A 57671-nucleotide genomic window follows, 5' to 3' on the forward strand; every position below is an offset into this window, starting at 1 on the left:
CGACTCGGGCCTGAGCGAGGCGAGTTGCGCGGACCCGGCGAGCACGGGCCGGCCCGTGCTCCAGCCGGGCGCCTGGGACGACGTTTTTCGGCCACTGAAGAACGAGGGAACGGGCACCTGCGTCGACGTCGACGCGTCGAAGACACGCAACGGCTCCAAGATCACCGGCGACGGCTGCGACGACGGGCGCAACCAGGGCTGGTGGTACGACATTGGCACGGGCGCCGGAGCCGGGTCGCTGCACAGCGAGCTGAGCCACGACCGCTGCGTCGACGTCCCCTCGGGGGCGTACCGCGCGGGCACGGCGGTCACCCTCTGGGACTGCCACGGCGGCGCGAACCAGAAGTTCGTGCGCGAGGCGGGCACCATCCGCCCGGCGTCGGCGGGCACGCTCTGTCTGACCCTGGCTTCGGGCGGGGACCCGCTCAGGCTCCAGAACTGCGACGGGTCCGCGAACCAGCGCTTCGGGTGACCCCCGGGCCCGCGGAAGCCCCCGAAGGGATGAGATCCCTCGGGGGCTTCCGCGTGCGCCCGGTGGTTACGCGAGGCCCGGACCCCGGACCGGAATGCTGGTGAACGTCGGCGCCGGCGCGGGCTCGGTGAAGAAGTCGTTGCCCTTGTCGTCCACGACGATGAACGCGGGGAAGTCCTCCACCTCGATCTTCCACACCGCCTCCATGCCCAGCTCCTCGTACTCCAGGACCTCGACCTTCCGGATGCAGTCCTGCGCGAGGCGGGCCGCCGGGCCGCCGATCGAGCCGAGGTAGAAACCGCCGTGCGCGCCGCAGGCGTCGGTCACCTGCTTCGAGCGGTTGCCCTTGGCGAGCATGACCTTCGAGCCGCCCGCCGCCTGGAACTGCTCCACGTAGCTGTCCATCCGGCCCGCCGTCGTCGGGCCGAACGACCCGGACGCGTACCCCTCGGGCGTCTTGGCGGGCCCCGCGTAGTACACCGGGTGGTCCTTCAGGTACTGCGGCATCTCCTCGCCCGCGTCCAGCCGCTCCTTGATCTTGGCGTGCGCGATGTCGCGCGCCACGACGAGCGTTCCGGTGAGCGACAGCCGGGTCTTGACGGGGTGCCTGGTCAGCTCGGCCAGGATGTCGTCCATCGGCCGGCCGAGGTCGATCCGTACGACGTCGCCCCCGTCGCCGTCCAGGTGGTCGTCGGTGGTGTCCGGCAGGAAGCGCGCCGGGTCGGTCTCCAGCTGCTCCAGGAAGACACCCTCGGCGGTGATCCTCGCGACCGCCTGGCGGTCCGCCGAGCAGGACACGGCGATCGCGACCGGCAGCGAGGCGCCGTGCCGGGGGAGCCGTACGACCCGTACGTCGTGGCAGAAGTACTTGCCCCCGAACTGGGCGCCGATACCGATCTTCTGCGTCAGCTCGAAGACCTTCTCCTCCAGCTCCTTGTCCCGGAAGCCGTGGCCGGCGGGGGAGCCCTCGGCCGGCAGCTCGTCCAGGTAGTGCGCGGAGGCGTACTTGGCGGTCTTGAGCGCGAACTCGGCGGAGGTGCCGCCGACGACGATCGCCAGGTGGTACGGCGGGCAGGCGGCCGTACCGAGTGAACGGATCTTCTCCTCCAGGAACTTCATCATGGAAGCCTCGTTCAGGACGGCCTTCGTCTCCTGGTAGAGGAACGACTTGTTGGCCGAGCCGCCGCCCTTGGCCATGAAGAGGAACTTGTAGGCGCCGCCGTCGGTCGCGTACAGCTCGATCTGCGCGGGGAGGTTCGAGCCGGTGTTCCTCTCCTCCCACATCGTCAGCGGGGCCATCTGCGAGTAGCGCAGATTGAGCTTGGTGTACGCGTCGTAGATGCCGTGCGAGAGGGCCGCCTCGTCGCCGCCCTCCGTGAGGACGTTCTGTCCGCGCTTGCCCATCACGATCGCGGTGCCGGTGTCCTGGCACATGGGGAGCACCCCGGCGGCCGCGATGTTGGCGTTCTTCAGGAGGTCGAGCGCCACGAACTTGTCGTTGGAGGACGCGTCCGGGTCGTCGACGATCCTGCGCAGCTGGGCGAGGTGGGCCGGGCGCAGATAGTGCGAGATGTCGTGCATCGCCTCGGCCGCCAGCGTGCGCAGCGCCTCGGGGGTGACCTTGAGGAACGTACGGCCGTCGGCCTCGACGGTGGAGACGCCGTCGGCGGTCACCAGGCGGTACGGCGTCGTGTCCTCTCCAAGAGGGAGCAGATCGGAGTACGCAAACTCTGGCATTTCGGCCATTCCTCACTCGGCGGGCGGCGGCTGACCTTCGTCGGGCAGCGCGCCTCTCAGCGTAAGACGTGGCGCGGGGGCGGACGGGGTGAGGTCAGACTCAGTAGTCCGGCGGCCGGAGGGGCCAAGCGGGCGCGGGAGGCGGGCGAAACGGGTCGGGGATGCCGGGCCGCGTCCCCCTAGTCGCGATCTATCGCGTTTCGCTACTCTGGTGCGGTGGACCTCGAAAAGCACCCCCAGAAGCCGGTCGCTCCGGCGGAGCCCGCCTCCGGCATCAGGGCCTCCGACGCCGACCGAGACCGGATCGCCGACATCCTCAGGGAAGCCCTCGCGCTCGGTCGCCTGGACGCCGAGGAGCACTCCGAGCGGATCGACGCCGTCTACCGCGCCAAGACGCTGGGTGAACTGGAGCCGATCGTCAAGGACTTGCCGCCGACCCCCACCACCCCAGGATCGGGCGCCTCACCCCACTTGTACGGCCCCGACGACGACAGCGAACCGGCCGACAACATGGTCGCGATCTTCAGCAGCTCGACCCGCAAGGGCCGTTGGCGGGTCGGCCGCCGTACGAACGCCTTCGCGCTCTTCGGCAACATCGAGATCGATCTGACCGAGGCGATCTTCGGCCAGCGGACGACCGTGATCAACGCGACCGCGATCTTCGGCTCCATCGAGGTACGGGTCCCCGAGAACATCACCCTGCACGGCGGTGGCACCGGCATCTTCGGCAACTTCGAGGTCCGCAGGCTGGAGAGCACGCAGCGCGACGCCCCCATCGTGATCGTCAACGGCCACTCGGTCTTCGCCAGCATCGAGGCCAAGCCGAAGCGCGGGAAGTTCATCGCGGACCTCAACAGGCGGCTGCGCAAGCACCTGGGCCACTGACCGCCACCGACAGCCGTCGACCGCCACCGCCGCCGCCGACCCTCGGGGCGGGTGCCGCGCGGCCGTTGATCGGTGCCGTTGATCGGTTCCATTTCCGATTCCGGTTGGGGGCCGGTCGACGGAGCCTTCGGGCAGGCCGGACAGGGGATGCCCGGCGTTCCGCACACCGTTCCGCACCTCGTATCCCAGTGCCACTCAGTGCTTAGGCGCGCGCACAGCGGGTAGGGACTGCTGCATCGTCTCTCGCTCGCGAAGCCGTCGTCAGGAGTGGACCGTGCTGCCAATGCCGCATCAGCCCCTGCAGGTCGCCGCCGTACCGCCCCAGCGGAGTCCCGCTCGGGAGGATCAGGCCGGACCCTGGCACACAGAGGCGGTGTGCCGCCGGGACGAAGCCGGATTGTTCTTCGCCCCCTCCAAGGAGCCGACGGCCGCGAGGCTGGCGCGTGAGGAGGCCGCGAAGCGGGTCTGCGCCCGCTGTCCGGTGATGGTCGACTGCCGGGAGCACGCCTTGCTCCAGCCGGAGCCGTACGGGGTCTGGGGCGGCCTGACCGCCGCCGAACGCCGTGTGGTCCTGGCGCGCCGCAGGCGCCGCGAGGTGGAGCTGCGGAACGCGGCCTCGGCCGCGGGCCGGATCGCCGCGGCGGGCTGACCGCCCGTCCCACTTGATCACCTGTGACCGGGGCGCCCCCCGCCGCGTACGAGGGGCGCCCCGGTTTCACGCGTACCGACGCGCGAGGCGCTCGCGGTCGCGCGTCCCGGCGCCCGAGGCGCCCGGGGGCGCGGCGCCTCGCGGGTGCCGCTACTTCGCGCGGTCGAAGTCGATCGTGCTGTAGGCGCGCAGTTTCGACAGCCGGTGCGTCGAGTCGATCTGCCGGATCGTGCCTGACTTGGAGCGCGTGACCATCGACTGGGTGGTCGCGGTCTCCGAGCGGTAGCGCACCCCGCGCAGCAACTCGCCGTCCGTGATGCCCGTCGCGACGAAGAACACGTTGTCGCCGCTGACCAGGTCGTCCGTCGCCAGTACCCGGTCCAGGTCGTGCCCGGCGTCCAGCGCCCGCTGCCGCTCGGCGGCGTCCTTCGGCCAGAGCCGGCCCTGGATCGTGCCGCCCAGGCACTTGATCGCGCACGCCGAGATGATGCCCTCGGGGGTGCCGCCGATGCCCATCAGCAGGTCGACGCCCGTACCGTCGCGCACGGCCATGATCGAACCGGCCACGTCGCCGTCCGAGATGAACTTGATCCGCGCCCCGGTCTCCCGGATCTCCTTGACGATGCCGTCGTGGCGGGGGCGGTCCAGGATGACCACGGTGACGTCCTCGGGTGCCGAGTTCTTGGCCTTGGCGACCCGGCGGATGTTGACCGAGACAGGTGCGGTGATGTCGACGAAGTCCGCCGCCTCGGGCCCGGTCACCAGCTTGTCCATGTAGAAGACCGCCGACGGGTCGAACATCGTGCCGCGGTCGGCCGCCGCGAGCACCGCGATGGCGTTCGGCATGCCCTTGGCGTTGAGTGTGGTGCCGTCGATCGGGTCCACGGCGATGTCGACCTCGGCACCGGTGCCGTCGCCGACCCGCTCGCCGTTGAACAGCATCGGGGCTTCGTCCTTCTCGCCCTCGCCGATGACGACGACGCCGTTCATCGAGACGGTCGAGACCAGGGTGCGCATGGCGTTCACGGCCGCCCCGTCCGCGCCGATCTTGTCCCCCCGGCCCACCCAGCGACCGGCGGCCATGGCGGCGGCCTCGGTGACCCGTACGAGTTCGAGGGCGAGGTTGCGGTCGGGAGCCTCCGGAGAGACGTCCAGCGGTGACGGGAGTTGATGCTCGGTCATCGGAACGCACCTTTCTGTACGGCGACGGCCGGAATGAGGGTGCTGCGACTCTATCGGTACGTCGACAAAATGAGCAGAGGGGCCCACGTATGAGCGTGAACCCTTGATGCGACTATGGGGAGGTGGCAGGTATGCGAGGCAGACAGACGGTACGGGACATGTTCCTGTCGATGGGCGTGATCGTCGCCGTCGCCGGGGTCATCTACATCGCCAACCCGCACGACGAGGACGCGGACCCTCTCAAGGCGGTCGACTACCAGGTCGAGTTGGTGACGGCGCAGCGCGCGGCACCCTATCCGGTGGTGGCCCCCGAGGGGCTTCCCCGGACATGGAAGCCGACGTCCGTGTCGTACGCGCGCCAGGACGGTAACGCCTGGCACCTCGGTTTCCAGGATCCCGACCGCGAGTACGTGGCTGTGGAGCAGTCGACGGAGCCGGCGGACAAGTACGTCGCCGAGGTCACGCACGACGCCGAGGACACCGGGAAGACCGCGCGGGTGAACGGCGAGACGTGGCAGCGGTGGGAAGGTCCCAAGTACGACGCCCTGGTGCTCACGGGGGACGGGGCGACGACCGTCGTGACGGGCACGGCGCCCTACGAGCGGCTGGTGCAGATGGCGGAGGCACTGGAGCCCGGAGCCGAGGCCGGAGGGTCCGCCTCCTAGGCGGTACGGCCGGTACGGCCGGTGCGGGGCCGGGGCGGCGCGGAGCGCGTCCCCGGGTGCCCGCTCAGGTGTCGGGCTCGCGCTCGGGAGTCGGGTCCGGTGCCGAGGCCGGAGGAGCCGCTTCCTAGGCGGTACGGGCGGTGCGGGGCCGGGGCGGCGCGGAGTGCGCCGGGTGCCCCCCTCAGGCGTCGGGCTCGCGCTCGGGCGCCGGTACCGGTGCCGGGTCCGACAGCGAGGCGTCCAGACGGGCGCGCGCGCCGTCCAGCCAGCGGCGGCAGACCTTGGCCAGCTCCTCGCCCCGCTCCCAGAGGGCCAGCGACTCCTCCAGAGTCGTACCGCCGGTCTCCAGGCGCCGCACGACGTCGATCAGCTCGTCCCGCGCCTGCTCGTAGCCGAGCGCGTCCGCGCCGGCGGCCGCTGCTGTCCCGCTGTCCTTCTTGGCCATGTGATCCACCCTATGTGCGGTCTACGACAACGACGTACGTGAGCAAGCGCCCGTACGAGCACGGGCGGGCCGGAGGGCGACGGGGGCTGTCCGCCGGGAGCGGTCCGGCGGGGGCCGGTCCCGCCACGCGGCCTGTCCTTCGTTCATTCGGCGACCCGCACCGCGAACTCGCCCTCCGCCACCCTCGCCCGCAGCTCCTGGTCCGCCGAGACCTCCGACGGAGAGCGGACGACGGCCCCGTCCGGCCGCTGGAGCACCGCGTACCCCCGCTCCAGCGTCGCGGCCGGCGACAGCGAGACCACACGCGCCCGGGTGTGCGACAGCTCCGAGTCCGCGCGGTCCAGCAGATGGCGCAGCACCCGCCGACTCCGGTCGGCCAGCGCGTCGATCTCGCTCTCGCGCTCGGCCACCATCCGGTGCGGCCGCTCCATCACCGGCCGGGCCAGCGCGTGGGCGAGGCCGCGCTCCTCGCGGTCAAGCAGCCCCCGCACCGTCCGCAGCGCCCGGTCGCGCAGCGCCTGCACCCGGTCCAGCTCCTCGCCGACGTCCGGCACGATCCTCTTCGCCGCGTCCGTGGGCGTCGACGCCCGTACGTCGGCGACGAGGTCCAGCAGCGGTGAGTCGGGCTCATGCCCGATCGCCGACACGACGGGCGTACGGCAGGCGGCCACCGCCCGTACCAACTGCTCGTCCGAGAACGGCAGCAGATCCTCCACACTGCCTCCGCCGCGCGCCACGACGATCACATCGACCTCGGGCAGATCGTCCAGCTCCTTGACCGCCTGGACCACCTGGCTCACCGCGCTGACCCCCTGCACGGCGGTGTTGCGCACCTCGAAACGGACGGCGGGCCAGCGCCGCCGCGCGTTCTCCAGGACGTCCCGCTCGGCCGCCGACGCCCGCCCGCAGACGAGCCCGATCAGCTGCGGCAGAAAGGGCAGTGGACGCTTGCGATCGGCGGCGAACAGCCCCTCGGCGCCCAGGGACTTCTTCAACTGCTCCAGCCTGACGAGCAGTTCGCCGATGCCGACCGGCTTTATCTCCGTGGCCCGCAGCGACAGCTGCCCCCTCGGCGCGTACCACTCCGGCTTCGCGTGCACCACGACCCGCGCGCCCTCGGAGACGACGTCGGCGATCGCGTCGAAGACCTGGCGGTAACAGGTCACGCTCACCGAGATGTCGTAACTGGGGTCGCGCAGCGTCAGGAACACGACCCCGGCCCCGGGCCGGCGCGACAGCTGGGTGATCTGTCCCTCGACCCAGATGGCGCCGAGCCGGTCGATCCAGCCGCCGATGAGGCGCGACACCTCACCGACGGGCAGCGGGGTCTCCGGGGTCGTGTTGAGAGCCATGCCGTCGAGCGTATCGGCCGCCTGTGACAACGCGGCCCACGCCGGGACGGAGGGGGGACGCGGGGCTCAGGGGGCGTACGGGACGTGTGGCGGGACGGACGGGACGGTAGGGAGCGGGCCCTTCGTACGGAGCATGTGGCCGGGCCGTGGGGAGCCGGCCGTCCGTACGGAGCTGAACTCCCTTTACGGAACCGACGGGTCCTTCGGCGCGACCCTCCCGTACCGCCACTGGATCGCGAGCACCACCAGTCCGACCGCCAGCCAGATCGCGCCCACCACCTGCGCCGTGCCCGCCGCCTCCACGATCACCGCGACCAGGATCGCCGCGCCCACCACCGGCAGCACCACATGCGCCAGAATCCGTGGCCGCCCCCCGCCGCGCCGTACCGCGAACCATCCGACCACCGACGCGTGCAGCAGGATGAACGCCGTCAGCGCCCCGATGTCCACCACCGACACCAGATGGTCGAGCCCGTCGTCCGTCCTCGCGGCCCACACGGCGGCGACGAGGGTCACCACGGCGGCGAGCAGCAGCGCCACGCGCGGTGTCCCCGCGTCCGTACGGGACAGCAGCCGCGGCAGCCGCCGTTCGCGGCCCATCGCGAACAGCAGGCGCCCGGCGGCGGCCTGTCCGGCCAGCGCGGCGAACGCGGCGCCGATCGCCTTGCTCACCGCGACCAGGTCGTGCAGCCACGTTCCCACGGAGGCGTCCACGGCGTCGTAGAAGGCCGATCCCTGCTTGACCGGATCCGCAGCCAACTCCGCCGAGCTGAGCGGTTCGAGGAGCGCCACCAGATACGTCTGCGCGATGAACAGCACACCGGCGAGCACCAGACAGAACAGCACCGCCCGCGCCACCTTCCGCGAGCCGCCCGTCACCTCCTCGGCGAACGAGGCGATCGCGTCGAAGCCCAGATACGACAGCACGGCGACCGACACCGCGCCGAGGACCGCCGTCATGGAGAAGCTCAGATCACCCGTGAAGGGGGAGAGCCAGCCGCGCGTGGCCCCGTCCCGTACGAGCACCACGACGGCCGACACCACGAACACCATCAGCACCACGATCTCCATGGCGAGCACGAAGAAGCCGACCCGCGCGGCAGCCCGTACACCCCACAGATTGAGCAGCGTGGTGATCACGACGGCGATCCCGGTCCAGATCCACCGGTCGACGGAGGGCACCAGCGCCTCCATCGCGATCCCGGCGAAGAGATACGCGACGGCCGGGATCAGCAGATAGTCGAGCATCGCCATCCACCCGGCGATGAACCCCGGCCCCTCGCCGAGCCCCTTGCGCGCGTACGCGAAGACCGAGCCGGCCTGCGGTGCGACCGGGATCATCTGCGCGTAACTGAAGGCGGTGAACGCCATCGCGACGGTGGCGCAGACGTAGACCAGCGCGACGGCCCCGTGGGACCTCGCGTCGAGGGTGCCGTAGACGCCGACGGGGGCCATGGGCGCGATGAACAGGAGCCCGTAGACGACGAGATCGCGGAATCCGAGAGTCCGCCGCAGCGCCCCGCCCTCACCCGAGCCCTCACCCGAGCCTTCCCCGGAGCCGCCGTCCGCCCCGCCGCCCGGCCCCTTGTGCCCGCCCGCACCTCCGCCGCCGTGGTGGGGCAGATGCGCGCCCGAGGGAACGTTCGAACTCAGGTCCGGTCCCGGATCCAGGTCGAAGCCGCCGGCGCCGTCGCCCGTACGTGGGTCCGAACCGCCCGAATCGCCCGTACCGTCCGCATCCCGCGCACCGCTGCCGGCCATCGCGTCCCTCCGTCGATCACGTAGGCCCAGTCTCGGCCCGACAGCTGATCTTCCGCCTCTTCTGGGCGGCCTTACGATGGTGGGCATGACTGCTACGCCCAGCCCGTCGCCCGCCGCCAGCCCGAGTGCCGACGCCGCGCGCGGCGCCGGCAAGCGCGTCCTGCTCGCCGCGCCCCGCGGTTACTGCGCGGGCGTCGACCGCGCCGTGATCGCGGTGGAGAAAGCTCTGGAGCAGTACGGCGCGCCGATCTACGTCCGCCACGAAATCGTCCACAACAAGTATGTGGTGCAGACACTTCAGAGGAAGGGCGCGATTTTCGTCGAGGAGACGGCGGAGGTCCCCGAGGGATCGATCGTCATGTTCTCCGCGCACGGCGTGGCGCCCGTCGTCCACGACGAGGCGGCCGAGCGCAAGCTCGCGACCATCGACGCGACCTGCCCCCTGGTCACCAAGGTCCACAAGGAAGCGGTCCGGTTCGCCGGCGAGGACTACGACATCCTGCTGATCGGCCACGACGGCCATGAAGAGGTCATCGGCACCTCGGGCGAGGCGCCCGACCACATCACGCTGGTCGACGGACCGGACGATGTCGCCAACGTCGAGGTGCGCGACGAGTCCAAGGTCGTCTGGCTCTCCCAGACGACGCTCTCCGTGGACGAGACGATGGAGACGGTCGACAAGCTGAAGGAGAAGTTCCCGCTGCTGGTCGCGCCGCCGAGCGACGACATCTGCTACGCGACGCAGAACCGGCAGATCGCCGTCAAGCAGATGGGCGCCGACGCGGACCTGGTCATCGTCGTCGGCTCGAAGAACTCGTCCAACTCCGTACGGCTCGTCGAGGTCGCCCTCGGCGCGGGCTCCCGCGACGCGCATCTGGTCGACTCCGCCGACGAGATCGACGAAGCGTGGCTGGAGGGCGTCAGCACGGTCGGAGTCACCTCGGGGGCCTCCGTCCCGGAGATCCTGGTCGAGGGAGTCCTGGAGAGGCTCACGACGTACGGTTTCGAGGACGTCGAGGTCGTCAAGGCGGCCGAGGAGTCGATCGTCTTCTCGCTGCCGAAGGAACTCCGCCGCGACCTGCGCGCGGAGGCCGCCCGCCTGGCCGAGAAGTAGAGAGGCCTGGTCATCTCCCCGTAACGTTGCGTCCATGAACGTCTTCGGAGTGGACATCGGCGGGTCTGGCATCAAGGGCGCGCCAGTGGACCTGGAGCGCGGCGAGCTGGCGGAGCCGCGCCATAAAGTGCTGACCCCCCAGCCGGCCACGCCCGAGCAGGTGGCCGACTCTGTCGTCGAAGTGGTCGAGCACTTCAACTGGTCCGGCCCGGTGGGCGTCACCTTCCCGGGGGTGGTCACGGGCTCGGTCATCCGTACGGCGGCCAATGTCGACAAGCGCTGGATCGACACGGACGCCGGCAGCCTGCTGGGCGACCGGCTGAGTCTGCCCGTCACGATCCTCAACGACGGGGACGCGGCGGGCGTGGCCGAGATGACCTTCGGCGCGGGCAAGGGCCGTCAGGGCACCGTCTTCCTGCTGACCTTCGGTACGGGGATCGGCAGCGCGCTCTTCATCGACGGCAAGCTCGTCCCGAACACCGAGCTGGGCCATCTGGAGCTGAACGGCCACGACGCGGAGAAGCACGCGTCGACGAAGGCCAAGGAGGACCACGATCTGAGCTGGCACCACTGGGCGCACCGGGTGCAGAAGTATCTGGCGCACCTGGAGATGCTGTTCTCGCCGGAACTGTTCATCATCGGCGGCGGGGTCAGCCGCAAGTCGGAGCGGTTCATTCCGCTCATCGAGGGGATCAAGGCGGAGATCGTTCCGGCGGAGCTCCAGAACAACGCGGGGATCGTGGGGGCGGCGATGACGGCCGCGGATCACCGAGGGGGCCGCTGACCGACGGCGAACCTGCGAGCCGGGCGCTGCCGGTCGCGAAACCCTGAGAGGACACGGTTCAGCGCCGGATGACTGAGACCGGCGCTGATCGGCGGCGGATTGCGGGGGCGGGGGGCGCTCAGCCGCAGGTCACTGAGGCGGGCGTCGACCAGCCGCGGATGACTGAGACCGGCGCTGATCGGCCGCGGATCACTGAGAGGGCGCTGATCAGCTGCGGATCTGTGAGGCGAGTGTCGATCGGCCGCAAATGACGAGACCAGCGCTGAGACCAGCCACGGATCACCGGGGCGGGCGTCGACCAGCCGTGGATGGCTGAGCCCGGTCCTGATCGGCTGTGTCCTGCCGGGGCGGGCGTCGATCAGCTGCGTATTGCCGGGGGTGTCGACCAGCGGCGGACGACTGAGACCGGCGCTGACCAGCCACGGATCACCGAGGCGGGCGTCGCTCAGCCGTGGCGGGCGACCGCGCCGCCGGCGCCCGCCTTCTCGCCGGTTCTCGTGCCGCCCTGTCCGCCCGGTGCGCCGCGCGCGGCCAGGTCGCGTGCGCGCTGCCTGCGGCCCATCTGACGCACCTTCCGTACGGAGGCGATGAGCCCGGCGACGAGAGTGCCGCCGTACAGCCAGCCGGCCTGTACGGCGAGCGCGGTGACGACGGCCATCGTCTGCCCGCCGAAACCGCCCGTCCCGCCGGAGATCGGGAGGGTGCCGAAGGCGAAGGCGATCGGCACGCTGATCGGGGCGGTCACCAGATCGGCGGTCCGTACCCAGAGCGCGGTCAGCGCGCTGACCGGCAGGAACAGCACCCCGTAGACCAGCGGCTCGCCGTCGAACAGCAGCTCGTCCAGACATCCGACCAGGAACATCGTGGCGGCGGCGAAGAGCCCGGCGCCGAGCCCGGTCAGCCGGGGATTCGGGAGTCTGCGCAGGGTGAGCACGACGGGCGGCACCCGGCGCGTGGTCGGCGCGGGAACCCGGTAGACGGAGGCGGCGTCGGCGGCGGCGCCTCGGGGACGGACAGGGCTCTGCGGCGGCCGTGGCCGACGCTGGGGGGGACGTGTCCTGTGCTGCTCCACCGGAACAACCTAGGTCGCATAGGTGTCGGATTCAGGCGATGGACACGCCCTTTGGGCGACCTTGGCGTTGCGTTCGACGGACTCTGGGCGTGTCGCACCTCCGTATGCCGCCATCCGCCGTACCGACTGCCGTCCGCCACCGGGGCGGGCCGCCCGTAAACTGGGGGATCGGCCCCCATCCGGGCGGCCACCCCGGCCGTACAGGCCCAGCCAGTCCTCACTTCAGGAAGTCGCCAACGTGTCGCTCACGATCGGAATCGTCGGTCTGCCGAATGTCGGCAAGTCGACCCTGTTCAACGCCCTGACCAAGAACGACGTGCTGGCGGCCAACTACCCGTTCGCCACGATCGAGCCCAACGTCGGCGTCGTCGGAGTCCCCGACCCGCGTCTGGCCGTCCTCGCCAAGATCTTCGACTCGCAGAAGATCCTCCCCGCCACGGTCGACTTCGTCGACATCGCGGGTATCGTGCGCGGCGCGTCGGAGGGCGAGGGCCTGGGCAACAAGTTCCTCGCGAACATCCGTGAGTCCGACGCGATCTGCCAGGTCATCAGGGCCTTCAAGGACGAGAACGTCGTACACGTCGACGGCAAGGTCTCGCCGAAGGACGACATCGAGACGATCAACACCGAGCTGATCCTCGCCGACCTCCAGTCGGTCGAGAAGGCGGTCCCGAGGCTGACGAAGGAGTCCCGCCTCCAGAAGGAGAAGGTCGCGGTCCTGGCGGCGGTCGAGGAGGCCCAGAAGATCCTCGAAGCCGGCACGACGCTCTTCGCGGCGGGCATCTCGGCGGGCACGGAGAAGGGCAGGCTCCTCCACGAGCTGCACCTGCTCACCACCAAGCCCTTCCTGTACGTCTTCAACGTCGACGAGGACGAGCTGGTCGACGAGGACTTCAAGAACGAACAGCGCGCCCTGGTCGCCCCGGCCGAGGCGATCTTCCTGAACGCCAAGATCGAGTCCGAACTGATCGAACTGGACGACGACGAGGCCCTCGAACTGCTCCAGTCCATGGGCCAGGACGAGCCGGGCCTCGCCACCCTGGGCCGCGTCGGCTTCGCGACCCTGGGCCTCCAGACGTACCTGACGGCGGGCCCGAAGGAGACCCGCGCCTGGACGATCAAACAGGGCGCGACGGCCCCGGAGGCGGCGGGCGTGATCCACACCGACTTCCAGAAGGGCTTCATCAAGGCGGAGGTCATCTCGTTCTCGGACCTGGTGGAGGCGGGCTCGGTCACGGAATCCCGCGCCAAGGGCAAGGCCCGCATGGAGGGCAAGGACTACGTGATGCAGGACGGGGACGTGGTGGAGTTCCGCTTCAACGTCTGACGCGGATCGGCTCAGGTAGTCGCGGGCCGATGTGGGGAACGCGGCTACCGGGTGGTCCCGGGACAGGGATGTCCCCGGTGGGCATGATGGCTGCGGCGTGACCTGTCGGTCACGCGTTCGCGTCGCCCCGAGGGAGTGCAGAACATGTCGTATCCGGAACCCCGCTTCCACGGGGACAAGGGCGAGGTCAACGCGGTGTTCCGGCCCGCCGGGACTCCCCCCGACGTGCGGTCCCCGTCGGGGGCCGAGACGCACTTCGTCGCGTCCAGCGTGTCGACCGGCGGTGAGTTCGGGCTCTACCGGATGGACATGGTGCCCAGGGGAGGCGGCCCGAGCACCCATTTCCACAGGACGATCTCGGAGTCCTTCTACATCCTGGAGGGAACGGTCCGGCTGTACGACGGTGAGCGCTGGATCGAGGCGGAGAAGGGCGAGTTCCTGTACGTCCCGCCGGGCGGGCTGCACGGCTTCCGCAACGACTCGGACGCGCCCGCCTCGACTCTCATCCTGTTCGCGCCCGGCGCTCCGCGTGAGGAGTACTTCGAGAAGGTCTCGACGGTCGGGCAGATGACCGAGGAGGAGCGTACGGCGTTCTTCTTCAAGCACGACACGTACTGGGTGGACTGACGCGCGACCGCCTCAGGGGGCGAGTCCCGTCTTTGCGCCCGCGCCGCACAGCGGTACGACCACGGTGCGGTCGGTCCAGTCGCCTACGGCCGCCCAGCAGGCGACCCCCGTCGTCTCGACGAAGAGACCCCGCGACGCCAACTCCAGCTGTGCCACGCGAATCTGATCCTCGGTCACGGTGAGGAAGATGCCGTCCGATTCCCGTACGGCGCGCAGGATCTGGCGCGCGCGGGGCGGCCTCGGGATGGCGATGCCCTCGGCGAGGGTGGGCGCCGGGCTCTTGAGCGTGCCGAGGAACTCGTCGCCGAGGTCGTCCTCTCCCGCGTGGAAGGCGGCGGCCAGCGGTGAGACGGCTTCCGCCTGGACGGCGATCAACTGGGGACGCTCCGCGATGAGCCCGTGCCCGAGGAGTTCTTCGATCGCCAGCGAGGCACCGAGCAGCAGGGTGCCGTTGCCGACGGGGACGGCGATCGCCTCGGGGAGTGTGCCGCCGAGGTCCTCCCAGAGCTCGTACACGTACGTCTTCGTGCCGTGCAGGAAGAACGGGTTGTACACATGGCTCGCATAGAACGTGCCCGGTTTGTCGGCTGCGGCGCGGGCCGCCCGCGCGGTGGCCTCACGGTCGCCCCGCACGCGTTCGAGGCGCGCGCCGTGGGCGCGGATCTGCTCGATCTTCTTGGGTGACGTGGACTCCGGGACGTACACCGTGCAACTCAGCCCGGCCCGCGCGGAGTACGCGGCGAAGGCCGTTCCCGCGTTGCCGCTGCTGTCGGCGACGGCGCGGTGGACGCGCTCCGGTCCGAGCCGAAGGGCCAGTTCCGCCAGCATCACGGCGCCCCGGTCCTTGAAGGAGAGGGTCGGCATGAGGAAGTCGAGCTTCGCCGAGACGGTGGGCGTCATCGGGACCAGCGGCGTACGGCCCTCGCCGAGGGACACGGCCCTGGTCGGCAGCGGCAGCGCCTCCTCGTACCGCCACAGCGAATTGACCCGCTGCCCGAGGGACTTGAGGGACACCGGCGATGCGGAGAAGTCCAGGTCCCAGGGGCCTCCGCAGGCGGGGCAGCACCAGGGGGCCGAGTCGACGGCGGCGCGGGCACCGTCGACCGGGCAGAGGTACGTCGTCATACGACCAGCATGCCAGGCCCCGAGGAGCCGTACGCGCGGCAAAGGCCCTGCTTACAACCCTTCTTGTCACTTCATGTGAATGGCTGGCCTATGCTTGCGGTCAACAACCAACGGTTGCCAGGGTGTTGCTGTCTGTCAACTTGTTGGGAGTGGCCCTGTGGCATTCGGTGAGCAGCCGGCCTATCTGCGCGTAGCGAGTGATCTTCGGCGGAAGATCGTCGATGGTGCTCTGCCACCGAACACCCGGCTGCCGTCCCAGGCCCGGATCCGCGAGGAGTACGGGGTCTCGGACACGGTGGCTCTCGAAGCCCGCAAAGTGCTGATGGCGGAAGGGCTCGTCGAGGGCCGCTCCGGGTCGGGCACCTACGTCCGTGAGAGGCCGGTCCCGCGCCGTATCGCCCGCTCCGGCTACCGACCGCCGTCCGGCGCCAATCCCTTCCGGCAGGAGCAGGCCGAGGACGGGATGCGCGGCACCTGGGAGTCGAGCAGCGACCGCGACGAAGTCGCGCCGGGGATCGCCACCCGGCTCGGCATACAGCCGGGCGACCCCGCGATGCGTACGCGCTACGTCTTCAGGGACGCGGGGGAGCCGATGATGCTCTCCACCTCGTGGGAGCCCCTGGAAGTCACGGGACGCACGCCGGTGATGCTGCCCGAGGAGGGCCCGCTCGGGGGATGCGGGGTCGTGGAGCGGATGGCGGCCATCGGGGTCGTGGTGGACAACGTGGTGGAGGAGATCGGCGCGCGCCCGGGGCTGGCGGAGGAGCTCCTGTTGCTCGGCGGTGTACCCGGCCATGTGGTGATGGTCCTGGAACGGACGTACTACGCTTCGGGCCGCGCGGTCGAAACCGCCGACGTGGTTGTCCCGGCGGACCGTTACCGCGTCGCCTATCACCTTCCGGTCAGATGACGCCCCGGTGACCACCGGCCGACCGAAGCATCGCCCCCTCGGTCCGGGGCGGTGACGGACCGCCTCAACAGGGCTTCGCGCGGGGCGAGACGGCGCACGCCCGCGCGGGCGTGCCCTTGGGCTCCGAATCTTCTTGGCCAGATGTGTACCTCATTGTGTAAACGCGCATCCGCTGAGTGAAGGTCAGGCGTAGGCTCGGGCATATGCGGATTGGGGTTTCCAACAGATCGTCCCAGTGGTGTGGACCGTTGGCGGGAGGGGCGCGATGAGCGACAGTGGCGCTGTGCTGCCCTGGCTGGTCATACGCCAGGACGACAACGGAAACCGGTACCGCGTGGGCCGGTACGCCACGAAGGACGAGGCGCAGAAGACCGCCGACAGTCTCGGCGTCAAGGGTCACAAGCAGCTCTACTGGGTCGAGCGCCTGCAGCAGACCAGCCGCTGACCTCCCCGGACTCCGGCCCCGGGCCAGGCACTCTCCTCAGGTGCCCCCTCGTCGTGTGCGGGCCGACGGTCGCGTTACGATCCGGCGCATGAGTGACGGCGGAGCTGCGGGAGCTGCAACGGTCCTGATCGACACGGTCGCCTGGGTCCGGGTGGAGCAGGGCAGGATCCTCTGCGCGCGCTCCCGCGGGAAGGACGTCTTCTACATCCCCGGGGGAAAGCGCGAAGGCGCGGAGACCGATCTGGAGACCTTGGTGCGTGAGGTCGAGGAGGAACTGGCCGTGGCCCTCCTCCCGGACACGGCGACCCATCTGGGTACGTACGAGGCCCAGGCCCACGGTCAGCCCGAGGGTGTTCTCGTCCGGATGAGCTGCTACTCCGGCGACTACCGGGGCACGCCGGCCGCCACGAACGAGATCGAGGAGATCGGCTGGCTCTCCTACGGCGACCGGGCTCGCGTGGCCCCGGTCGACCAACTCCTCTTCGACGACCTCAGGGCGTCGGGCGAGCTGACATGACCCCCCGTCAAGATAGATCTTCTCTGATTTCGGGTATGTGCTGATAAACCCTCCTATAACGGGAACGGGTCTGCTGTCAGTTTGGGGAAGTGGTCGGCTTGATCGAGGCGGAGAGCACCTACGCCGAGTGGACTTTTCCCGCCGAGCCGAATGCCGTACGCACCGCACGCCACGCGGTACGCGACGCCCTTGGCGTCTGGCGTCTTGACCACTCCGTTCGTGATACGGCCGTCCTGCTGGTCAGCGAGCTGACCACCAACTCCCTGCGGTACACACCGGGGCCGATCGGTGTCAGGCTGGCTGTTGTTCCCTTGGGCCCCGCGGACCTCATCGGTGCCGCGCTGCTGGTGGAGGTGTCCGATCCGCTCCCCGATCCGCCGACCGCACGCTCTGCCGGCCCCGACGACGAAGGCGGCCGGGGGCTCCAGCTCGTCGCTTGCTCGGCACGGCGCTGGGGTACACGCAGGGGGAAGACGGGTAAGACGGTGTGGTTCGAGCTGCCCCTCCCTGGTTAGGAGTGTTGAGGGACGACGATCACGAGGGTCTCGGCTCAAAAAGAACGAGACTGTGCTGTGATCGTGAACGCCGTACCTGTCAGGGCCGTAGTGCTGAATACTGCGGGCATGGCCGGTCCGGTGCGTGAGCTGGAGGGGACGGTCGCGTGAGCGAGATATCTGGAACGGCGGACGACGTCGTGTGGCAGAGCAGTCCGCCCGGCTCGATCTATGACTACATAAGGGTCGCTTCCTTCTCGATCGGGCCCGACGGGCTGGTCGACCAGTGGAGTTTGCGAGCCGCTGAGCTGTTCGGAATCGCTCCGGACCAGGTCAGGGGCAAGGACCCGGTCGAGGTGTTCGTACCTTCCGACCTCCGTACGCGAGGGCACAGCAAGATCGCGGAGATCCTCGACGGCAAGGAGTGGACCGGGCTCGTTCCCTTCCGGGTGCCGGGCGAGCGTGGCCTGCACGGTCTCGCCGAGGTCTATGTGATGCCCAGTGAGACTACGAGCGGTGAACGGGCCGCGCTCTGCCTCGTCGTGGACGTCCGCGCACTGCGCCGGATCGAGACGGATCTCGCCTCCTCGCAGGCTATTTTCGGCCAATCTCCCTTCGGCTTCGTGCTGTTCGGCACCGACCTCACTGTCCAGCGGGCCAACCAACGCTTCGCCGCGGTCTTCGGCGGCTCGGCGGAGGACCACCGCGGGCGCACGGTCCACGACTATCTCTCCCGTCCCGAGGCCGAACGCTTGAACTCCTCCCTCAAGAGGGTCCTGGAGACCGGCGAATCCGCCACCGACATCCAGATCGTCGGCGTCACCCCCGGCGGCAGGGAACGCCGGCACTGGTCGGTCAACCTCTACCGCGTACTCAGCGGGGGCGGTCGCACGATCGGAGTCGCGGGGCTGGGCAGTGACGTCACGCGCCGCCAGATCGCCGCCCGTGAGGCCGCGAGCGCCCGCCGCAATCTCGCGATACTCAACGAGGCGAGCGCCCGAATAGGCAACTCCCTCGACCTGGAGACCACCGCCAAGGAACTCCTCGACGTCGCCGTCCCCGGCTTCTGCGACCTCGCGTCCGTCGACCTGTATCAGGGGCTGCTCACCGGGGAAGAGGCCCCGCCCGGACGCGGTGGCTCCTCCGGATCCGAGCCCGGCGGCGGCAGCGCCACCCTGCGGCGCGTCGCTTTCGCCAGCGCCGTCGCCGACGCGCCTCTGCTCGGTATCGACCTGACCGGTGAGGACGCCGTCGAGCCTCCGTCGGCAGGCGCCGTCCACCGATACCCCTTCAACTCGCCCTGCGCGAACGCCCTGCGCACCGGCCGGGTCCAGACGGTGCCCGGCGGACCCGGCAGCCTCATCCAGTCCACCTTCGCGGTGCCGATGGTCGCGCACGACACCGTCGTCGGACTCGCCCAGTTCTCCAGGACCAAGGGCAGCGAGCCCTTCGGGGAACGGGACCGCGCCCTCGCCGTGGAACTCGCGGCCCGCGCCGCGGTCTGTATCGACAACGCCCGCCTCTACCGGAGGGAGCACGAACGCGCGCTGATACTGCAGCGCAGTCTGCTCCCGCCCGGTGACCCCGAGGCCGCCGGGCTGGACATAGCGTGCCGCTATCTGCCGGGCAACACCGCCACCGAGGTCGGCGGAGACTGGTTCGACGTCATCGAACTGCCGGGACACCGGACCGCGCTGGTCGTCGGCGACGTCATGGGACGAGGGCTGCGCGCCGCGGTCGCCATGGGCGAGCTGCGCACAGCCGTGCGCACCCTCGCACTGCTCGACCTGGAGCCCGCCGAGGTCCTCTCCGCGCTGGACGAGATCGCCCGGGGCCTCGGCACACCGAGCGGCGCCCAGCAGGCCTCCCGCGTCGCCCACAAGTCGCGGGACGCCGACCTCTCCGAGGTGTATCTCGCGACCTGCGTCTATGCCGTCTACGACCCCGTCACCCGCCGCTGCACCTTCGCCAACGCCGGCCATCCGCCTCCCGTGCTGGTCGAGCCGGGCGAGGAGGCACTGCTTCTTGACGTACCCCCCGGGATGCCCCTCGGCGTCGGCGGAGAGCCCTTCGAGCAGGTCGAGGTCGACCTTCCCGAAGACGCGCTGCTCGCGCTCTACACCGACGGTCTCGTCGAGTCCCGGGACCACCCGATCGACGAAGGACTGACGGCTTTCCGGCGCGCCCTCACCAGTCCCGCACGGCCTCTGGAAGACGTCTGCGACCACGTACTCAACACGCTCGACACCCGGCACGGTGAGGACGACATCGCGCTGCTGATGGCCCGTATACAGGGTCTGCCTTCGGAGGCCGTCGGCGACTGGCAACTGCCGCGCGAACCGCGCTCCGTCGGCCGGGCCCGCGAGGTCGCCCGCGCGCAGCTCCACTCCTGGGGCCTCGAACCACTGGTGGACACCGTCGAACTGCTCGTCAGCGAGCTGGTCACCAACGCGATGCGCTACGGCGAGGGCGAGATCAGGCTGCGGCTCCTCCGCGACCGCACGCTGGTCTGCGAGGTGTGGGACGCGGGTCTCGTACAGCCGCGCAGGCGACGCGCGCGCGACACGGACGAGGGCGGCCGGGGACTCCAACTGGTCGGCCTGCTCAGCGCCGCCTGGGGTTCGCGTCGTACCCCTCGGGGCAAGACGGTCTGGTTCGAACTCGCCCTGCCCGACGGGGACTCGACTGCTGAGCCCACCGTCGAACAGCTCCTCAGCATGTTCTGACCCCGCGTCGCCCACTCCGGCCGGCCCACGAGAAGGCGTCCGCGGGACCGGCCGCGCGAGGTCCGTGGACAGGTGGCGGGGACGTGGGAGCGCGGTCGCTGTCGGTCGTTCCGAAGCGTGACCTGTGACGCCTCGCTCTTCAACGGGCGCGCGCGGCTGCGCGACCCCTTGGCCGGACTGTCGGACCTGTCCCCCTCCCTGCTCCGGGCGCCCGAGCGCGACGCGCGCAAGAGGAGTCATCTCAGAAGCGGCCGCCACCGCCCAGCCGGCCGCGAGTGCCACCACCGCCGAAACTGCCAGGACCAGCACCACGGCCGGCCCCATGATCTCCGCCGAAACCCCCGCCAAAGTTCTCACCCCCACCGAGTCCACCCTCGGCGCCGTACAGACCACCGATGATGATTCCTCCGAGCACGGCACCGCCGAGCCCGTTTCCTGCCCCTGTTACACCGCCGGGGCCGGATCGGTTCCCGAACGACCGCACGCCCTCCTCGGCGAGCGCCTGCGCCCGTCTGCCCAGACCGTCCGCGTGCTGGGCCTCGGCCAGCGCGCCCTGCAAGTCGCCCAGCCCCGTCAGCCTCCCGGCCTGGTCGAGCCGCCGCTCGGCCTCCACCAGCCGGGTGCGGGCCTCGGGGCCCACCGCACCGCGATGTGTCGAGAGGTAGTCGGCCGCGGCTCCGACCGCCGAGCGGGCACCGAGCATCGCCCGGTCGAGCAGCGCCGGCGTCCGGCGTCCACCCACCTCGCGCACCTCGGGCTCGGACCCGGGCGCGGGCGCGGACTCGGGCCCGGGTTCGGGCCCCGGCTTGGGTTCGCGCTCGCGCGCGCCCGCGAGAACAGCGTCCAGCGCCGCCTCCGCCTCCTCGACCCTGCGCAGGGCGTCGATCGGGTCGTGCGGCCCGGCGGCCTGTTCCTGTCGCACGTTGGCGATCACCGCCTCGGCATCGGCGACCCGTCCCCGCAGATCCCCGGCGGACGGGTCTTCCTCCATCTCCTCGAGCAGACCGCGCGCCTCCGCCAGATCGGTCTCCATCTCGGTCAACGAGCCCGGAAGCATGGCGACGGCCTCCGCGAGTTCGAGCGTCCGCCGGTCCACGCCCTCCACCAGGGTCGCCGCCTGTACGACGGCGCTCTCCGCCGCCCGTACATGCACCGCCGCCGCTCCGCTGTCGCCCCTGTCGATCGCACGGCGCGCGTCGTCCACATTCGTCGTCGCGAACACCAGCCGATCTTCGGCCTCTTCGACAGCGCTTCCCACCGGGGCCGATGCCGACTCGGCGTACCGCTCGCGCATCGCGGCGAGGGTGGAGGCGGCCGTGACAGCCCTGCCGCTCAGCCCCCGGAACGCGGCCTCGGCGGCGGTCAGCGCTTCGGGGGCGTTGCGTTCCATGTCGCGCAGCCGGTCGAAGCCCCCCGACGCCGCGTCCAGTCGGCCGTCGGCGTCCGTAGAGCGGGCGACGATCTCGTCCAGCATGCGGCGCCGGTCGTCGTCCTTCTCCGGAGGGGCGTCGTCGAGCTGCTGGCGCAGCCGGAAGGCGGACGCCAGCTCACCCCTCGCGTACGTCAGGGCCTGCTGGAACGGTCGCGTCGCGTCCTCCCCGAACTGTGCTGTGGCGAAGACGAGTTCTTCCGCGCTGGTGCGCACGGCGTCGTCCGTTTCGACCAGTGCGTGTCCCGCTCGCCGGTCGAGCTCGGGCAACGAGGCCGCAGGCGACCGCGGCGGCTCTCCGTGGCCTTCATAGCCGCTTCTCAGCGTCGTACGGGTCGAGGCACGGTTTCTGCGCTTGATGTACGTGTACGAGGCGAGAGCCGCCGCGCCGCCCACCAGGGCGACAGGAAGGACGAGCGCGCTGCCCGATCGGTTGGAGGCCGCCTCGCCGTCCGGGTCCGCCGGGCCGGGAGAGACGGAGGGCGAGGGAATGGGCATGCCGGCCGCGGCCGCGCGGTAGCCGTTGGCCGCTCCGATGGCCGCTCCGGCCCAGTCGTTCTCCCGGAGCGCGGGCTCGATGGCGGTCCTCGCCACCTCGGCGAGCCGGCCCTTCGTAAGAGGAGCGTCCGGTGCGGCGGAGTACGCGTACTTCCGCGCATGAGTGGCGACGGCGAGCAGGATGTCGTCGCGACGGAGATCGCTCCGTTCGGCGGTCGCTGCGGCCCAGCTCTGCCCGGACCTGCCGGAGAAGTCATGCACGTAGACGACGAAGAGCTGAATACGGGCGTCGCGGTGCAGCCGGTCGAGCGACGCGGCCACCGCGCGCCCCCGGCCGTCGAGCGCATCGACCTTGTCCGTGATCTGCTCTTGACGCGAAAGAGTGACGGGGTCCTCGGCTCTCGCACCCGGCGACGCGGCGGGCATCAGCAGCCATCCGGCCGTCACCAGCATGGCCAGGAGGCTCCGGCCGGCTGTTCGAGTCCGGTTACGGCTTACTATCCGTGTCACATTTGGGAGGCTATGTCCGGCCTCTGTGGTCCGCGACCGGACTGTGCGCCTGGCCCAGCCGAGTGAAGCGCCAGGCTCCGTGACGCTCCGACCGGCGCCACCTCGAAGGTGGCGCCGGTCGGACCCGGTTCCGGATCCGGGGCAGCGATCAGATGGTGAAGCGCTCCTTGGCCAGCATCGGACGGATGCGCGAGGCGAAACCGCCGGTACGGAAGGGGCGCTGCAGCAGACCGGGGCGCAGTTCCTGGGCGAGAGCGGCGGCGATCATGCCTTGGTCCAGAGCGAGAGCGGAGCTGCTGACGTGGCCGGTTCCCACGTTGACCGAGTCCCGGAAACCGAAGCCGTCCTGGTAGGCGCCGAAGTTCTCGGCGATCGCCTTGAGGTTGGCGAGGGCCTCCGACCGGGCGTAGGGGAGGGCGAGGAACGAGGCGTGCGGTGTCACGACTCCGTTGGTGTAGGCGGAGGCGGGTGGAAGCGGCTCACCGTGCGTGACGTAGGTGCGGTCGGTGTTCGAGGCGTACCCCTCGATGTTCATGCCGATCGCGTCGACGCCGTATTCCTGGTAACCGCCTTCGGGTACTTCGGCGGGGGAGAACCCCCAGTAGCCGTACTGCGCCTCCTCCAGGCCGTGCTCGATCTGGGAGCGGACGAAGCGGCGGTGGGTCGTGCCCCACGAGCGGGGGGACCACTCCGGCTCGGGTACGAACAGCGGCACCATCAGGGCTTCGAACATCGAGCCGCCCCAGGTCGGGACCAGCTTGCGGCCTCGGTAGGTGTAGTGCCCCTGCCAGAGACGGACGCCGTCGACGGTGTCGTACGCCCCGCCGGGCGCCTGCTCCTGGCCGTGCTCCGGAAGTATCGTGCGGAACATGTGCCAGTAGTGGTCCGAGGGAAGGCTGCCATCGGCGATGCCCAGATAGCTGGCCATGCGGGGCTCGGTGTTGAGAGCTCCGTAATGGTGGGCGGTCGGCTCGCCGGTGTCGGTCCAGAAACCGCCGCGGAGCTGGCCGGGGCCCGCCACCGGGTCCGCCGCGTCGTACGGCGTGTAGAAGTACGACCAGTCGGCGGTGGCCAGGAGCCTGGCTATCCGGCTGCGCAGTCGGTTGTCCGCGTCGGCGGCGATGAGCAGCCCCGTCACCAGCCACGCGTTGTCGACCGACGAGAGGAAGGGACGGACCGGGTCGCCGGTGCCCGGCCAATTGGTGAGCACCGAGCCGTCGTGCGCGTCGTACCAGTTGAGCCAGAAGCCGTGGTGGCGTTCGAGCTTCTCGACTGCGGTGACGGTGCGGTCGAGCCGGCGGTGCAGGGTGTCCTGGTCGATGACGCCGAGTCCGGCGGCGGCGACGGTGGACCAGAGCCCGCAGCCGATGTTGGTCGGCGAGGTGTTCTGCGAGGGCACGGGTCCGCCCGACGCGTCGAGGTTGATCTTGTCGGCGGCGAGACCGATGTCGGTCGTCATCACCTCGATCGAGTGATAGGTGTCGCGGAACCAGCGCCGGAGCAGCGGTGTATCAGAGGCATGAACAACACGAGCACGCGAGGCGGACCCGGTCGGTGCGGACATGGCGGGTGTGGTGACGGCTCCGAGGGACAGGGCGGTGGCGCCTGTGCCCGCGGCTGCGAGAAATGTACGACGGTCCATGAGAGTCCAGCTCCCCTTGGCAGATGTGGAGTGGTGGCCAGGGTCGGTGCCTGGGCCAGGTCTTTGGCCGCCGCCATGGCCGGAGGAATGGGCGGAGGGCCGGCCATGGCGGCGGTGCTGACACGGGGACCGACGGCGGTCAGGTGCCGCCGGCCCCCGGGACTGTGGGGGCGGTCAGGCCCGGGTGAGGTGAAGGAAGCGGATGCCCGGGTTGGGCAGCGGGACGGTCAGCGTTGCCGTGCCCTCGTCGTCCGCGACCAACGATTCGAGAGACTCGGTCGGCAGCTCGTCGGCGGACCGCAGCTTCGCCCACTGGGTCTCGTCCGGCCAGTCGCCACCGCCGAGGTCGTTCCAGACGGCCTGGATGTTGGCGTGCTGCTGGTCGACCCGGCGGGAGAGGGCGGTGTATTCCACGCCCGGCTCAAGTCCGCTGACCCGCACCGTCGCCGTACGGTCGAGGGGCGCGGAGCCATCGATCTTGGACTGGTCGAGTGTGCCGTTCCAGAGCAGGACGTCGACGGTGGACCGGTCCTCGGCGCAGGTGGCCAGGGACTCCACGAGGGCTTCGGCACCGTCGCCGCTGACGTCGGAGGGGATGCGCCCGCCGGTCAGCTGGGAGAGGAGATAGAGCGCCCAGAAGCGGGGCTTGCGGAGATTGCCGACGGTGAGAAGGCCGAATCCGCCGTGGAAGAGGCGGGGCGGCCAGCCCAGTTCCTCGAACTGGTCGGAGGCGACCCAGTACGCGAGCGCGTCGGTCGACGACAGGGCGCTCTTCATGCCGCGCAGGACGAACGGAGCGGAGAAGACGGAGTCGCTGACGCGGTGGAAGTGGGTGGGGGTGACACCCCACTCGGTCCACAGGATCTCCGGCTCGGGCCGTCCCGTCGCCTCCGCGAACGCACGGGTCATCGGACGGAAGTCCAGTGGGGCGTTGCCGTAGGTGTGGGTGGAGATGAAGTCGATCGGTACGTCGCGCTCCTGGCAGTACTCCAGGAGGGCGCCGACCCAGCCGGCCGCGGCGGACGACGGTCCGCCGACCCTGATGCGCTCATCGACACTCTTCACGGCACGGACGGCCACTTCGTAGAGCCGGTGGTAGTCGTCCTGGGTGCCGTTCCAGAAGACCTCCAGATTCGCCTCGTTCCAGACCTCGAACTCCCAGCCCGCGACGGTGTCCGTGCCGTATCGGTCCTGGAGGTGGACCGTCAACTCGCGGCAGAGGTCGCCCCAGTGCTCCCACACGGCTGGCTTGGACACCAGAGCCCGATAGTCGAAGACCGTGTAGTGCGGGTCGACGGCCAGTTCCTTGGGCATGAAGGAGAGCTCGACGACGGGCTGGAGACCCGTCGCCAGGAAGCGGTCGTAGACCTCGTCCAGGCCGGAGAAGTCGAAGGAGCCGTCCGGTTTGACGGTGAGTGTCTCCGGGAGGAAGGTGCCGTGTGCCCGGACGGAGCGCACACCGATCTCGTCACGGACGATCTCCAGGGCCTGGGCGTATTCCTTCGCGACGTCCGAGCCTCCGGCACCCGGCTGGTCCCAGAGCAGGAGGGAGAAGTGCTCGGCGCCGATCATCCTGTTCCAGACGCCCGGGAGCGGAGTCGTCGGCACCGCCGCGTCCACCGCGACGGTGACGGGTGCGGGGCTGGGACCGGCGGCCTTGGCACTGGCGAAGACCGCTTGGGAGAGAGCCCCGGGTCCGCCGTCCGACCAGGTGGCGACCTTGTAGTGGTAGACCCGGCCGGGCTCGACGAGGGTGTCCGCGTAGGGCGGATGGGGCACGGCCAGCACATCGCCGCCGAGGTGGTCGAGCGGTTCGTAGGGGCCGTCGGCGGAGTCGGCGCGGTGCACGAGATAGCCCAGAGCGCCCGCCACCGGTTGCCAGGTCAGCAGCACATGGCCGGTGCCGTCCTCGGCGGACAGGCCGACGGGGGCGGGGAGTTCGCCGATGCCGGTGAGCCGCTGATCGCTGGGCTTCCCGATACGGGTCTCCCAGTCGGCGCGGGCGGTGGACTTCTCGGTCATGTCGGTACAAACCTTTTCGTCGATGAGTGCGCGGCGGCAGGGCGGCGGCGTCGGAGCCGCGGTACGCGTCGGGAAGATCGGTGGCGGCGGTTACTTCAGACCGGTGGTGGCCAGGCCCTGGGTGAAGTGCCTCTGCAGAACGATGAAGACCAGGAGCACGGGGAGGATGATCAGGAGGGAGCCGACCATCAACATGCCGTTGGAGCCGTCCGACTGGTTGGGGTCGGTGGCGAAGGTGGCGAGGGCCACCGGGAGCGTGTACTTCTCCGGGTCGTTCGTGGCGATCAGTGGCCAGACGAAGTTGTTCCAGGAGCCGAGGAAGATAAGGATCGAGAGAGTCGCCAGTGCCGGTTTGACCAGCGGCATCGCGATCCGCCAGAAGATGTACCACTCGCCGGCGCCGTCGATCCTGGCCGCCTCCAGCAGTTCGTCCGGGATCGACTGCATGAACTGGCGCATCAGGAAGACCCCGAAGGCCTGGGCGGCGAACGGCAGCACCAGCCCCGCGTAGGAGTCGATCAGCTGGAGCTTGCTCATCAGGACGAAGAGCGGCAGCAGCATCAGATTGCCGGGCACCATCAGGGCGCCGAGCACCAGCGCGAAGATCTTGTTCCGCCCGCCGAACCTCAGTTTGGCCAGTGCGTAGCCCAGCATCGAGCAGAACACCAGATTGGAGAGCGTCACGAGGACCGCGACGGTCAGGGAGTTGAAGAAATAGAGCGAGACGTCGAGGCGGTCGAGAAGTTCGCCGAAGTGCTCCAAGGTCCAGTCGCTGGGGATCCACACCGGCGGGTTCGCGGTCAGATCGCGGTCCGTCTTGAACGCGGACAGACCCATCCACAGAAACGGCGCCACCATGACCAGCAGGCCGATGGAGAGGAGCACATAGACGCCGGACTTCTTCAGCCGTTCGCGGCCCGACGTCGGGTGGCCGCCCGGCTTGAGGCTGGACCAGGTCGGGTCCATGGGGTCCTTCGGGCCCGTGGGCTCGGAGGACGGGGGCGCGGGGGTGGTGGTGCGTGCGGCGCTCATTTCGTGTTGTCCTTCAGCAGACGGAGCTGGAGCACCGTGATCGCCATGATCACGACGAAGAGCACATACGCCATGGCGCTCGCGTAGCCCATGTGGAAGAAGTTGAAGCCCTCGCGGTACATGGACAGCGACACCGTGAGCGTGCTGTCCGAGGGCCCGCCCTGGGTCATCACGAACGGCTCCTCGAAGACGTTCAGATAGCCGATCGTGGTGATGACCGTGGTGTAGAGCATCGTGGGCCGCAGCAGGGGCACCGTGATGCGGCGGAACTCCTGCCAGGTGCTCGCGCCGTCCAGCCGCGCGGCCTCCCGTACGTCCGGCGGGATGGCCTGGAGGCCGGCGATGAAGAGCACCATGACCGTGCCGAGGTTGCGCCAGACGGCCATCACGATCAGCGAGGGCATGGCGAGGGCCTCGGAGCCGAGGAAGTCCGGTGAGGTCAGGCCGACTTCGGAGGCGAGGCCCGCGATCAGTCCGTCGGACGGATCGAGGACGAAGCGCCAGACGACGGCGATCGCGACGATGCTGGTCACGACCGGGGCGTAGAAACCGACCCGGAAGAATGTACGGGCCCGGTCGATGCCGTTGTTGAGCAGGACGGCGACGAACAGCCCGAGGCCGACGGTCAGCGGTACGCCGACGACCACGAAGTACGCGGTGTTGAAGAGGGCCTTGAGGAACTTCTCGTCCTCGAACAGCTTCGTGTAGTTCTCAAGGCCGATGAACTCCGCCGAGAAGGGATCGGTGACATTGCGCAGTCCGAAGTCCGTGAAGCTCATGACGAGCGTCGCGACGATCGGCAGAGCCATGAAGACGGCGAAGAGCACCAGGAAGGGGGTGGAGAACAGCCAGCCGGCGAAGTGCTGGACGGCGACGGGCCGGCGCTTGCCTTGTTCGCGGCCGCCGGGTGGGGAGTGCGCCCCCGGCCCGGTCTTCACCGGGGCCGCGTCCGCCACGTGTTCGGTCGTGGTGCCCATGACGACTACTCCACAAGCCCTTCGATCTCGGACTGGGTCTTCTCCGCGGCGTCCTCGGCGGAGGCCTTGCCCTGGGTCACCTGGGAGATGGCCTCGTCGACCTTCGAGGAGATCTCCGTCCACTTGGGCAGGACCGGCCAGGACTTGGCGGTCTCCATCTGCTCGCGGAAGATCTTGAAGTTGGCGTCGGCGGCGAGTTCGCCGGAGTCCCAGGCGCTGGTGTTGGCCGGGAGATCGCCCGAGCGCTTGAACCAGTCCTTCTGGCCTTCGGTTCCGGTGAGGTAGCTCAGGAGCTCCTTGGCGGCTTCCTTGTGGTCGCTGTCCTTGGAGACGACGAGGCTGGAGCCGCCGGCCATGGAGACCGAGCCCTGGTCGGCCGGGACCTTCGCGATGGCCCACTTGCCCTTGAGGTCGGGGTAGTTGTCGTTGATGCCCGCCATGGTCCAGGGGCCGGAGTAGAACATCGGGACATCGCCGCTGTTGAAGTCGGTGAGGACCTCGTAGCCCGGCTGGAAGCTCTTCTTGGAGAGGCCCTTCTCGAAGTAAGTGCCGTACTCCTTGAGGGCCTTGACGGTCTCGGGGCTGTTCATGGCGGCCTTGCCGTCGTCGGAGACGATCGAGCCACCGGCCGAGTAGAGGAAGGGGGACAAGCTCTGGACGGCGTCCAGGCCGCTGGGCTGTACGTAGATGCCCCACTGGGTGCCGGCCTTCTCCTTGAAGGCGGCGGCAGCCTGCTGGAGTTCGGGCCAGGTGGCGGGGGGCTTCGTTATGCCGGCCTTCTTGGCCAGGTCGGTGCGGTAGTAGAGGACGCGGGTCTCGACGTACCAGGGGACGCCGTAGACCTCGCCGTCCGCGACGCCCTGGTCCCAGGCGGCGGGGAAGAAGGAGTCCTTCTTGAAGGTCTTGGTGTCGACCGGTTCCAGGACGCCGAGTTCGACGAACTCGCCCATGTAGCTGCTGCCCATCTGCGTCACGTCGGGGAGGGTGCCGGCCGCGGCGGCGGAGACGAGCTTCTGGTGGGCGACGTCCCAGCCGATGGGGGTGACCTTGACGGTGATGTGAGGGTTCGCGTCCTCGTAGACCTTGGCGACCTCCGCGAGCTTCTCGCCCTCGGCGCCCATGGCCCACACGGTCAGGGTCTGCTTCTTGTCGGCGGAGACGCCCGCGCCCCCCGAACTGCCACAAGCGGTGATCCCGGCGGCCATCGTGATGACGAGGGCGGCAGAGGCGGTTCTGGCGTTGCGATGCATGGACGGCTCCTCCTTGAGCTCACCGATGTATGCGCTGCCTGTAAGCGCATACATCACTCTGCTGCAGCCGTTCCGAGAACCGCAAGGGGGCCTTTGGTCACACTCGTGCAACATGTGGGACATCCCGAGGCGCTACCTCCGCAGGCTAGGTGGGCTGTTTGCGTTGCGGAAGTGATGGGACTGATTCCGGTTGTGGTCTTGAGTGGAGGGCCGGGGCTAATCTCGCGCTCATGTCTGAGTTCGAGCACGGCTATTCCTTCGACCCGGCCTACGGCCGGACCCTCGACGAGTTGCTCGACATCCCTGTGCCTGCCCCTCCGGCGGGATTCGACGCGTACTGGCGGGACCGGTTCGCGGCGGCGGCCGGGGTGGCGACCGCGCCGGCCGTCGGGCCGCAGGAGGACGAGCGGGACGGTTGCCGGATCTTCGGGGTGTCGTACACCTCGGTCGGTGGGCTGCGTATCGGGGGCTGGCTGGTGAGGCCGGCCGAGGGGCCGGCGGAGCACGGTTTCGTGATCGGGCACGGTTATGGCGGGCGCCAGGAGCCCGGGGCGGATGTGCCGCTGCCGCTGCCTCGTAGCGCGGCCATCCTCCCGTGCGTACGGGGGATGGGCTCGCGGAGCCGGCGCCCGGGCATTCCCGGCCAGGCCGAGGCTCATGTGCTGCACGGCATCGAGTCACGCGAGACGTATGTGATCGGCGACTGCGTGGCCGATCTGTGGTGTGCGGCGTCGGCGCTGCTGGAGCTGGTACCGGAGTTGAGGGAGGGGAGCGAGGGGCCCGGAGGGGGAGCGCGGCTGGGGTACGTGGGCGAGAGCTTCGGCGGCGGGCTGGGGGCGTTGGGGCTGCCGTGGGACGACCGGTTCGCCTGCGGGCAGTTGACCGTACCGACGTTCGGGAATCATCCGCTGCGGGTCACGTTGCCGAGCGTGGGGAGCGGGGAGGCGGTACGGGCGTACTACGAGCAGCATCCGGAGGTGATGGACGTCCTCGCGTACTTCGACGCCGCGACCGCGGCGAGCCGGATCCGGGTGCCGATGATGGTGGCGCCCGCGCTGTTCGATCCGGCCGTGCCGCCGCCGGGGCAGTTCGCCGTGTACAACGCCCTGCCCGAGCCGCGGGAGCTGCATCTCCTGCGAGCCGGGCACTTCGAGTACGCGGGCGAGAGCGGCGACGTGGCGGCGCTCGCGAAGGCCCGACGCGGGTTCTTCACGGCGCGGCTGGGCTGACCCCGGGCCCGGGCCCCGAAGCCGCGGCCTGGCCCCTAGTGGGAGGCGCGCGCGTGCCTGTGAGGCGGGGGATCGTCCTCGTACCGGACGTACATGGACTACGGAAGACAACGCGCGGGGGCGCCTTCGTTGCGGGCGGGAGGGGACCTTCATCACAAACCAAAGGCTGCGGGGGGCAACCGGTAGGACCAGTTCGCCCCGAGTACCCGCCTCCGTCCAGGTGCCCGGAAGCGGACCAGGTCTCCCCAGCAGCCCGGGCCCCCCGGCCCTCAGCCGCAGCCGCAGCTTGAGCGGTGGGTCACCGAGACCGGGAGCATCAGGGAGACCGGGGGGCGGGCGGGGTCCGAGAGGCGGCGGATCAGGAGTTCCACCGCCTCCTCGCCCAGGCGGCGCATCGGCTGGCGGACCGTCGTCAGGGACGGGCGGACGATCCGGCTCAGCGGGATGCCGTCGAAGCCGGTCACGGCGATGTCGTCGGGCACCCGCACGCCACGCCGTTCCAGCGCGTGCAGTGCGCCGATCGCCATCTGGTCGTTGGCGAAGAGGATCGCCTGTGGCCACTCGCGCCCGGCGGCGCGGTCCAGGAGCGCGTCCGTCGTCCGCTCGCCCTCCGCCTGCGTCATCATCTCCGCGCGCAGGTCGGGCTCGTCGGCCACCGGCAGGCCCGCCTCCCGGCACGCCTCCTGATAGCCGCGGAACCGCGCCTGCGCGTCCGGCGACTCCTTCTCGCCGCCCACGAAGGCGAGTCTGCGCAGCCCGTGGTCGCGGATGAGATGACGGGCGAGTTCCCTCTCCCCGTCGGAGTTCGCCACCTCGATGTGGTCGAGGTGGTCGATCTCGCGCGGCCCGGCCAGCATCACGATCGGCAGCCGCAGCGAGATCACCTCAAGGTCCTCGGTGGGCACGGTCTTCGCCAGTACGGCGAACCCGTCCACCCGTCCCGCCACCTTGGCGACCAGGCTCTCCGGCCCGCCCACCAGCGAGGCGGCGATCAGCAGCGCGTAACCGTGCCGCCGCGCCGCCCGCTCCATGCCGCGGATGATCTGGTCGGAGTAGAGCATCGCGGCGGAGTCGTCGGCCTCGCCGTCGGCTTCCGCCTGCGCGTCGGTCTCGGCGTCCGGGTCCGCGTAGTCGGGGAAGCAGAGGCCGAGGACGCCGGTGGTCCGGCTGGCCAGACCACGGGCGTTGCCGCTCGGTACGTAGCCGAGGGCGCGGGCCGCCTCCAGTACACGGCCCCGGGTCTCGGCGCGTACCGAGTCCGGATTCCGGTAGACCCGCGAAACCGTCGCGATCGAGACGCCGGACCGTTCGGCGACGTCGTACACCGTGGGGGCACTCACCCGATCCGACCGTCCGCTCTCGCTTTGCTGTTTCCGACCAGTCACTCGCCACCGGGCTCGTGCTGCTGACGGCCACCGCGGCGCTCACCTTTGTAAGCGCATTCACTTTACGGCGCCCGTCTGTGCGGGAGCAAGGTCACCCCCCTCGGAGCCCGCGTCCGCCCCGTCCTCCCCGTGCTCGGCCGTGCCCCTGAGCAGCGCGAACGAGTAAACGGCCGCACCCACCACGACGACCGCCGCGCCGGCCGACGCCAGTCCCATCCCGTGGGTGAAGGCGTCGCGCGCGGCCGTCAGCACACCCGCGGCCGTCTCCTCCGGGAGCCGGGCCGCGGCTGCCGCCGCGCCGCCCAAGGTCTCGCGTACGGCGTCGGCCTCGCCGGCCGGCAGCGCGGCGGTGACATCGGCCGGCAGGGCGTCGGCCATCTCCCGGCTGTAGACCGCCGCGCCGACGGAGCCGAGGACGGCCATCCCGAGCGCCCCGCCGAGCTCCTGGCCCGATTCCAGTACGGCGGCGGCCGAGCCCGCGCGCTCGGGCGGGGCGGCACCGATGGCTAGTTCGTTGGCGAGGGTCATGGCGGCGACGAGACCTCCCACGTAGAGGGCGGCGGCCGCGAGGCAGAACCAGAGGGCCGAGTCCGCCCGGATCTGGGTCAGCCAGCAGAATCCGGCCGCGGAGAAGAGGAAGGCGCCCCCCATCACATACGCGTGGTCGACGCGCTGCGCGAGCATCGCCGCCGTCGGCGCTGCCACGATCACGCCCGAAGCCGGTACGAGGCTCCACAGCGCCGCCTTGAACGGGCTCAGCCCCTGCACGGACTGGAGGTACTGGGTGAGGAAGACCGCCATCCCGACCGTGGCGAACATCGCGAGCACATTCGCGAACACCGGGCCCCCGAAGGACCGTCGCCCGAGCAGTTCGAGGTCGATCATCGGGTGGGCGAGGTGCTGCTGGCGGCGTACGAAGAGGTGCCCGAGGGCCAGTCCCAGGACGACGACGGCGGCGGGCACCGGCGCGAACCCGTGGCGGGCCCACTCCTTGATCCCGTAGATGACCGTGAGCAGGGCGGCGAGCGAGAGCGCGGCGCTCACCAGGTCGAACGGCTCGCGCGCCGCCCGGGCCCCAGCCCCACCAGCCTCGCCCCCACCGGCCCCAGCCCCGGCTCCCGCCCCCACCGGCCCCGTCCTGGACTCCGGTACCAGGAAAGGCACCAGCACCAGCAGCAGCACCATCGCCGGCAGGTTGATCAGAAAGACCGACCCCCACCAGAAGTGCTCCAGCAGCAGCCCGCTGACCACCGGCCCGAGCGAGATCCCGGTGGTCATGACACCCGTCCAGATCGTCACCGCCCGGCCCCGCTGCCTCGCGTCGTGGAAGAGATTGCGGATCAGCGCGAGCGTCGACGGCATGAGCGCGGCGCCACCGAGCCCGAGCAGCGCGCGTACGCCGATGAGGGCCTCGGCGGAGTGCGCGTACGCCGCCGCCACCGAGGCCGCGCCGAATACGGTCGCGCCGGCGAGCACCAGTCTGCGTCGGCCGATCCGGTCGCCCAGCGCGCCCATGGTGATGAGCAGACCGGCGAGCACGAAGCCGTACATGTCGAGAATCCACAACTGCTGTGTGGCGCTCGGCTCCAGGTCCTGACTGACGTACGGGATCGCGAAGTAGAGGATCGAGATGTCCATCGAGACGAGCAGCAGCGGGAGCATCAGGACGCCGAGGGCGATCCATTCCCTGCGGCCCGCGCGGGCGGGGGTCCCTGAGTTCTCCATGGCCGTTACGTAAGCGGCCCCGCGTGTACGCGGCAAACAGCTGCCTAGTGCACCTGGCCGGACGGGCTGTTCAGCCCGGGACTTGGCCTCTCGGCGCACTAGTACGGTGGGGGTCATGACCGTCGATCCGCCCTACCTCCGTATCGCGGCCGAACTCCGCCGCCGTATCGCCTCCGGGGAGCTCGTGCCGGGCGATCGCGTGCCCTCCACCCGCCGTATCACCCAGGAGTGGGGCGTCGCGATGGCGACCGCGACCAAGGCGCTGGCGGCGCTCAACCAGGAGGGTCTTGTGCGGGCCCTGCCCGGCGTCGGCACGGTGGTCGCGGAACCCGTCCGCCCCCGTGGCCGGGACACGGCCCCCGGCGAGGGCCTCAGCCGGGAGCGCGTCGTGCGCGCCGCCATCGCGCTCGCCGACGGCGAAGGGCTGGGCGCGCTGTCGATGCGGCGCGTGGCGACGGAGTTCGGTACGTCGACGATGGCGCTGTACCGCCATGTCCCCAGCAAGGGCGAGTTGGTGCACCTGATGACCGAGGCGGTGTTCGCGGGGACGCCCGGGGGCCCTGAACCGGTCGGCTGGCGGCCCCGGCTGAGGCGGGAGCTCCGATGGCTCTGGAGCCGCTACGAGCGCCATCCCTGGCTCGCGCGTGCCATGGCGGGGATCACCCGGCCCATGGCGTCACCGCACGCGATGAGCTACACGGAGCGGACGCTGGGCGCCCTGCGCGGGCTGGGTCTCACACCGCACACGATGATCCATATCCATCTCTCGCTGCTCGGTTACGCCCAAGGGGTGGCGATAGCCGTCGAGTTGGAGTCCCAGGCGCGGCAGGACACCGGGCTGACGGCCGAGGAGTGGATGGCGGCCAACGAGAGACACCTGGACTCGGCCCAGCTCGCCGGCCGGTATCCGGTGCTGTCGAACCTGTTCGGGGACGGGGAGTTCGACCTCGAACTCGGCACGCTCTTCGAGTTCGGGCTCGAACGGATGCTGGACGGGATCGAGTCGCTGATCAACCGGTCGCCCAAGACGTGAGACGGGTCCTCAGGGGCCTCTCGGTCTCCGGGACCTGACGCCCCACCTCGGGCCCCTCGCTACTGCCGGGCCCCCCGCCCGCCCCAGCGCCGGACGCGCCGCGTCGGCCCGTCCGGCGCCTTTGAACAGGCGTCGCCGCTCAGCTGGTCGTACGGCGGCGGATCTTGTTCCCCAGCCAGACCAGCGGGTCGTACTTCTTGTCCGCCACGCGCTCCTTCAGCGGGATCAGCGCGTTGTCCGTGATCTTGATGTTCTCCGGGCAGACCTCGGTGCAGCACTTGGTGATGTTGCAGTAGCCGAGCCCGTGCTCGTCCTGCGCCGTCTCCTTGCGGTCGAGCCCGGTCTCCTCGGCCGCGTCCAGCGGATGCATGTCCAGCTCCGCGACCCGCATCAGGAAACGTGGCCCGGCGAACGAGGCCTTGTTCTCCTCGTGGTCCCGGACCACATGGCAGGTGTCCTGGCACAGGAAGCACTCGATGCACTTGCGGAACTCCTGCGAGCGTTCCACGTCCACCTGCTGCATCCGGTACTCGCCCGCCGCGACTCCCGGCGGCGGCACGAACGCGGGGACCTCACGCGCCTTCTGGTAGTTGAAGGACACGTTCGTCACCAGGTCCCGGATGACCGGGAAGGCGCGCAGCGGGGTGACGGTGATCGTCTCCTCGCGGCTGAAGGTCGACATCCGCGTCATGCAGAGCAGCCGTGGCCGGCCGTTGATCTCCGCACTGCACGAACCGCACTTGCCCGCCTTGCAGTTCCACCGCACCGCCAGGTCGGAGGCCTGCGTCGCCTGGAGCCGGTGGATGATGTCGAGGACGACCTCGCCCTCGTTCACCTCGACGGAGAAGTCCTTCAGCTCGCCGCCCTCCGCGTCACCACGCCAGACCTTGAACTTGGCGTCGTACGAGGTGGCCGGGGCCGACGCCGCGGACGTGGCGGGCGCTGTGGTGGACGAGGCGGACGAGGGGGGTGTGCTCTGAGTCGGAGTCGTGCTGGCACTCACTCGTGGAGCTCCTCTTCGGCGAGGTACTTGACCAGCTCTTCCTTGTCGAACAGGTCGAGCAGGTCTGGACGGATGGGCTCGGTCGTCTTCCTGGAGAGGCTGATCCGGGCGAGCGCGGGGTCCGCCGACGGGTCCCGCGCGGAGTCGTTCAGCCGGCAGTGCAGATTGACCCGCCGCCAGTCGAGAACCATGCCCGGCCAGTCCTCGCGGGTATGACCGCCCCGGCTCTCCGTGCGCTCCAGGGCCGACAGGGCGATGCACTCGCTGACCAGCAGCATGTTCCGCAGGTCGATCGCGAGGTGCCAGCCGGGGTTGAACTGACGGTGGCCCTCCACCCCGGCCCTTGCCGCCCGCGCGCGCAGGTCGCCCAGCTTCTCCAGCGCCTGCTCCATCTCGCCCTCGCGCCTGATGATGCCGACGAGGTCGTTCATCGTCTGCTGGAGCTCCTGATGGACGCTGTACGGGTTCTCCGGCGGGCCGCCGCCCGCGGGTTCCTCGGCGCCGAAGGGACGCAGCGCCTCGACGGCCGCCGCGTCGATCTGAGCCTCGTCGAGGACCGGCCGTGCGCTGAGCCCGGCCGCGTACTCGGCCGCGTGCAGTCCCGCCCGCCGGCCGAAGACGAGCAGGTCGGAGAGCGAGTTGCCGCCGAGCCTGTTGGAGCCGTGCATCCCGCCCGCGACCTCGCCGGCCGCGTAGAGACCCGGGACCCCGGGCGCGGCGGCGGTGTCCGAGTCGACGGCGATGCCGCCCATCACGTAGTGACAGGTGGGACCGACCTCCATCGCCTCCGCCGTGATGTCGACGTCGGCCAGCTCCTTGAACTGGTGGTACATCGAGGGGAGCCGGCGCTGGATGACCTCGGGAGGCATCCGCGTGGAGACGTCCAGGAACACCCCGCCGTGCGGTGAGCCCCGGCCCGCCTTGACCTCGGAGTTGATGGCACGGGCCACCTCGTCACGCGGCAGCAGTTCGGGCGGACGACGGTTGTTGTCCGGGTCCTCGTACCAGCGGTCGCCCTCCTCCTCGGTCTCCGCGTACTTCTCCTTGAAGACGTCCGGTACATAGTCGAACATGAACCGTTTGCCCTCGGAGTTACGCAGAACTCCACCGTCGCCGCGCACGGACTCGGTGACGAGAATTCCCTTCACCGACGGCGGCCAGACCATGCCCGTCGGGTGGAACTGCACGAATTCCATATTGAGCAGCGGGGCACCGGCGAGCAGCGCCAGCGCGTGCCCGTCGCCCGTGTACTCCCAGGAATTCGAGGTCACCTTGAAGGACTTGCCGATGCCGCCGGTCGCGAGAACGACGGCGGGCGCCTCCAGGACGAAGAAACGGCCGGACTCACGCTCGTAGCAGAAGGTGCCCGAGACCCGCTCGCCCTCCTTCAGTACGGAGGTGACGGTGCACTCCTGGAAGACCTTCAACCGGGCCTCGTAGTCACCGAATTCGTTGAAGTCCTCCTGCTGGAGGGCGACGATCTTCTGCTGGAGCGTACGGATCAGCTCAAGGCCGGTCCGGTCGCCGACGTGGGCGAGACGGGGATACTCGTGCCCGCCGAAGTTGCGCTGGGAGATCTTTCCGTCCGCCGTACGGTCGAAGAGCGCCCCCCAGGTCTCCAGTTCCCAGACCCGGTCCGGCGCCTCCTGTGCGTGCAGCTCCGCCATCCGCCACTGGTTGAGGAACTTCCCGCCGCGCATGGTGTCGCGGAAGTGGACCTGCCAGTTGTCCCCGGAGTTGACATTGCCCATGGAGGCCGCGATACCGCCCTCGGCCATCACCGTATGGGCCTTGCCGAAGAGCGACTTGCAGATGACAGCGGTACGGGCGCCACGCTCACGCGCCTCGATGGCGGCACGCAGACCTGCTCCGCCCGCGCCCACCACCACGACGTCCCACTGCTCGCGTTCGAGTTGCGTCATTGCTGAAGGCTCTCCCTAGGACTAAAAGAGGCGCGGATCGTCGAAGACCCCGCTGGCGAGCAGATACACATAGAAGTCCGCGAGGGCGACGCTGATCAAGGAGGCCCAGGCGAGCTGCATATGACGGTTGTTCAGCTTCCCGACCCAGCCCCAGAGCCGGTAGCGCACCGGATGCTTGGAGAAGTGCTTCAGCTTGCCGCCGATGACATGGCGGCAGGAGTGGCAGGAGAGGGTGTACGCCCAGATCAGCCCGATGTTGACGACCATGATGATCGTGCCGAGGCCCATGTGGCCCCACTCGTAGTCCGAGTTGCGGAAGGCGAGCACCGTGTCGTACGTGAGGATGCCCGCCACCGGCACGGCGGCGTAGAAGAAGTACCGGTGGATGTTCTGGAGGATCAGCGGGAAGCGCGTCTCGCCCGAGTACGTCTTGTGCGGTTCGGCGACGGCGCAGGCGGGCGGTGACGCCCAGAAGCCCCGGTAGTACGCCTTGCGGTAGTAGTAGCAGGTCAGCCGGAAGCCCAACGGGAAGATCAGAATGATCAGCGCGGGGGAGAGGCCCCACCAGCTGCCGAGGATCTCCAGGTTGGGGCCGCCCTTCATCGGCTCGCAGTTCTCCGCCAGACAGGGCGAGTAGAACGGTGAGACGTACGGCGCCGCGTAGTAGTCGGTGTTCGCGAACGCCCGCCATGTCGAGTAGACGATGAAGGCGAGCAGCCCGGCCGCCGTGACGGCGGGCGCCAGCCACCAGCGGTCTGTCCGCAGATGGCGGGCGGTGATGGCGGCACGCGTGGTGTCGTGCACGCCCGTATTCAGTTGGGGTCGTTCCGTGCCTGTTGCCAACGAAGACTCCGTATGGAGATGGAGTGGGATCTGGTGGGGGGTCGTAGGGCCGGTTCGGTCGTGGCGGGCGACGGCGGGAGTGCCGGTGCGGTGCCGGGGGCGAGCGGTGTGATGTCCGTGCGGCGCTGTTCAGAAGGTGGGGCGCGGTCGGGGGGATTCGCCGGCCCCGGATGCGAGAACCTCCGGGGCCGGCGGCCCGATCAAGGTGCGCGCCGGTGCCTCAGGCCCAGCCCCTCGTCGTCGGAGTCCGTCCAGAGCGCCGCGTTGTACGGCGTGTCGGGAATCGTGACCACATCCGGACGGCGGTCCTTCGGCGCGGGCCTGGACGGCGCCGCCGGTACGGCTTCGTTCAGTCGGTCGACCGTCCGCTCCAGGTCCGCGACGCGCTGAACGAGCTCATCGATACGACGGTGGACTGCTGTCAGATCTTCCGGCTGGGACATGACTTGCCCTCACTTCCGCAGGGGAGCGATGCCATCGGTAATGCGCCTGCGAGTGTCGCTCCTCACATCCCCGCTTGTGAAGGGACGTGCAGGGATTCCCGGCGCATACGTAAGCCGTGCGCTCCGCGTCGTTGATGTCGCGCCCCACCATTTTCGCCCTTTCGGCGGCCCTGTGTCCTCTTCCTCGTTGGGCCGTATGGGTGGGCTTTCGGCTCCGGACCGCCGTGTCGCGGCCGTTGGCGCGATTCGGCCCACTTCAGTGGGCGGGTAATAGGTGTGATCATCTCTAAATTCCACAAACAGGACGAAGAGGTAGAAGCCATGTCCCAGGTCGGCGCCGCACGCGGGAGGACATGCTCCCGGACCTTCCGCTCCGTCGCACTACTCACCACCGGCGTGCTCGCCCTGCCCGTGCTCTCCGCGTGCAGTTCGGGCGAGGAGCGGAGCAAGGTACCGGCCGCCGCACAGGATGTGGGGCCCGCCGCTCGCGACCGGATCGAGGACGGCGGGACGCTGCGCTGGGCCGTGGACACCGTGCCCACCACCCTCAACACCTTCCAGGCGGACGCCGACGCCACCACCTCGCGCATCGCCGGCGCCGTACTGCCCGCACTCTTCACCCTCGACAAGACGGGCCGCCCGCAGCGCAATCCGGACTATCTGGAGTCCGCGAAGATCGTCGAGCGCGAGCCCAAGCAGGTCGTCCTCTACAAGCTCAACCAGCAGGCGGTGTGGAGCGACGGACGCGAGCTCGGCGCCCCCGACTTCGTCGCGCAGTGGCGCGCGTTGAGCGGCAAGGAGTCCGCGTACTGGACGGCGCGCAACTCCGGTTACGAACGCATCCAGAAGATCGAGCGCGGCAAGGACGACCTGGAGGTCCGGGTCACCTTCAACAAGCCGTACGCCGACTGGCGCGCCCTCTTCAGCCCGCTGTACCCGAAGAGCGTGATGGGGGCGCCGAACTCGTTCAACGACGGCGCGCGAGCCAAGCTCAAGGCGACGGCCGGGCCCTTCCAGATCAAGGAGCTCGACCGCGAGGACCGCGAGATGACCCTTGTGCGCAACCCCCGTTGGTGGGGTGCGCGGCCCAAGCTCGAAACGATCGTCCTGAGCGCGGTGCCCCGCGACAAGCGCGCGGCCGCGCTCGCCGCCGGCACGCTCGACCTCGCCGAGATCGACAGCCCGGTGGTCCAGCGGATCAACGAGGCACGCGACAAGAGGGGCGGGGGAGCGGGCCCGCAGGCGGCGACCGGGTCGCCGTCCGGATCGGCTTCGCCGTCCGAGGGGCACAGTCCCGACAGCGATGCCGACAGCGACAGCGACACCGACAGTGAGAGTGACAGCGGGACGGAGGACGAGACCGACGGCGAGAGCTCGGGCACGGCGGCCGGGGAGAGCGACTCGGACGACGAGAAGGCCGGGGTCTCGCGGGAGTCCCGTGGGAAGAAGTCCGAGGCGCTCGCGAAGTACTCCAAGGAGCAGCAGGGCCTGCGGGGCTATGTCGTACGGAAGTCCCTGGAGCCCGCCTTCACGCAGCTGGCGCTCAACGGGGAGACCGGGCCGCTCGCCGACGAGCGGGTACGGCGCGCGGTGGCCCGCGCGCTCGACCGGAAGAAGCTGGCCGAGGCCGTACTCAAGCCGCTCGGCCTGCCGGCGCACCCGCCCGGCAGCCATCTGGCGCTGGCAGGACAGCAGGCGTACGCCGACAGCAGCGACGCGCTCGGGGACCAGAACACACGGGAGGCGCAGGCGCTCCTCGCCGACGCGGGCTGGGTTCCGGGCGGCCCTCTTAAGAAGGACGACGGTACGAAGGCCGGGAGCGAGGCCGACGACAAGAAGAAGGACAAGGCCGACGACGCCGCCAAGAAGAACGAGAACGAAGAGGACGACGGCAAGGACGGGAAGGACGGGACCAAGGACAAGGGCGAAGCCCAGGACAAGGACTCCGACTCCGACTCCGACTCCGAATCGGAGTCCGGCTCGGATTCGGACTCGGCTTCCGGCTCCGGCTCGGAATCCGACAGCGCGTCGGACGAGGGCTCGTACACCGTCGGTGACAACAAGCCCGGTGGCGGCGCCCCCCTCTCCGAGAGCGGCACCCACGTCCTCGCGCCGGCCCCCGCCGCCGCTTTCCACCGGGCGGTCCTGACCGGTCAGATGGCGATGCTGGACGACTCGGACGTCAACGCCCAGGACAGGCAGCAGGGCGGTGTGGCCGGCGCCTACGCCCCGCGCGGTACGGCGGCGCCCTCCGAGTCCGCGTCCGCGTCCGAGTCCGACGACGAGTCGGACACCGACTCCAGTTCCAGCTCGGACTCCAGCTCCGACACCGAGTCCGAAGCCGGCTCCGACACCGAGTCCGAAACCGACTCCGAATCGGCGTCCCCCTCCAGCTCCACGTCCCCCTCCTCCTCCTCTTCCTCTTCCTCCCCCTCCCAGTCGGCCTCCGCCGCCTCCCCCCTCCCCGGCCCCCTCGCCAAGGACGGCAAGCCCCTCACCCTCCGCTTCGTCCTCCCCTCCGGCCCGGGCTCCGAGCAGCTGCGTACCGTCGGCGACAAGATCGCGCGCATGCTCGACCGCATCGGCATCCGTACGGAGATCAGCAAGGTCGCGGACGCCAACTACTTCAAGGACCACATCGCGTCGGGCGACTACGACCTCGCCCTGTACTCGTGGCCCGCGACCGCCTACCCCGCGACCGACGGCCGGCCGATCTACGCCAAGCCCGTCCCCGCCTCCGACGGCTCGCTGCTGGTGGAGCAGAACTACACCCGGGTCGGGACCGACCACATCAACCAGCTCTTCGACCAGGCGGCCTCCGAGCTGGACGAGGGCGCGGCCCGCGATCTGCTCCGGCAGGCCGACGCCCGCATCTGGGCCGCGGCCGGTTCCATCCCCCTCTACCAGCGCCCGCAGCTGGTGGCGGCCAAGCCGTCCCTGGCGAACGCCGGTGCCTTCGCCTTCGCCACCCCCCGCTACGAGGACATCGGTTTCAAGAACGGCGCGAGGAGCGGTCCGCAGCAGCCGGAGAAGTCGGAAAGCGACAAGAAGTAGAAGGACAGCGGTAGCAGAGAAGAAGAAACGGAGAGAACCGGCAGGTCAGACCCTGGAAGCCGGACGATCAACTTGCCCGCCGGGCCTCCCGGCGGGCAAGATCGTGCCATCCCCTGACCCGGGCGGTTCCACACCCCGTAGTACATCCCCGCAGACGCGTGACCCGCACTTCCCGAGCGCGCTCCCCGGCGCTCCGCCTCTTATCGGATCGGTCCCGGAAGCCCCGGCATCGTCGGCCCCGTACGATGGGGTAGGCCGTGGCGTGTCCGCCCGGCAGGCGTACGAGGAAAACAACGCCGCATCCCACGATCGAGAGAAGCGCCAGCCAGCATGCCCACGCGCCACGACATCCGTAACGTCGCCATCGTCGCCCACGTCGACCATGGCAAGACCACTCTGGTCGACGCCATGCTGAAGCAGGCCGGTGCCTTCGCCGCGCACGCCGCCGAGCACCTCGACGACCGGATGATGGACTCGAACGACCTGGAGCGTGAGAAGGGCATCACGATCCTCGCCAAGAACACGGCGGTGAAGTACCACCCCAAGGAGGGCGGTACAGGTGACATCCCGAACCTGGTCACGATCAACATCATCGACACCCCCGGCCACGCCGACTTCGGTGGAGAGGTCGAGCGCGGCCTCTCGATGGTCGACGCGGTCGTCCTCCTCGTCGACGCCTCCGAGGGCCCGCTCCCGCAGACCCGTTTCGTCCTGCGCAAGGCGCTGTCGGCCAAGCTGCCGGTGATCCTCTGCATCAACAAGACGGACCGGCCCGACGCCCGTATCGCCGAGGTCGTCGACGAGACGTACGACCTCTTCCTCGACCTGGACGCGGACGAGGACCAGATCGAGTTCCCGATCGTCTACGCCTGCGCCCGTGACGGTGTCGCCTCGCTGACCAAGCCGGAGGACGGCACGGTCCCGCAGGACAGCACCAACCTGGAGCCGTTCTTCACCACGATCCTGGGCTCCGTCCCGGCCCCGGTCTACGACGAGGACGCGCCTCTCCAGGCCCATGTCACCAACCTGGACGCCGACAACTTCCTCGGCCGTATCGCCCTCTGCCGGGTCGAGCAGGGCGAGCTGAAGAAGGGGCAGACCGTCACGTGGATCAAGCGTGACGGCACGATGTCCAACGTCCGCATCACCGAGCTGCTGATGACCGAGGCGCTCACCCGCAAGCCGGCCGAGAAGGCGGGCCCCGGCGACATCTGCGCCATCGCCGGTATCCCGGACATCATGATCGGCGAGACCCTGGCCGATCTGGAGAACCCGATCGCGCTGCCGCTGATCACGGTGGACGAGCCGGCCATCTCGATGACCATCGGTACGAACACCTCGCCGCTCGTCGGCAAGGGCGGCAAGGGCCACAAGGTCACCGCCCGGCAGGTGAAGGACCGGCTGGACCGCGAACTGATCGGTAACGTCTCGCTGCGCGTCCTGGACACCGAGCGTCCCGACGCCTGGGAGGTGCAGGGCCGCGGCGAGCTGGCGCTGGCCATCCTGGTCGAGCAGATGCGCCGCGAGGGCTTCGAGCTGACGGTCGGCAAGCCCGAGGTCGTCACCAAGGAGGTCGACGGCAAGGTCCACGAGCCGATCGAGCGCATGACGATCGACTGCCCCGAGGAGCACCTGGGCGCGATCACGCAGCTCATGGCGACCCGCAAGGGCCGTATGGAGACGATGACCAACCACGGGTCCGGCTGGATCCGGATGGAGTGGATCGTGCCGTCCCGGGGGCTCATCGGCTTCCGTACGGAGTTCCTCACCCAGACCCGCGGCACCGGCATCGCGCACTCGATCTTCGAGGGGCACGAGCCGTGGTTCGGCGAGCTGCGGACCCGTAACAACGGTTCGCTGGTCGCGGACCGCTCCGGTTCGGTGACGCCGTTCGCGATGGTCAACCTCCAGGAGCGCGGTGTGATCTTCACCGAGCCCGGCACGGAGGTGTACGAGGGCATGATCATCGGCGAGAACTCGCGCGCCGACGACATGGACGTGAACATCACCAAGGAGAAGAAGCTCACCAACATGCGCGCCGCCTCCGCCGACACCACGGAGAACGTGGTGCCGCCGCGCAGGCTCTCGCTGGAGCAGTCCCTGGAGTTCTGCCGCGACGACGAGTGCATCGAGGTGACCCCGGAGACGGTCCGTATCCGCAAGGTCGTCCTGGACCAGAAGGAGCGCGGCCGCGCGGCCTCCCGCGCCAAGCGCTGACGCACCGGCAGGTGTACGACTTCCGGCCCGGCCCCGCGAGGTGCCGGGCCGGAGGTCTGCCCCCCTCGGTGGGCAGCCGGACAGTAGGCTGTTCTGCCCGGGCCGGGGACCCCTGTCAACTCGTTTTCGGTGGCGAAACGTCCGGATACCGGGTAACGCTCACCGGAAGCTGCGTTAACAGTCCGTTTCGCGGGTGTCTGTCTGTGCTTACTTTGTCCGGATTTCGGGCGTAGGCGGTGGGTCGATGTTGTCAAAACGAGACGCAGTAAGTGTGGTTTACCGGTCGGGCGTACTTAATAGTTGGCTCCATTGAGCTCGGGTCAATGGGTCATGCGCTGTGGGGAGCGCCGACTCACGAGCACACACTCGGTGCACTGATCGACCGCCGTCAGGGGTGTCGGCGTAACGATCGGTGCCCATCTTGTTGTGACAAGTGGACTCATGAGGAGGAACCCATGCGCGGTGCCAAGAGCGCCAAGTGGGTCGCGGGCGCGATAGTCATCGCCCTGGCTGCGACCGCCTGTGGCGGCGGCGACAGCGACAGCGGCGACGACATGAAGGCGGGGAAGGCCGACCCGAATGGCATTCTGACCGCACAGCTCGGCGAGCCGCAGAACCCGTTGCAGCCGGCCAACGCCAAGGAAAGCCAGGGCAGCCGTGTCCTGCGCACGATCTTCTCCGGACTCGTGGACTACGAGCCCGGCACAGGCAAGCTCGTGAACGTCAACGCAGAGTCGGTCACCCCGAACGACGACTCCTCCGTGTGGACCGTCAAGCTCAAGCCCGGCTGGAAGTTCCACGACGGCACCCCGGTCACCGCCGAGTCCTACGTGAACTCGTGGAACTGGTCGGCGAACGTCAAGAACAACCAGACCAACTCCAGCTGGTTCCAGGACATCAAGGGCTACACGGACGTCCACCCCGAGAAGGGTGAGCCGAAGTCCGACAAGATGTCCGGTCTGAAGGTGGTCGACGAGAACACCTTCACGATCACGCTGACCACCTCGGTCTCGTACTTCGCGTACAAGCTGGGCTACGACGTGTGGGCGCCGCTCCCCGAGGTCTTCTTCAAGGACCCGAAGGCCGCCGGCGAGAAGCCGATCGGCAACGGCCCGTACAAGTTCGTCTCGTGGGACCACAAGAAGCTGATCAAGGTCCGTAAGTTCGAGGACTACACCGGGCCGAACAAGGCCAAGAACGGTGGCATCGACTTCAAGAACTACACCACCGCCGACTCCGCCTACTCGGACCTGCGGTCGGACAACCTCGACTGGATCGAGCAGGTCCCGACCACGGCTCTCACGAGCTACAAGGACGACCTCGGCGACCGCGCGATCGACCAGGAGTACTCGGCCGTCCAGTCGATCGTCCCGGCGTTCTACACGGACCAGTTCAAGGACATCGACCCCAAGGTCATCCAGGGTCTGTCGATGGCGATCGACCGTGACACGATCACCAAGACCGTGCTCCACGGCACCCGTACCCCGGCCGACTCCTACGTCGCCCGCGGTGTGCTCGGCTACAAGGCCGGCGCCCTCGGTGACGTCACGAAGTTCGACCCGGCCGCGGCCAAGGCCCTCATCAAGGAGGGTGGCGGCGTCCCCGGCAACAAGATCTCGATCCAGTTCAACGCCGACCAGGACCACAAGCCCTGGGTCGACGCGGTCTGCAACAGCATCCGCAAGAGCGTCGGCGTCGAGTGTGTCGGTGACTCCAAGCCGGACTTCCAGGCCGACCTGAACGCGCGTGACAACAAGCAGGTCAAGTCCATGTACCGCGGTGGCTGGGTGCTCGACTACCCGACCAACTCGAACTTCCTGCGGGACCTGTACGGCAGCACCGCCGCCGGTAACACCTCGGGCTACTCCAACAAGGAGTTCGACGCGCTGGCCTCGAAGGCCGACAAGGCGGCGACGCTCGACGAGACCGTCGAGCTGTACCAGGAGGCCGAGCAGCTGCTGAAGGCTGACATGCCCGCCATCCCGCTGTGGTTCTACAAGAACAACTCGGGCCAGTCCAGGAACGTCTTCGGCAAGATCGTTTACGGCCAGGACGGCGACCCGATCTTCACCGGCGTCCAGGTGAAGGCCAAGAGCTAAAGCAACGGGACCGTCAACAGGTGCCGCCGTCCCCACGTGGGGCGGCGGCACCGGTCCGGCCAGGCCGAGGCCCCGGGAGACTCCACCCCATACCCCGTGGCGGAGAAAACTACGTAGGCCATCGCCGACCCCTCACGGCATGGAGGCATGATGGGGCGCTACGTCGCAAGGCGACTGCTCCAGATGATCCCGGTTTTCATCGGGACCACTCTGATTATTTTCCTTATGGTCCACATCCTTCCGGGCGATCCGATCCGGGCGATGTGGGGTGACAAGGCGGCGGACCCCGCACAGGTCGCCGCCCTACGTGCTGACTTCGGGCTCGACCAGCCCCTGTGGAAGCAGTACGTCGACTACATGTGGGGGCTCCTCCAGGGAGACTTCGGCGAGACGTTCGGTGGCCGCAAGGTCGCCGACGAGATGTCCGAGGCCTTCCCTGTGACGCTCCGGCTCACCATGGTGGCGCTCGTCATCGAGATCATCATCGGCATCGGCCTCGGCGCCTGGGCGGGCCTGAAGGCCGGCAAGGCCGTCGACACCGGCGTACTGATCTTCACGCTCGTCGTCATCTCGATCCCGGTCTTCGTGCTCGGCTACCTGGCGCGCTTCGTCCTCGCCGACGAACTGGGGTGGGTCGCGCCCAATGTGCAGGACTCCACGGACTACGCCCAGCTATTCCTGCCAGGCTTCGTCCTGGCGATGCTCTCGATGGCGTACGTGGCACGGCTGACCCGCACGACCTTCGCGGAGAACCTGCGGGCCGACTACATGCGTACCGCGATGGCCAAGGGGCTGCCCAGACGCCGCATCGTCGGCGTCCACCTGCTGCGCAACTCGCTGATCCCGGTCGTCACGTTCCTCGGCACCGACGTCGGCGGCTTCATCGGCGGCGCGGTCATCACCGAGGGCATCTTCAACGTCCAGGGCGTCGGCAACCTGCTCTTCAAGGCGCTCCAAGGCCGTGAGGGCTCGACGATCGTCGGCGTGGTCACGGTCTTCGTGCTCATCATCCTTCTGATCAACCTGGTCGTCGACCTGCTGTACGCGGTCCTGGACCCGAGGATCCGGTATGCCTGACGTGACTAAGACCAAGACGGACGCGACGACCGACGCCATCGCGCCGCCGGCCGCGGGAGCTCCCGAGACCGCCGCCGACGGCCACAAGTCGCAGGGCAAGCCGCGCAGCCTGTGGGGCGACGCCTGGTACGACCTGCGGCACCGGCCGATGTTCTGGATCTCCTCGATCCTGCTGCTGTTCCTGATAATCGTCGCCGTCTTCCCGGGGCTGTTCACCAGCGTCGACCCGCGCGACGGCGACCTCACCAACCACTTCCTGACCAAGCCGGAGCTGGGCAGCTTCTTCCAGCCCGACTGGTTCGGCTACGACGGCCAGGGCCGCTCGATCTACGCGCGTGTCGTCTACGGGACGCGCGCCTCGATCCTCGTGGGTGTCGGCGTCACCGCCGCGGTGACGCTTCTGGGCGGACTGCTCGGGATGCTGGCCGGCTACTTCGGAGGCTGGCTCGACTCGGTCATCTCCCGTATCACCGACATCTTCTTCGGCATCCCGTTCCTGCTCGGCGCGATGGTCGTCCTGAACGCCTTCACCGAGCGCAAGGTGTACGTGGTGATCTTCGCCCTGGCCTTCCTGGGCTGGACGTCGATCTGCCGGGTGATGCGCTCGTCGGTGATCACCGCGAAGCAGGCGGACTATGTGACGGCGGCGCGCGCCCTCGGCGCGGGCACCCGGCGGATCCTCTTCCGCCATGTGCTGCCGAACGCGATGGCGCCGACCATCGTCGTCGCGACGATCGCGCTGGGCGGCTACATCTCGGCCGAGGCGACCCTGTCGTTCCTGGGTCTCGGCCTCGCCGATCCGACCATTTCCTGGGGCATCGACATCGCCCAGGGCAGCAAGGACATCAGGGACAACCCGCACGCCCTGTTCTTCCCGGCCGGAATGCTGAGCCTCACGGTCTTCGCGTTCATCATGCTGGGTGACGCCGTCCGCGACGCCCTCGACCCGAAGCTGCGCTGAGGAGGGCGTACGTGACCATCATCGAAGAAACCTCAAGTGTCCCGACGCCCCGACCGGGCGACTCGGACACCACCCCCCTGCTCGAAGTACGCGACCTCCATGTGGAGTTCCACACCCGGGACGGTGTCGCCAAGGCCGTCAACGGGGTGAACTACAGCGTGGGCTCGGGCGAGACCCTGGCCGTGCTCGGTGAGTCCGGCTCCGGCAAGTCCGTGACCGCGCAGGCGATCATGGGCATTCTCGACATGCCGCCGGGCTCCATCCCGCAGGGCCAGATCCTGTACCGCGGGCAGGACATGCTCACCATGAGCTACGAGGAGCGGCGGAAGATCCGTGGCCGGAAGATCGCGATGATCTTCCAGGACGCGCTCTCCTCCCTCAACCCCGTCCTCTCGGTGGGCTACCAGCTCGGCGAGATGTACCGGGTCCACGAGGGCCTCTCCCGCAAGGCGGCCAAGACCAAGGCCATCGAGCTGATGGAGCGGGTCAACATCCCGGCGGCGAAGGCGCGGGTCAACGACTACCCGCACCAGTTCTCCGGCGGTATGCGCCAGCGCATCATGATCGCGATGGCGCTCGCCCTGGAGCCCGACCTGATCATCGCGGACGAGCCGACGACCGCGCTGGACGTGACCGTGCAGGCCCAGGTGATGGACCTGCTCGCGGATCTTCAGCGCGAGTTCAACATGGGGCTGATCCTGATCACCCACGACCTCGGTGTCGTCGCCGACGTCGCGGACAAGATCGCCGTCATGTACGCGGGCCGGATCGTGGAGACCGCGCCGGTGCACGAGCTGTACAAGCGGCCGGCGCACCCGTACACCCGTGGTCTGCTCGACTCGATCCCCCGGCTGGACCAGAAGGGGCAGGAGCTCTACGCGATCAAGGGCCTGCCGCCCAACCTGCTCAAGATCCCGGCCGGCTGCGCCTTCAACCCGCGCTGCCCGAGGGCGCAGGACATCTGCCGTACGGATGTCCCGGCCCTCCAGCCGGTGTCCGAGCAGGACGGCACGGAGCTGCCCGGCCGTGGCAGCGCGTGCCACTTCTGGAAGGAGACGATCCATGGCTGAGCCCAGGAAGACGGACGGGACCCCGGCCGGACCGGCCGACGCCGGTCCCGAGGTCGTCACCCCCAACGTCACCGAGGTGACGGAGGTCGACGCCGCCACCGAGTCGGCGGCGGTCGCCGCCATCGAGGCGCCGGCGGAGCGCGGGGAGCCGATCCTCCAGGTCCGCAACCTGGTCAAGCACTTCCCGCTGACCCAGGGCATCCTCTTCAAGCGCCAGGTCGGCGCGGTCAAGGCCGTGGACGGGGTCTCCTTCGACCTCTACCAGGGCGAGACGCTGGGCATCGTCGGTGAGTCGGGCTGTGGCAAGTCCACGGTCGCCCGGCTGCTGATGACGCTGGAGACCGCGACCGCGGGCGAGGTCTTCTACAAGGGCCAGGACATCACCCGGCTGTCCGGGCGGGCGCTCAAGGCGGTCCGCCGGAACATCCAGATGGTCTTCCAGGACCCGTACACCTCGCTGAACCCCCGGATGACCGTCGGCGACATCATCGGGGAGCCGTTCGACATCCACCCCGAGGTCGCGCCGAAGGGCGACCGGCGGCGCAAGGTCCAGGACCTGCTCGACGTCGTGGGACTGAACCCGGAGTACATCAACAGGTACCCGCACCAGTTCTCCGGCGGTCAGCGCCAGCGCATCGGCATCGCCCGTGGTCTCGCGCTCAACCCCGAGGTCATCATCTGCGACGAGCCGGTCTCGGCGCTGGACGTGTCCGTGCAGGCGCAGGTCATCAACCTGATGGAGAAGCTCCAGGACGAGTTCAACCTGTCCTACATCTTCATCGCGCACGACCTGTCGATCGTCCGGCACATCTCCGACCGGGTGGGTGTCATGTACCTCGGCAAGATGGCCGAGATCGGTACGGACACCCAGATCTACGACCACCCGACGCACCCCTACACCCAGGCACTGCTGTCGGCGGTCCCGGTCCCCGACCCGGAGGCCCGTACCGGCCGCGAGCGGATCATCCTCTCCGGCGACGTGCCGTCCCCGGCGAACCCGCCGTCCGGCTGCCGGTTCCGTACCCGGTGCTGGAAGGCCCAGGACCGGTGCGCCCAGGAGGTCCCGCTGCTGGCGATCCCCGAGCGCTTCGTCGCCTCGACCACGCCGGCCGCGCACGAGTCGGCCTGCCACTTCGCCGAGGAGAAGGACGTCATCCACGCCGTGTGAGGTTGGGTGGGTGAACGACGAGAGGCCCGGGCCGTACGCGGTCCGGGCCTCCGCCATGTCCGGCGGCACCCGGGCGGAGGCGGCGGGGCACGGTGGGAGGCGGCGGGAGGCGGCCGGGGAGCGGCCGGGCGTCCCTTTCCCCGCACGGGTGCCCAATACATGCGCCATTTCTGGAACGGAGTGATATTTGGGCCTAAGTGACAGTCAGGACTCAGGAGGAACCCCATGCGCGGAGCCACGCACGCCAAGTGGGCCGCAGGTGCGCTCGCCGTCGCCCTCACCGCGACGGCCTGTGGCGGCGGCGGGGGCGGCAGCGGCGGATCGAGCGGCGCCGCCGGGGTACTCAGCTCCTCCTGGGGCGATCCGCAGAACCCCCTGGAGCCCTCGAACACGAACGAGGTCCAGGGCGGCAAGGTCCTCGACATGGTCTTCCGGGGACTGAAGAGGTACAACTCGAAGACCGCCAGGGCCGAGAACATGCTCGCCCAGAAGATCGAGACGAAGGACTCGACGAACTTCACGATCACCGTCAAGAACGGCTGGACCTTCAGCAACGGTGAGAAGGTCACGGCCAAGTCGTTCGTGGACGCCTGGAACTACGGCGCGAACCTGAAGAACAACCAGCGCAACGCCTACTTCTTCGGCCAGATCGACGGCTACACCGCCGTCCACCCCGACTCGGGCAGCCCCACCGCCACCACGCTCTCCGGCCTCAAGGTCACCGGCCCCCAGACCTTCACCGTCAAGCTCTCCCAGAAGTTCTCCACCTGGCCCGACACCCTCGGGTACGCCGCGTTCGCGCCCCTGCCCACCGCGTTCTTCAAGGACCACGCGGGCTGGCTCGCCAAGCCCGTCGGCAACGGGCCGTACGCCATCGACTCGTACACCAAGGGCTCGCAGATGTCCCTGCGCAAGTGGGACGACTACCCGGGCCCCGACAAGGCGCAGAACGGCGGCGTGGACCTGAAGGTCTACACCGACAACAACACCGCCTACACCGACCTGACGGCGGGCAACCTGGACCTCGTCGACGACGTGCCGGCGTCCCAGCTCAAGAACGCGCCCGCCGACCTCGGGTCCCGCTACATCAACACCCCCGCGGGCATCATCCAGACCCTCGCCTTCCCGTTCTACGACAAGGCCTGGAACACCCCGGGCGCCCAGAAGGTCCGCACCGGTCTGTCGATGGCGATCAACCGCAAGCAGATCACCGAGACCATCTTCCAGAAGACCCGCACCCCGGCCACCGACTGGACCTCGCCCGTGCTCGGCGAGTCCGGCGGCTACCGGTCCGGCCTCTGCGGCAAGGCCTGCGAGTTCGACCCCGCGGCCGCGAAGAAGATGATCAATGACGGCGGCGGTCTCCCCGGCGGCCGGATCCAGCTCTCGTACAACGCGGACACCGGCTCCCACAAGGACTGGATCGACGCCGTCTGCAACAGCATCAACAACACCCTCGGCAACGACCGGGCGTGCGTCGGCCGGCCCATCGGCACCTTCGCCGACTTCCGCAGCCAGATCACCCAGCAGAAGATGCCCGGTCCCTTCCGGGCCGGCTGGCAGATGGACTACCCGCTGATCCAGAACTTCCTCCAGCCCCTCTACTTCACCAACGCCTCCTCGAACGACGGCAAGTTCACCAACCGCGACTTCGACAGACTCGTCAACCAGGCGAACGCCGAGAGCGACGAACCGGCCGCGGTCAAGAAGTTCCAGCAGGCCGAGGGCGTCGTACGGGACAACATGGCCGCCATCCCGCTCTGGTACCAGAACGGCAGCGCCGGCTACTCCGAGCGCCTGAGCAACGTGAAGCTGAACCCCTTCAGCGTCCCCGTCTACAACGAGATCAAGGTCAACTGACGCCCGGAGGTCGCAGGGGCCCGGCGCACTCTCCCCGCGCCGGGCCGCACCCCTTCCCCCACCGCGTACGACCCAGCGCCCACGACCCCCGGAGCCCTTCATGGGACGTTATGTGATCCGGCGTCTGCTGCAGATGATCCCGGTCTTCATCGGTGCCACGCTGCTGATCTTCCTCATGGTCAACGTGATGGGCGACCCCATCGCGGGTCTCTGCGGCGAGCGGCAGTGCGACCCGGCGACCGCCAACCGGCTGCGCCAGCAGTTCGGCCTCGACAAGCCGGTGTGGCAGCAGTACGCGATCTACATGGGCAACGTCTTCACCGGCGACTTCGGTACGGCCTTCAACGGCCAGCAGGTCACCGAGCTGATGGGCACGGCCTTCCCGGTCACCATCCGGCTGACGATCGTCGCGGTCGTCTTCGAGATCATCATCGGCATCACGCTCGGCGTGCTCACCGGACTGCGGCGCGGCCGTCCCGTCGACAGCGGCGTCCTGCTGCTGACCCTGGTCGTCATCTCCGTACCGACCTTCGTGACCGGTCTGATCGTCCAGCTGCTCTTCGGCGTGAAGTGGGACCTGATCTCCCCGTCCGTCTCCTCCGCCGCCCCGCTCGACGAACTGATCGTCCCCGGCCTGGTGCTGGCCTCCGTGTCACTGGCGTACGTCACCCGGCTGACCCGGACCTCCATCGCCGAGAACACCCGCGCCGACTACGTGCGTACCGCCGTCGCCAAGGGCCTGCCGCGGCACCGCGTGATCACCCGGCATCTGCTGCGCAACTCGCTGATCCCGGTGGTCACCTTCATCGGCACCGACGTCGGAGCCCTGATGGGCGGCGCGATCGTGACCGAGCGGATCTTCAACATCCATGGCGTCGGCTTCCAGCTCTACCAGGGCATCCTGCGCCAGAACACCCAGACCGTCGTCGGCTTCGTGACGATCCTCGTCATCATCTTCCTGCTCGCGAACCTGCTGGTCGACCTTCTCTACGCCGTACTCGACCCGAGGATCCGCTATGCCTGACCCCACTCCCCCCAAGGACGAGGGAGCCATCGCCCCGACCGGCACCGGCGGCACGATGGACCTCGCCACCAGCGACGGCGCCGGACTCGAAGGGCTCGACCAGGGCGACGGCAGGGGACCCGACGAGCGGCCCCGCAGCCTCTGGTCGGACGCCTGGCGCGATCTGCGCCGCAACCCGATCTTCATCATCTCCGGTCTGATCATCCTCTTCCTGGTGTTCATCGCGATCTGGCCGCAGGCCATCGCCTCGGGCAACCCGCTCTCCTGCGATCTCGCCAACGCCCAGGAGGGCTCCCAGCCCGGCCACCCGTTCGGCTTCAACGCCCAGGGCTGCGACGTCTACACCCGTACCGTCTACGGCGCCCGCGCCTCGGTCACCGTCGGCGTCTGCGCCACCCTCGGCGTCGCGATCGCGGGGACCGCGCTCGGGGGCCTGGCCGGCTTCTTCGGAGGGTTCTGGGACGCGATCCTCTCCCGCCTCACCGACATCTTCTTCGGCATCCCGGTGGTGCTCGGCGGTCTCGTCCTGCTCTCCGTGGTCACCAGCTCCAGCGTCTGGCCGGTGGTCGGATTCATGGTGCTGCTCGGCTGGCCGCAGATCTCCCGGATCGCCCGCGGCTCCGTCATCACCATCAAGCAGAACGACTTCGTCCAGGCGGCGCGCGCCCTCGGCGCCTCCAACTCACGGATGATGCTGCGCCATGTGCTGCCCAACGCCATCGCCCCGGTCATCGTGGTGGCGACGATCGCGCTCGGCACCTACATCTCGCTGGAGGCGACCCTGTCCTTCCTCGGGGTGGGCCTCAAACCGCCCTCCGTCTCCTGGGGCATCGACATCTCCGACGCGTCGAAGTTCATCCGCAACGCCCCGCACATGCTGCTCTGGCCGGCCGGCGCCCTGGCCATCACCGTGCTCGCCTTCATCATGCTCGGCGACGCGGTACGCGACGCCCTCGACCCCAAGCTGCGCTGAGGAGCCGGTCCATGTTGCTCGAAGTGCGCGAACTGCGAGTGGAGTTCCACACCCGCGACGGCGTCGCGAAGGCCGTCAACGGGGTCAGCTACTCCGTCGAGGCGGGCGAGACCCTCGCCGTGCTCGGCGAGTCGGGCTCCGGCAAGTCCGTCACCGCCCAGGCGATCATGGGCATCCTGGACGTCCCGCCCGGCCGGATCGCGGGCGGCGAAGTGGTGTTCAAGGGCCGGGACCTGCTCAAGACCAAGGAGGACGTACGGCGGAAGATCCGCGGCGCCGACATGGCGATGATCTTCCAGGACGCCCTCTCCTCGCTCAACCCCGTGCTGACCGTGGGCGCGCAGCTCGGCGAGATGTTCATCGTGCACCGGGGGATGTCCCGCAGGGAGGCGCGGGGGCGGGCCGTCGAACTCATGCGGCGGGTACGGATTCCGGCGGCCGAGGAGCGCGTCGACGACTATCCGCACCAGTTCTCCGGGGGCATGCGCCAGCGCATCATGATCGCGATGGCGATGGCGCTCGAACCCTCGCTGATCATCGCCGACGAGCCCACGACCGCGCTGGACGTGACCGTGCAGGCCCAGGTGATGGACCTGCTCGCGGATCTCCAGCGCGAGCTGAACATGGGGCTGATCCTGATCACCCACGACCTCGGCGTCGTCGCCGACGTCGCGGACAAGATCGCCGTCATGTACGCGGGCCGGATCGTGGAGACCGCCCCCGTCCACGACCTGTACAAGGCCCCCGCCCACCCGTACACCCGCGGTCTGCTCGACTCCATCCCCCGGCTCGACCAGAAGGGCCGCGACCTCTACGCGATCAAGGGCCTGCCGCCCAACCTGACGCGTATCCCCGCCGGCTGCGCCTTCAACCCGCGCTGCCCGAGGGCGCAGGACATCTGCCGTACGGACGTGCCGCCGCTCTTCGAGGTCGACGAGAACCGGCGCAGCGCCTGCTTCTTCTGGAGGGAGACTCTCGATGACGTCTGAGCCCATCCTGGAAGTGCGGGATTTGGTGAAGCACTTCCCGCTGACCCAGGGCATCCTCTTCAAGAGGCAGGTCGGGGCGGTCAAGGCGGTCGACGGAGTCTCCTTCGACCTGGTGGCCGGCGAGACGCTGGGCATCGTCGGCGAGTCCGGCTGCGGCAAGTCGACCGTGGCGCGGATGCTGGTCAATCTGGAGCGGCCGACGGCCGGTGTGATCCGGTACAAGGGCGAGGACGTCACCCGGCTGTCGGGCCGCGCGCTGAAGGCCGTACGGCGCAACATCCAGATGGTCTTCCAGGACCCGTACACCTCGCTGAACCCCCGGATGACCGTCGGCGACATCATCGGGGAGCCGTTCGACATCCACCCCGAGGTCGCGCCGAAGGGCGACCGGCGGCGCATGGTGCAGGACCTGCTCGACGTGGTCGGCCTCAACCCGGAGTACATCAACCGCTATCCGCACCAGTTCTCCGGCGGTCAGCGCCAGCGCATCGGCATCGCGCGCGGACTGGCCCTGCGTCCGGAGATCATCGTCGCCGACGAGCCGGTCTCCGCCCTCGACGTGTCCGTGCAGGCGCAGGTCGTCAACCTGATGGAGCGCCTCCAGAACGAGTTCGACCTCAGTTACGTCTTCATCGCGCACGACCTGTCGATCGTCCGGCACATCTCCGACCGCGTCGGGGTGATGTACCTCGGCCGGATCATCGAGATCGGCACGGACGCGGAGATCTACGACCACCCCACCCATCCCTACACGCAGGCGCTGCTGTCGGCGGTGCCGGTGCCCGACCCGGAGGCGCGCGAGGGCCGTGAGCGGATCATCCTGACCGGAGAGGTGCCCTCGCCGGCGCATCCGCCGTCGGGCTGCCGGTTCCGTACCCGCTGCTGGAAGGCGCGGGAGAAGTGCGCGCGGGTGGTGCCGCCGCTGGATGTACCGCCCTGGTTCCGGGAGACGGGGGAGCTGTCGGCGCACGACTCGGCCTGTCACTTCGCCGAGGAACGGGAGGTGGTGCCGAGCACGTCCGGGCCGGGGAAGGGCGCCGGGGAGGGCGGTGAGGGCGGGGAGCACGGTGCGGATCAGGACAAGGAGATGTGATTGAGACGTCAAGTCCGTTGACACGCAGGAAACTTGACCGACGTCTCGCCGATATACGGACGGGCCACATTGGTCGGTGTACGGCCGTGCGGGTGCCGTTGGACCGGCCGGGATCCTGAGGTCCCGGCCGGTCGCCCACGGAGCGCCCGCGGCGCCTCCCAGTGGGCCCGGGCCGCGTCCCGGGGGCGGGGTCTCCCCCACCTCCCTAGGGCATCCCCAGCGAGCGCTTCAGGAAGTCCACCTGGAGCAGCAGCAGGTTCTCCGCGATCTGCTCCTGAGGCGTCATGTGCGTCACCCCGGTGAGGGGCAGCACCTCGTGCGGCCGGCCCGCCGACAGCAGCGCCGACGACAGCCGCAGCGTGTGCGTCATCACCACGTTGTCGTCGGCCAGACCATGGATGATCATCAGCGGCCGGGCCGGGCTCGCGGCCTCCGCCAGCCCGTCGTCCGTGACCAGCGAGTTGACCGCGTACACCTCCGGTGCCTCCGACGGGTGGCCCAGATAACGCTCGGTGTAGTGCGTGTCGTACAGGCGCCAGTCGGTCACCGGGGCGCCCGCGATCGCCGCGTGGAAGATGTCGGGACGGCGCAGCGCGGCGAGTCCGGCGAGGTAACCCCCGTACGACCAGCCGCGGATGGCCACCCGTGAGCGGTCCAGCGGGAACCGCTGGGCGAGTGCCTGGAGCGCCTCGATCTGGTCGTCCAGGGTGAGCGGCAGATTGTCCTTCACCGCCTTCTCCCAGCCGGGGGAGCGGCCCGGGCTGCCCCGGCCGTCGGCGACGACGACGGCGAAGCCCTGGTCGGCGAACCACTGGGACGTGAGGTAGGGGTTGTGCGCGGCCAGCACACGCTGA

At 69.3% G+C, this 57671-nt stretch carries 47 protein-coding genes (2 of these 47 running past the window's edge); 27 read left to right on the forward strand and 20 right to left on the reverse strand.

The genetic code is table 11. The annotated features are described in order from the left end of the window. Positions 1-472, forward strand: partial view of a ricin-type beta-trefoil lectin domain protein gene (locus tag ACFWU9_RS04360; RefSeq protein WP_384314825.1) — the end only. It extends 1079 nt beyond the left edge of the window; 472 of the gene's 1551 nt are visible here — the last part of the coding sequence; its start codon lies off the left edge, out of view; its stop codon occupies positions 470-472. A gap of 66 nt (positions 473-538) precedes the next feature. Here ACFWU9_RS04360 and ACFWU9_RS04365 read toward each other — a convergent pair whose 3' ends face one another. Further along, positions 539-2209, reverse strand: a complete 1671-nt coding sequence (locus ACFWU9_RS04365; protein ID WP_384314826.1) for a fumarate hydratase — start codon at positions 2207-2209, stop codon at positions 539-541. Positions 2210-2425: 216 nt separating this feature from the next. Here ACFWU9_RS04365 and ACFWU9_RS04370 point away from each other — a divergent pair, with 216 nt between their 5' ends. Further along, the gene (locus tag ACFWU9_RS04370; RefSeq protein ID WP_384314827.1) at positions 2426-3094 is read left to right on the forward strand and encodes a DUF1707 domain-containing protein; all 669 of its coding nucleotides are present in this window, start codon (positions 2426-2428) and stop codon (positions 3092-3094) included. A 274-nt stretch (positions 3095-3368) separates the two neighbouring features. Continuing rightward, the gene (locus ACFWU9_RS04375; protein ID WP_384314828.1) at positions 3369-3743 is read left to right on the forward strand and encodes a WhiB family transcriptional regulator; all 375 of its coding nucleotides are present in this window, start codon (positions 3369-3371) and stop codon (positions 3741-3743) included. Positions 3744-3893: 150 nt separating this feature from the next. On the opposite strand, the gene glpX is transcribed toward ACFWU9_RS04375, so the two are convergent. Further along, the gene (gene glpX / locus ACFWU9_RS04380; RefSeq protein ID WP_384314829.1) at positions 3894-4925 is read right to left on the reverse strand and encodes a class II fructose-bisphosphatase; all 1032 of its coding nucleotides are present in this window, start codon (positions 4923-4925) and stop codon (positions 3894-3896) included. Positions 4926-5056: 131 nt separating this feature from the next. Between glpX and ACFWU9_RS04385 the strand changes: the two genes are divergently transcribed. Further along, positions 5057-5590, forward strand: a complete 534-nt coding sequence (locus ACFWU9_RS04385; protein WP_384314830.1) for a DUF4245 domain-containing protein — start codon at positions 5057-5059, stop codon at positions 5588-5590. A 181-nt stretch (positions 5591-5771) separates the two neighbouring features. Here ACFWU9_RS04385 and ACFWU9_RS04390 read toward each other — a convergent pair whose 3' ends face one another. The 3 genes from ACFWU9_RS04390 to ACFWU9_RS04400 form a co-directional block, all read right to left on the reverse strand. Continuing rightward, entirely contained in the window at positions 5772-6035 is a 264-nt protein-coding gene (locus ACFWU9_RS04390; protein WP_384314831.1) for an exodeoxyribonuclease VII small subunit, read from the reverse strand. A gap of 143 nt (positions 6036-6178) precedes the next feature. After that, entirely contained in the window at positions 6179-7387 is a 1209-nt protein-coding gene (gene xseA / locus ACFWU9_RS04395) for an exodeoxyribonuclease VII large subunit (protein WP_384314832.1), read from the reverse strand. Positions 7388-7570: 183 nt separating this feature from the next. Further along, complete coding sequence (locus tag ACFWU9_RS04400) at positions 7571-9148, reverse strand: APC family permease (RefSeq protein ID WP_384314833.1); 1578 nt, start codon at positions 9146-9148, stop codon at positions 7571-7573. A gap of 85 nt (positions 9149-9233) precedes the next feature. On the opposite strand from ACFWU9_RS04400, the gene ACFWU9_RS04405 reads away from it, so the two are divergent. Together ACFWU9_RS04405 and ppgK are read left to right on the forward strand one after the other, a co-directional pair. Beyond that, entirely contained in the window at positions 9234-10262 is a 1029-nt protein-coding gene (locus ACFWU9_RS04405; RefSeq protein WP_384314834.1) for a 4-hydroxy-3-methylbut-2-enyl diphosphate reductase, read from the forward strand. Between the two features lie 34 nt (positions 10263-10296). Continuing rightward, on the forward strand, positions 10297-11046 hold the full coding sequence (ppgK, locus tag ACFWU9_RS04410; protein WP_384314835.1) for a polyphosphate--glucose phosphotransferase: 750 nt from the start codon (positions 10297-10299) through the stop codon (positions 11044-11046). A 445-nt stretch (positions 11047-11491) separates the two neighbouring features. Here the strand turns inward: ppgK and ACFWU9_RS04415 are convergent, their stop codons facing one another. Then, the gene (locus ACFWU9_RS04415) at positions 11492-12118 is read right to left on the reverse strand and encodes a DUF6542 domain-containing protein (protein WP_384314836.1); all 627 of its coding nucleotides are present in this window, start codon (positions 12116-12118) and stop codon (positions 11492-11494) included. A 238-nt stretch (positions 12119-12356) separates the two neighbouring features. On the opposite strand from ACFWU9_RS04415, the gene ychF reads away from it, so the two are divergent. Further along, positions 12357-13445, forward strand: coding sequence for a redox-regulated ATPase YchF (gene ychF, locus ACFWU9_RS04420; RefSeq protein ID WP_384314837.1), 1089 nt, complete (start codon positions 12357-12359; stop codon positions 13443-13445). A 144-nt stretch (positions 13446-13589) separates the two neighbouring features. Continuing rightward, positions 13590-14072: a cupin domain-containing protein gene (locus ACFWU9_RS04425; RefSeq protein ID WP_384314838.1), complete on the forward strand. Its 483-nt coding sequence runs from the start codon at positions 13590-13592 to the stop codon at positions 14070-14072. 12 nt (positions 14073-14084) lie between these two features. Here ACFWU9_RS04425 and ACFWU9_RS04430 read toward each other — a convergent pair whose 3' ends face one another. Next, positions 14085-15197 carry a threonine synthase gene (locus ACFWU9_RS04430; RefSeq protein ID WP_384314839.1) on the reverse strand — a complete coding sequence of 371 codons (1113 nt, stop codon included), beginning with the start codon at positions 15195-15197 and terminating at the stop codon, positions 14085-14087. Positions 15198-15354: 157 nt separating this feature from the next. On the opposite strand from ACFWU9_RS04430, the gene ACFWU9_RS04435 reads away from it, so the two are divergent. The 5 genes from ACFWU9_RS04435 to ACFWU9_RS04455 all read left to right on the forward strand — a co-directional run bounded on the left by ACFWU9_RS04435 (position 15355) and on the right by ACFWU9_RS04455 (position 20289). After that, the gene (locus tag ACFWU9_RS04435; RefSeq protein WP_384314840.1) at positions 15355-16107 is read left to right on the forward strand and encodes a GntR family transcriptional regulator; all 753 of its coding nucleotides are present in this window, start codon (positions 15355-15357) and stop codon (positions 16105-16107) included. Positions 16108-16372: 265 nt separating this feature from the next. Continuing rightward, on the forward strand, positions 16373-16552 hold the full coding sequence (locus ACFWU9_RS04440) for an SPOR domain-containing protein (RefSeq protein WP_384314841.1): 180 nt from the start codon (positions 16373-16375) through the stop codon (positions 16550-16552). Positions 16553-16640: 88 nt separating this feature from the next. After that, positions 16641-17069, forward strand: coding sequence for an NUDIX domain-containing protein (locus ACFWU9_RS04445; RefSeq protein ID WP_384314842.1), 429 nt, complete (start codon positions 16641-16643; stop codon positions 17067-17069). Between the two features lie 89 nt (positions 17070-17158). Further along, positions 17159-17584 carry an ATP-binding protein gene (locus tag ACFWU9_RS04450; RefSeq protein ID WP_384314843.1) on the forward strand — a complete coding sequence of 142 codons (426 nt, stop codon included), beginning with the start codon at positions 17159-17161 and terminating at the stop codon, positions 17582-17584. A 146-nt stretch (positions 17585-17730) separates the two neighbouring features. Then, positions 17731-20289, forward strand: coding sequence for a SpoIIE family protein phosphatase (locus tag ACFWU9_RS04455; RefSeq protein ID WP_384314844.1), 2559 nt, complete (start codon positions 17731-17733; stop codon positions 20287-20289). 241 nt (positions 20290-20530) lie between these two features. On the opposite strand, the gene ACFWU9_RS04460 is transcribed toward ACFWU9_RS04455, so the two are convergent. From ACFWU9_RS04460 to ACFWU9_RS04485, 6 genes are all read right to left on the reverse strand, one after another. Further along, the gene (locus ACFWU9_RS04460) at positions 20531-22669 is read right to left on the reverse strand and encodes a TPM domain-containing protein (protein WP_384314845.1); all 2139 of its coding nucleotides are present in this window, start codon (positions 22667-22669) and stop codon (positions 20531-20533) included. 205 nt (positions 22670-22874) lie between these two features. Then, positions 22875-24368, reverse strand: a complete 1494-nt coding sequence (locus ACFWU9_RS04465) for a glucoamylase family protein (protein WP_384314846.1) — start codon at positions 24366-24368, stop codon at positions 22875-22877. 174 nt (positions 24369-24542) lie between these two features. Continuing rightward, positions 24543-26390 carry a glycoside hydrolase gene (locus ACFWU9_RS04470; protein ID WP_384314847.1) on the reverse strand — a complete coding sequence of 616 codons (1848 nt, stop codon included), beginning with the start codon at positions 26388-26390 and terminating at the stop codon, positions 24543-24545. Positions 26391-26480: 90 nt separating this feature from the next. Continuing rightward, the gene (locus ACFWU9_RS04475; protein WP_384314848.1) at positions 26481-27422 is read right to left on the reverse strand and encodes a carbohydrate ABC transporter permease; all 942 of its coding nucleotides are present in this window, start codon (positions 27420-27422) and stop codon (positions 26481-26483) included. After that, entirely contained in the window at positions 27419-28399 is a 981-nt protein-coding gene (locus ACFWU9_RS04480; protein ID WP_384314849.1) for a carbohydrate ABC transporter permease, read from the reverse strand. Before ACFWU9_RS04480 ends, ACFWU9_RS04475 begins: the two co-directional genes overlap by 4 nt. A 5-nt stretch (positions 28400-28404) precedes the next feature. Beyond that, positions 28405-29649 carry a sugar ABC transporter substrate-binding protein gene (locus ACFWU9_RS04485; protein ID WP_384314850.1) on the reverse strand — a complete coding sequence of 415 codons (1245 nt, stop codon included), beginning with the start codon at positions 29647-29649 and terminating at the stop codon, positions 28405-28407. A 230-nt stretch (positions 29650-29879) separates the two neighbouring features. On the opposite strand from ACFWU9_RS04485, the gene ACFWU9_RS04490 reads away from it, so the two are divergent. Beyond that, positions 29880-30878, forward strand: coding sequence for an acetylxylan esterase (locus ACFWU9_RS04490; protein WP_384314851.1), 999 nt, complete (start codon positions 29880-29882; stop codon positions 30876-30878). A 269-nt stretch (positions 30879-31147) separates the two neighbouring features. On the opposite strand, the gene ACFWU9_RS04495 is transcribed toward ACFWU9_RS04490, so the two are convergent. Continuing rightward, on the reverse strand, positions 31148-32218 hold the full coding sequence (locus ACFWU9_RS04495; RefSeq protein ID WP_384314852.1) for a LacI family DNA-binding transcriptional regulator: 1071 nt from the start codon (positions 32216-32218) through the stop codon (positions 31148-31150). 102 nt (positions 32219-32320) lie between these two features. After that, on the reverse strand, positions 32321-33988 hold the full coding sequence (locus ACFWU9_RS04500) for an MFS transporter (protein ID WP_384314853.1): 1668 nt from the start codon (positions 33986-33988) through the stop codon (positions 32321-32323). A 115-nt stretch (positions 33989-34103) separates the two neighbouring features. On the opposite strand from ACFWU9_RS04500, the gene ACFWU9_RS04505 reads away from it, so the two are divergent. After that, positions 34104-35021 (forward strand): TetR/AcrR family transcriptional regulator C-terminal domain-containing protein, encoded by a 918-nt coding sequence (locus ACFWU9_RS04505; RefSeq protein WP_384314854.1) that lies wholly within the window; start codon positions 34104-34106, stop codon positions 35019-35021. 139 nt (positions 35022-35160) lie between these two features. Here ACFWU9_RS04505 and ACFWU9_RS04510 read toward each other — a convergent pair whose 3' ends face one another. From ACFWU9_RS04510 to ACFWU9_RS04525, 4 genes are all read right to left on the reverse strand, one after another. Continuing rightward, positions 35161-36024, reverse strand: a complete 864-nt coding sequence (locus ACFWU9_RS04510) for a succinate dehydrogenase/fumarate reductase iron-sulfur subunit (protein WP_384314855.1) — start codon at positions 36022-36024, stop codon at positions 35161-35163. Further along, positions 36021-37946, reverse strand: a complete 1926-nt coding sequence (locus ACFWU9_RS04515; RefSeq protein WP_384314856.1) for a fumarate reductase/succinate dehydrogenase flavoprotein subunit — start codon at positions 37944-37946, stop codon at positions 36021-36023. Before ACFWU9_RS04515 ends, ACFWU9_RS04510 begins: the two co-directional genes overlap by 4 nt. 21 nt (positions 37947-37967) lie before the next feature. Continuing rightward, positions 37968-38789 (reverse strand): hypothetical protein, encoded by an 822-nt coding sequence (locus ACFWU9_RS04520; protein WP_384314857.1) that lies wholly within the window; start codon positions 38787-38789, stop codon positions 37968-37970. Between the two features lie 200 nt (positions 38790-38989). Continuing rightward, a complete protein-coding gene (locus tag ACFWU9_RS04525) occupies positions 38990-39232 on the reverse strand; it encodes a hypothetical protein (RefSeq protein WP_384314858.1) in 243 nt (80 codons plus the stop codon). A 321-nt stretch (positions 39233-39553) separates the two neighbouring features. On the opposite strand from ACFWU9_RS04525, the gene ACFWU9_RS04530 reads away from it, so the two are divergent. The 12 genes from ACFWU9_RS04530 to ACFWU9_RS04585 all read left to right on the forward strand — a co-directional run bounded on the left by ACFWU9_RS04530 (position 39554) and on the right by ACFWU9_RS04585 (position 56817). Beyond that, positions 39554-42286: an ABC transporter substrate-binding protein gene (locus ACFWU9_RS04530; protein ID WP_384314859.1), complete on the forward strand. Its 2733-nt coding sequence runs from the start codon at positions 39554-39556 to the stop codon at positions 42284-42286. Between the two features lie 330 nt (positions 42287-42616). Next, positions 42617-44503, forward strand: coding sequence for a translational GTPase TypA (gene typA, locus ACFWU9_RS04535; RefSeq protein WP_384314860.1), 1887 nt, complete (start codon positions 42617-42619; stop codon positions 44501-44503). Positions 44504-44958: 455 nt separating this feature from the next. Next, positions 44959-46602, forward strand: a complete 1644-nt coding sequence (locus ACFWU9_RS04540; protein ID WP_384314861.1) for an ABC transporter substrate-binding protein — start codon at positions 44959-44961, stop codon at positions 46600-46602. A 150-nt stretch (positions 46603-46752) separates the two neighbouring features. Further along, on the forward strand, positions 46753-47679 hold the full coding sequence (locus ACFWU9_RS04545) for an ABC transporter permease (RefSeq protein ID WP_384314920.1): 927 nt from the start codon (positions 46753-46755) through the stop codon (positions 47677-47679). After that, positions 47672-48640, forward strand: coding sequence for an ABC transporter permease (locus tag ACFWU9_RS04550; protein ID WP_384314862.1), 969 nt, complete (start codon positions 47672-47674; stop codon positions 48638-48640). Before ACFWU9_RS04545 ends, ACFWU9_RS04550 begins: the two co-directional genes overlap by 8 nt. An 11-nt stretch (positions 48641-48651) precedes the next feature. After that, on the forward strand, positions 48652-49710 hold the full coding sequence (locus ACFWU9_RS04555; RefSeq protein WP_384314863.1) for an ABC transporter ATP-binding protein: 1059 nt from the start codon (positions 48652-48654) through the stop codon (positions 49708-49710). Further along, entirely contained in the window at positions 49703-50878 is a 1176-nt protein-coding gene (locus tag ACFWU9_RS04560) for an ABC transporter ATP-binding protein (protein WP_384314864.1), read from the forward strand. Before ACFWU9_RS04555 ends, ACFWU9_RS04560 begins: the two co-directional genes overlap by 8 nt. 225 nt (positions 50879-51103) lie before the next feature. After that, entirely contained in the window at positions 51104-52738 is a 1635-nt protein-coding gene (locus ACFWU9_RS04565) for an ABC transporter substrate-binding protein (RefSeq protein WP_384314865.1), read from the forward strand. Between the two features lie 100 nt (positions 52739-52838). Then, positions 52839-53762 carry an ABC transporter permease gene (locus ACFWU9_RS04570; RefSeq protein ID WP_384314866.1) on the forward strand — a complete coding sequence of 308 codons (924 nt, stop codon included), beginning with the start codon at positions 52839-52841 and terminating at the stop codon, positions 53760-53762. Further along, a complete protein-coding gene (locus ACFWU9_RS04575) occupies positions 53755-54735 on the forward strand; it encodes an ABC transporter permease (protein ID WP_384314867.1) in 981 nt (326 codons plus the stop codon). Before ACFWU9_RS04570 ends, ACFWU9_RS04575 begins: the two co-directional genes overlap by 8 nt. A gap of 11 nt (positions 54736-54746) precedes the next feature. Next, positions 54747-55724 carry an ABC transporter ATP-binding protein gene (locus tag ACFWU9_RS04580; RefSeq protein ID WP_384314868.1) on the forward strand — a complete coding sequence of 326 codons (978 nt, stop codon included), beginning with the start codon at positions 54747-54749 and terminating at the stop codon, positions 55722-55724. Next, complete coding sequence (locus ACFWU9_RS04585; RefSeq protein ID WP_384314869.1) at positions 55714-56817, forward strand: ABC transporter ATP-binding protein; 1104 nt, start codon at positions 55714-55716, stop codon at positions 56815-56817. Before ACFWU9_RS04580 ends, ACFWU9_RS04585 begins: the two co-directional genes overlap by 11 nt. A 205-nt stretch (positions 56818-57022) precedes the next feature. Here the strand turns inward: ACFWU9_RS04585 and ACFWU9_RS04590 are convergent. Further along, positions 57023-57671 carry part of the coding region annotated (locus tag ACFWU9_RS04590; RefSeq protein ID WP_384314870.1) for a S9 family peptidase on the reverse strand (this coding region is incomplete at its 5' end). The annotated region continues 501 nt past the right edge of the window, so 649 of the 1150 annotated nt are shown.

It is taken from the genome of Streptomyces sp. NPDC058653, from assembly GCF_042716895.1.
In the GTDB taxonomy this organism is placed as follows: domain Bacteria; phylum Actinomycetota; class Actinomycetes; order Streptomycetales; family Streptomycetaceae; genus Streptomyces.

Coding starts and splice junctions, on each gene's coding strand:
- ACFWU9_RS04365 (WP_384314826.1), bottom strand. CDS start 2,209: ATGCCAGAGTTTGCGTACTCCGATCTGCTCCCTCTTGGAGAGGACACG.
- glpX (WP_384314829.1), bottom strand. CDS start 4,925: ATGACCGAGCATCAACTCCCGTCACCGCTGGACGTCTCTCCGGAGGCT.
- ACFWU9_RS04385 (WP_384314830.1), top strand. CDS start 5,057: ATGCGAGGCAGACAGACGGTACGGGACATGTTCCTGTCGATGGGCGTG.
- ACFWU9_RS04390 (WP_384314831.1), bottom strand. CDS start 6,035: ATGGCCAAGAAGGACAGCGGGACAGCAGCGGCCGCCGGCGCGGACGCG.
- xseA (WP_384314832.1), bottom strand. CDS start 7,387: ATGGCTCTCAACACGACCCCGGAGACCCCGCTGCCCGTCGGTGAGGTG.
- ACFWU9_RS04400 (WP_384314833.1), bottom strand. CDS start 9,148: ATGGCCGGCAGCGGTGCGCGGGATGCGGACGGTACGGGCGATTCGGGC.
- ACFWU9_RS04405 (WP_384314834.1), top strand. CDS start 9,234: ATGACTGCTACGCCCAGCCCGTCGCCCGCCGCCAGCCCGAGTGCCGAC.
- ppgK (WP_384314835.1), top strand. CDS start 10,297: ATGAACGTCTTCGGAGTGGACATCGGCGGGTCTGGCATCAAGGGCGCG.
- ACFWU9_RS04425 (WP_384314838.1), top strand. CDS start 13,590: ATGTCGTATCCGGAACCCCGCTTCCACGGGGACAAGGGCGAGGTCAAC.
- ACFWU9_RS04430 (WP_384314839.1), bottom strand. CDS start 15,197: ATGACGACGTACCTCTGCCCGGTCGACGGTGCCCGCGCCGCCGTCGAC.
- ACFWU9_RS04440 (WP_384314841.1), top strand. CDS start 16,373: ATGAGCGACAGTGGCGCTGTGCTGCCCTGGCTGGTCATACGCCAGGAC.
- ACFWU9_RS04445 (WP_384314842.1), top strand. CDS start 16,641: ATGAGTGACGGCGGAGCTGCGGGAGCTGCAACGGTCCTGATCGACACG.
- ACFWU9_RS04460 (WP_384314845.1), bottom strand. CDS start 22,669: ATGCTGGTGACGGCCGGATGGCTGCTGATGCCCGCCGCGTCGCCGGGT.
- ACFWU9_RS04465 (WP_384314846.1), bottom strand. CDS start 24,368: ATGGACCGTCGTACATTTCTCGCAGCCGCGGGCACAGGCGCCACCGCC.
- ACFWU9_RS04470 (WP_384314847.1), bottom strand. CDS start 26,390: ATGACCGAGAAGTCCACCGCCCGCGCCGACTGGGAGACCCGTATCGGG.
- ACFWU9_RS04475 (WP_384314848.1), bottom strand. CDS start 27,422: ATGAGCGCCGCACGCACCACCACCCCCGCGCCCCCGTCCTCCGAGCCC.
- ACFWU9_RS04480 (WP_384314849.1), bottom strand. CDS start 28,399: ATGGGCACCACGACCGAACACGTGGCGGACGCGGCCCCGGTGAAGACC.
- ACFWU9_RS04485 (WP_384314850.1), bottom strand. CDS start 29,649: ATGCATCGCAACGCCAGAACCGCCTCTGCCGCCCTCGTCATCACGATG.
- ACFWU9_RS04490 (WP_384314851.1), top strand. CDS start 29,880: ATGTCTGAGTTCGAGCACGGCTATTCCTTCGACCCGGCCTACGGCCGG.
- ACFWU9_RS04500 (WP_384314853.1), bottom strand. CDS start 33,988: ATGGAGAACTCAGGGACCCCCGCCCGCGCGGGCCGCAGGGAATGGATC.
- ACFWU9_RS04505 (WP_384314854.1), top strand. CDS start 34,104: ATGACCGTCGATCCGCCCTACCTCCGTATCGCGGCCGAACTCCGCCGC.
- ACFWU9_RS04515 (WP_384314856.1), bottom strand. CDS start 37,946: ATGACGCAACTCGAACGCGAGCAGTGGGACGTCGTGGTGGTGGGCGCG.
- ACFWU9_RS04525 (WP_384314858.1), bottom strand. CDS start 39,232: ATGTCCCAGCCGGAAGATCTGACAGCAGTCCACCGTCGTATCGATGAG.
- ACFWU9_RS04530 (WP_384314859.1), top strand. CDS start 39,554: ATGTCCCAGGTCGGCGCCGCACGCGGGAGGACATGCTCCCGGACCTTC.
- typA (WP_384314860.1), top strand. CDS start 42,617: ATGCCCACGCGCCACGACATCCGTAACGTCGCCATCGTCGCCCACGTC.
- ACFWU9_RS04540 (WP_384314861.1), top strand. CDS start 44,959: ATGCGCGGTGCCAAGAGCGCCAAGTGGGTCGCGGGCGCGATAGTCATC.
- ACFWU9_RS04545 (WP_384314920.1), top strand. CDS start 46,753: ATGGGGCGCTACGTCGCAAGGCGACTGCTCCAGATGATCCCGGTTTTC.
- ACFWU9_RS04550 (WP_384314862.1), top strand. CDS start 47,672: ATGCCTGACGTGACTAAGACCAAGACGGACGCGACGACCGACGCCATC.
- ACFWU9_RS04560 (WP_384314864.1), top strand. CDS start 49,703: ATGGCTGAGCCCAGGAAGACGGACGGGACCCCGGCCGGACCGGCCGAC.
- ACFWU9_RS04565 (WP_384314865.1), top strand. CDS start 51,104: ATGCGCGGAGCCACGCACGCCAAGTGGGCCGCAGGTGCGCTCGCCGTC.
- ACFWU9_RS04570 (WP_384314866.1), top strand. CDS start 52,839: ATGGGACGTTATGTGATCCGGCGTCTGCTGCAGATGATCCCGGTCTTC.
- ACFWU9_RS04575 (WP_384314867.1), top strand. CDS start 53,755: ATGCCTGACCCCACTCCCCCCAAGGACGAGGGAGCCATCGCCCCGACC.
- ACFWU9_RS04580 (WP_384314868.1), top strand. CDS start 54,747: ATGTTGCTCGAAGTGCGCGAACTGCGAGTGGAGTTCCACACCCGCGAC.
- ACFWU9_RS04585 (WP_384314869.1), top strand. CDS start 55,714: ATGACGTCTGAGCCCATCCTGGAAGTGCGGGATTTGGTGAAGCACTTC.